Source organism: Okeania sp. SIO2B3 (assembly GCF_010672525.1).
Lineage (GTDB): Bacteria > Cyanobacteriota > Cyanobacteriia > Cyanobacteriales > Microcoleaceae > Okeania.
This window is the reverse complement of sequence record NZ_JAAHGH010000046.1, coordinates 1-53,336: the sequence shown is the minus strand read 5'-3', so window position 1 is coordinate 53,336 and position 53,336 is coordinate 1. Positions and strand designations below refer to the sequence as shown.

Below are 53,336 nucleotides of genomic sequence, written 5' to 3'. Positions count from 1 at the left end.
TGTGCCTAAGTGCCCATAATCACACTCTATTATCTCGGGTTCCATGGTGAGAAAGTTAATGTCTGGTGAATTATCCAAACTCCAGACAACTTTGGTGAGACTACTACCAAGATCGATACAGATGGTGATTGTTTGTGTCTCCTTAGCCACTGTGTACCTCCGCCAATAAGTTTGTTGATTTAGTCTCCTTGATACCTCAAAAAAAAAATGAATTGGATAGTGTTTATGTTTTTTTAATATTGCTAAGTTGAATAACGCAATTGTCAGAGTTTTTCCGATAGCAAATGCTATCGGAAAGAAAAACTAACTATTACATAAAGTTAAGAAGTATATGAAAATTAACAAAAAAATAGAGTGTATTAATTTGTATGGAAATCTCGCGTGTGTGTATAAAAATCTCGCGTGTGTGTATGAGAATATCGTGTGTGTGTATAAAAAATTAAGCTAAAAAATAAGCTCGGAAGAAAAAAAAAGAAATAATGTGCATATTTTTGTATAAAAATCTCGCGTGTGTGTATAAAAACATCGCTTGTGTGTATAAAAATATCGCTTGTGTGTACAAGGTAAGACCATATCCTAGTTCGTGTAATACTTTTGCCATTGCTTGCAAGTTTTCTTAAGACCTGTTCTAGGGGTTGCAATTTCTAAAATCAGCGACTAAGTTAAAAACAAGCTCAAAGATTGTGTGAGGTCTCTCCTGAATCATGGAGAAATTTAATCTAACTAATGAAAAGAGATTGTCATTTGAGAGTTCGGTTAACGTTCTCCGAGTACAATGCCCTAAAGGCATTGGCAGAAAGGAGTGAAAAGAGTCTTAGCTCGGTAGCTCGAGAAAAGTTGTTCACTCCTAATTGCCTCACAGATTTCATTGAGCAAAGGTTGAAATTTAGGAAACAGCAAGTAGAATTGCAAACTCTACTTCATCTGGTACGAGATTTAATCTCTACTGAAGAGTTTTCCCCCCAAACTCTTAAGGTTGTTCAAGATATTCAATGCTTGTTGGATGAGCATCATGATTGGTAAAGTCACACGAAACACTAAATTTCATAGTGTCGCCAGCTATATATTTGGCAAGCCGGGAGCCGAAGCACTTCTTGAGAATGTGTTTGAAGGCAAGACGGTAGCAGAAAAAGCTGCGGCCATGCAATGGGTGGCGAGTCGTAATGGCAGAGTCAAACGTCCGGCATATCACTTGTCTTTGTCTCCCTCAGCCGGAGATAATTTGAGCCGGGGTGAATGGGCAGCAATTTGTAGCCAAGTTATTGACGATCTAAATCTTGATAAAAACCAAGTGTTGGTAGGTTTGCACAACGATGTAAAGTATCCAGAATCATCAAAAACTCGCACTCATGCTCATCTATTGATTAATTTGGTGGATGACAATGGCAAGTGTGCTAATACTAGCTGGGATTATTATAAGATTCCCAAAATCTTGCGTACTGTGGAGCGCAAGTATGGTTTGCAAGCTGTTCCAGATATTGGAGAACTTGAAGGGCGGTCAAATACTATCAAGCCAACTAAGCGCAGTATCCGGCAAAAGCTTCAGAATATTATTGATGAAAGCCTAGAACCGGGAAGTTCCTTTGAAGATTTGACTGTGGCGATGGAATCACTAGGAGTAGAGGTACATCCTACATCACAGGGGTGGTGGATGCGATACGAAGGTATCCCTTTTGCCGGATATCAACTAGGTCGTAAATACACAAAACCCTCTATTTTGAAGCGTTTGGAGGTTAAACAGGTGGATGAATCTGAAGATCGGGAGCCAAGGAGTGAGTCAGTAAGTACACCTATTTCGTCAATGAAGGATGTATTTACTGTCAATGAACCCTCTTTGGGCAAAGATTATTCACCTGAATTGAACTCCGAACAGGATGAAACGTCTCAAAATGAGGAGCAGTTTAGTTTAGAAGATATAGATATAGAGGTAGCTCCTGGAAATTTAATCCAGATGATGAAGCAACAGGCAAATCATCTTGAGCAAAGTGACTATATAGATGGCAGGTTCTATGCGGGAATGTTTCTTGATGTGACGGCGCACCTGGCAGAAGTTGTTGAAATTGGCAGAGAAGTTTGGGGCTCGGAGCAGGAGCAAGAGCAAGAGACAGAAACGCAATTGGAGGAGAATTCTCGGCCTTCAGTAGAAATATCTCAATCTGAGGGTGATGATGATTGGCTCCATGACGAGGAAGCCTTACGTCATTTTGATGAACGGTTAGCTCAAGTAAAAGTTGACACTGAAACCCCAAGCTCTGATGTCCCAACCAACTTTCAGGAAAGTCCTCAAGCTGTAGCAGAGTCATTAAGCCAGTTTGTTCGTGTACGGGCCACTGCACATGACTTGAATCAGGATGAGCCTATTGAAACTAACTTAGGTGTCCTCCACTTCAACTCTGACGAGAATACTATTAGTATTACTCAAAACGTTACTGTAGCAAGTTGGGATGAAAATTTACAGGACTGGCAGGCCGATAGCGAGTTATCTGAGGCACATAAAGCCAATGTGGCACGATTGCTTGATAATCAGGCAGTTGATGCTGAAGGATATCAATTTTCTCTTGACGAAGAAGAACGAACCATCACTTATAAACAGGTGCGGTTTCGGGCTGAACAAACTGATGATGGTTGGCAGATTTCCGATAATTCTCTATCGTCGGAAGAACAACATCGCATTCTTCAGTTACCTCAAACAGAGTCAGAGTATACCCGAAATGTTGATAGTAAGGATTTAATTGATTACTTCCAACGCCATGCCCCAGAACAGTTTAGGACGGATATTGGCTCTATCCATTGGACGGATACTAATGGAGAGTTTGAACGTGTCTTTGAAATTTCAAAGCAGTCAGACCTATCGTATCAATTAGAAGGATTTGATTTAAAGCAAACCGATGAATGGGGGAACCCCCGTAAGATTTTTAGTGCCTCCATTGAAGCTGACAATTTCGTGCGATGCGATACTTGTGAAATTCCTACTTCAGATGTAGATGATTTGCTGACACAGGAGTCTCAACATCGGGGAAACAGGCCAGAAATGGAGCGTTAATTGTATGTATGCGGAATAAGAGGTTTGTGAGACCTAAATAATTTGATAGCTATAGCCCGTGCGCATCTAGAATGCGGAGATTACTTGATATATCCCGCAGAAAAACTCAGCGTGTGTGTCTCAATTTGAAAAAGAAAAATGGAGTAAGTTTATGCAACTACGTTATGAAGGGCAAAACAGCGGTGACTATCCTATAAGCTACCGTCGTCGTCCAGAAACTTTTGAATCAAAACTAAGTAAAGCATTAGGAATGCCTATTGAGAAAGGAGACTTATGGTTGCTTGCGTTTGTTATTGCCGGACTTACCTTTATCGGTATTCAAAATCCAGCAATGATGACAGTGTATTTAATCGTGTGCCTAATTGCGCATAGTGTAAAAATGATGATTGATTACTTCCCGCCACTAGGTAAGTTAATTGGAATAAAATTTAAAGCCCATCATGTGGCAGCACTTGTCTTGATTAGTTGTATGATTTTTTCCAGCATAGGGATGCCAGCTCATGCCCTACTATTTGATTCCATCGAAGCCAAAGTGAACGAAATTCTCACAGGTGCGGGTTCTACTGTTGACGCTGCAACAGTCGGCCTGATTTTTACTGTGTTACGGGTTATTGTAATTTTGGGAATATTGGTAGGGGGTATTTTTCTTGTATCACAAGCGATGCAAGGTGGTGACTGGAAGCCCATTGGCAATATGATGGCTATCGGCGTGGGTTTCGTTCTCGCTATCGAGGTGATGTCGCAGCTCATATTAGGTGGCGGTGGTGCTCCTGCTCCGTAGGTGCTACAAACATTCATCCTTGTAGCTCAAGACTTTTCTTGCCAGACAGAGAAAGTAAGAAATTTCTTATTTTCTCTTGAAAAAAATAGCCATGGAGTTTGTGTAAATATGGAGAATCAGTCAGATTTTGTCAAAGTCTCTAAAATCTACCAACAAGAGGCGTCCATAGGTCCAGTCCCCGCAGATCAATTAGTCCCTTGGGGGCTCTTGATTGGCTTTAGCTTCTTCGTCTGTGAAGTTTTGCTATCTCTGGGATTGACTGTATGGGGAGCAAGTTCGGTCTGGCTGATTGCCTCCTGGTGGTTCCTGACTGGCAAGAAGAGTTATAAATATACCGATTTGTGGATTATGCCCTCCAAAGATTGGGTAAATCTATCCATCATGTGGGTATCTGCGGAAGAAAAACAATTTGGGCAAAAATGTAAGATGATGGCAAAAGAAAAAGTAGCGGTGACTTCTGTAGATGGAAAAAAAACTACAACTTACCGACCTTTTCAACTTGAAAGTAATCTTCATGTTCCGCTTCGGGTTTCCATAGGTGGACAAAGTTTCGGCTGCTGGCTGCTGAATGAGGACGGAGATAAATGGTCAGCAGTGATTCCGTTTCGGCTTCAGGGTTTACACCCGCAGCTTCACACTGCGGATATAGCAGAATACTCGGAGGCGATCGCTGAAGCTTTCAAAGAATTTCCCTCTGATGAAAAAATCACATTTCACATGGGGTGCTTCCGAAATAAAGCTCCTCGAAAAAAAGAACTCGAACGACTTGCGGAAAAGGCATTACAAAATGAAATGTTACCTATATCTGTTTTAGTAAATAATGAAAAAATTAGGATTGATGAATTAGATGAAATAGGTAATCGGAAATTTTGGGAAATTTGGGTATTCTGTACTTGGACTGGCAATAAAAATTATCGCGAGAAAGATGGGTTTACAGATAAGATACTGCGTTCGGTCGCGCAGAAAATTGGCAAAACAACCCGAACTTTTATGGGGACTCAAGGGGAATGGGAAGAAAATCTGTACTGCCAGCTAGCTAAAGATATTTATGAAAATGGGTATCTGCCTTGGCGGTTACTCCTGGAGACAAAAGTCGGACTTCCTCTTGAAAATCCAGCCGATGATAAGTTATGGCATTGGCTATGGTATAGATTCAATGGAAGATGTACTGTTGCTCCTGAAATCCCCCAAATTATTAAAGTCTCAGAAACGGGCCAAGGTCTTCAGCGTCAAATTATAACGAATACTCAAAAAGATACGTTATCAGTGGCGCTGTCAGGATTTGACGGAAAAACATCTTGCCCACAACATAATGGCAGTCGGGAGTATATCTACTTAAATCATACTATCGGGGCAGTATTAACAATGGAAGAAGCTCCCACTGGATGGCGCGATCGTCGTTCACAACTCCGGTGGCAGTTTGATTGTTTGGCAGCTTCTTTTGTTTACGACACCGAAGTTTGGCTAGAAATGGAGCCTGGATCAAAGGCAGCGATGCGATATAACTTGGAAAAAATAGCAAAACAAGCTGAGGCTAGCAATCAGCATACTGTTGAGCAGGGTGGAGGCTTAGATGTAGGTTCGGTAGTCCGGCAAGAAGAAAGTTTTGAGGCTCAAAGAAAACTGGTTACGGGTGCTACACCTATGATGTGTGCTCCGTTGTATGTGATTTATCGCGATACAGAAGCTCAATTGGATAAGGCTTGTGCTTTGATGTGCAGGAGTTTCGGCACAGCAAGTGTAATTCGAGAAACTAATATTGCATGGAGGCTGTGGGTAGAAACTTTGCCTATTAATAGATTAAAGCTGCTGTGTCAAACCAGTTTATTTTCAAACAGACGGATTATCTTGGATACAGATACTGTGGCTGGTTTGTTGCCTCTAACCTGCTATCGACCTTTTCACAAAGGTGGTCGTGGTGTGGAGTTTATTACTGATAAAGGCGGACAACCTATTTATGTAGATTTGTTTCGGAAGACAGAGCGGGCTATTATTACTGCCACTTCTGGAGGAGGTAAGTCGGTTTTGGGTTTTCGCTTTATTGTGGATGCCCTTGCTCAAGGTATTCCAGTAGTGGGAATGGACATTTCCACTGGTGGCGATTCTACCTTTGCTACAGCTTGTCGGATGTTGGGGGATAAGGCTGCTTTTTTCAATATGGCTAATCAAAGCTACAACCTTGTCGAGCCACCAGATTTGAGAGGGATGGATAAGAAAACGGTGGCCGAACGGCTCAATCGTTGGAAACAGTTTCTTCAACAAGCATTAGTCGGTATTGCTATGGGGTCTATCCACGACCCGAAGTTGCAAGAAAGAGTTAACGCTTTGGTAGTAAAGATGATTCAGGTTTTTACCACCAATCCTCAAATTATCGATCGCTACAACTTTGCTTTTGAGCAAGGTTTTCATTCTAATGCCTGGCAAAATATCCCAACCCTGCACGATTTGCTTAATTTCTGTTCTAAGGAAAAGTTGGGATTGAAGTCTTTTGAGGAAATTGACAGACTGGCAATTAATCAAATTGTCAACCAAATTTCAGCAAAACTGGACGATCCAGAGATTGGGCAGGCTATTGGTCGCCCTAGTACAATACCGCCAGACCCTATGGTAAAAATCTTTGCTTTGTCGGGTTTAAATAATGACAGTAATGCTCAAATCATGTCTTTATTGGCAGCTATGGCTTGCGTGACCAACGGATTGTCCCATCCGAGAAGTTTGTTTGTAGGAGATGAGCTGAGTGTATTGCTGAGTAAGCCTGGATTTGCCGAAATGGTAGGGACAATTTGGGCTACTGGCCGTAAAGACGGTATTTCAGGGCTATTAATCTTACAGGATGTTAATGCTATTGCTGCTTGCTCTGCTGCCAGTAAAATTTTCCAAAATACTTCTATTGAGATGGTAGGAAAAACTACGGCTGCTGCTGCTTCCGCTTATGTTAAATACTGTGAGTATGACCCCGATACTATCAGAGTAAACGCGACTGAAGCATTTTATCCTGATGCGTCGGAATATTTTACTAAGTGGTTGTTAAAGGTAGGCGATCGCTATTGGAGTCCTTTGCGGTATTATCCAGGAGCAATGATTCTGGCTGCGGTGGCTAATTCAGAAGATGAAAAAGCTGCTAGGCAAAGGTTTATCAATCAATATCCTCAGAGTCAAGTAGGGGTTCTTAAAGGAACCAGAGATTTTGCTGCTGCTTATATCAAGGTATTAAGAGGAGGTGTTTCTATTAAAGAAATTGGAAAGTAGTATTTTTAAGGAGAAAAAAGGATGAAAACTCTACGGATTTTCAAACTATTAGTTAGTGGGGCAACAGTAGCAAGTATAGCTATTGCAAAACCTGCATTCGCTGCTTCTTTCAGCTTTGAAGATATCTTGGGATTGAATCCTGAAGATATTCTGAGTGATGCACAAGGGAAAATAGAGGATCAGATCAATGATTTAATTGGCCCTATATCCGAATTACTGGCGATCGATCCTAATGATTTTTTGGATGATGCTTTGAACGAATTAAATCTTCCGGATTTAGAGATTTCTGGTATTTATGGAGACATGAATATTCCCGATCCTAATAAATTATTGGAGGAATTAAAAAACGCTGGGACTGAAGATTTTACCTTTGGGATGCAATTAGGTTCTAGTGTCGAGGATAATTTGCTACTCCTTAATGAAGCAAGTGTCGAGTTGACGGGAAAACTAGCAAAAGCTGTGGCCTCCTCGTCAGCTTTGGGAGAGGACGCTCAGGAAAAAATCAAAGAAAAAATAGAATTTGGAGATCAAACTACTCAAACTTCTGCTCTTATGGCTGCTGCTACACAAAAACTAGCCGAGCAAGGCAAAATTTTGGTATCAGAAGGAGAAAGTACGGATGTTACTCAAGACTTGGAGAGACTTCAATTAGATGCAATGGGGCTGAAGTTACAAGCAGAGGCAGCTCAATCTAATCAGCTATCCATCTTATCCGCCCAACAAGCTGCAATATTTACTGAAACTCAGCAAAACCGAATTGATAATGCTTATCGAAATCAAATCCTCAGTGATATTTCGACAACTTTGCAGGGTGGCAATGCTGGAAATCGAGTTGAAAAATCTGCCAATATTCGAGCTTTGGCTAACGGCTCTCAATTTTCCACTTTCAAGGAACCTGAGTAAGTGAAAAATGGCTAACTTAACAGGAAGTGACTTAATTAATCTTGGTTCCGAACTAAACCAAAGCACCACTCAAGCTTGGGGTGAACTATGGGGTGAAGCTATTTCCTCCAGTAGTCCTCTCTGGCAAGCCTTGAATGATTTGGGATTATTGCTGGCAGGAATCTCACTACTGTACTTAGCTATTGAAAAGATTCAGCCTTTGCTTGAAAAACAAAGTTGGAGTGCTTTGGCTGATTTGCTGATTATGCCACTCATAGTAGTGTGTCTGCTGGGAGGGAATGGAACTTTGGCAGCGGGGGTGGTGCAAACCTTTTACGGTATTGGTTCTTACAATGTTCAGTTTGTCCTTACTCAACAGATTGGCTCTTCTTCACTGGATGCTCAAACTGCCCTAAATGAAATACGACAGGAGAATGCCGAACAGGCGATCGAGCAAGAGATATACGCGGATTGTATGAATCTACCACCCGCAGAGCAACAACAGTGTATGGAAGATCCAGCTAGGGAAGAGGCAGCAAATGAAGCGGGGGTTGATGTACCTTCCCCTACTGTGAGTGGTGGAAATCCCTTGACAAATGGCTTGCGCTCTGCTCTGATTACCCTCCTGATGATGTTTTTGTATGCCATTCAGTGGGCATTTATAAACTGTATGGAAGCTGCACTATTAATGACAGCACTGTTATTTCCACCTGCTTTGGGTATTAGTATCCTTCCAGTGGCAGGCAAAACTGTCTTCGCCTGGGCTTCTGCAATGGTGGGTATGTTTGCCACCATGCTTAGTTACAACATTATTGTGGGTTTAACGGCTATTGTTGTCAAAAAAGCTCAAGTTGCAGCAGGGCAAGATATGGGTGGGACTAGCTTCCGAGATATTGCTTTTGCTGCTTTCATTGCTGTTGCTAGTCCTGTACTAGCAATCTATCTAGGGCAGATGGGTGGTGTGGCCTTATTCCAAGCTATTAGTAAGCAAGCTGCTGCTGTTGTTTCCGGGGTGGGGAGCTTTGCTATGGGAGCGGGAGTCGCGACGACAAGAGTAGTAGCTCAATCAGGAGCGGGGCGGGCGTTTGCTCGCAGAATCCGGCAAGCATTCCAGAAATAATGAATAATTAATAATTAATAATTGCCTATTTTTCCAAGAAAACCAAGCTTTTTATGTGGCAATAATAGCAGTAAAAAAATGGATTTTAATCCCTGTTTAATTGAATTGATAGTTTCAAAAAAAACTGTTAAAATCTCTGAATACTGACTATTAGAAACATTCAAACTATTTGTGGTAACTATCGTTGGCCTCTGTTCAATAATTAATAATTGAGTTGCGTATGTGTAGGGAGATAGTCTCCCCTTGTAATTAATAATGAATGATTATTCATTGTTAAGCTCCCTAACCGAATAATTAATAATGAATAATTAAATGATTCAGGTTTTAATATTCCCCCTTGAAGGGGAAAAACAAATTGTTTTCTTTGTTCCTCAATCCTCTCCCTAAAAGGTAGAGGTAATTATTAATTATTAATTGTTAATTGCTGAAAAAATTGTTTACCTACCCTAATTTGATGTGAGCCTACAGTATAAGGATTTCAGTCTGACAAAAAGCGTAATTAATTTGGTAATGTGCTTAATTGTTAATGCTCCGGCGAGCGATAATTATTAATTGTTAATTATTTAGGAGAGGTAATTATTGATTATTAATTATTAATTGTTAATTATTAATTAGTATCATGGCCAATATTCTTATTCCAGAAAAAGATACTCCTAAATTTCTGATTGCTTTATTACTTCTGGCAGGTAGCCTGTGTTTTGGTACTATGGGAGCTTTGATTTTAGTTTTGAATAATCGGTCCTTAGCTACTATGGACAGAACTTATGTGCAGATGAGTGATGGTACTGCACACGACATTGTACAGGTAGAGCCACTACATCGGGAGCCAGGATCTCTTAAATCTACGGCTGAATCATTTATCCAGCTCATGTTTGAGTGGGATAATAAATTGCCGAATGGTGAGAAGGATGCGGGTGTATCAGTTGTGGGTGTGAAAGTTCCTTCAAAAGTATATATGGGAAGCTTTTTGATGGAACCTCGATTTCGCACCGAATTCCTGAAGTTAATGGGAAGTCAGATAATTCCAAAGGCAGTCCTTGATGGATTTCTAGAGTCTTCGGTTGTTATTTATGAAGTTTCTGAGCCTGTGGAAATTGCCCCTGGTAGGTGGGATGTAAGAGTTCTAGCTGCACGCTTTGAGACCAATAATCGAGGCGAGCAAGGACAGGTGATTATTAGCAGGCGTATCAGTCTAAAGGCTATACCAAAACAGGTTTCAGTATTATTGCCAGCCGATCAAACTAGCCCTTTTCGAGAGAGTCTGCGGTTGTTGCTTAGAAATAAAGTTATGGTCACGAGTGTTGTTGAAGATAGTTTTTAATGTGAGAGGTTTCAACGATTAATAATCACCTTTATACAGAATAGGATTGGCTAAAAGGAGGAATGGACGTGAGTGTAATTCAGGATGAAAAGGGGACTCAAGTTATCTCAGGGACAGAAGAGGATAGTCTGTCGATAGAAGAGCTTGCAGATACCACAGGAAGCGCGGACACTTCAAAAAGCTCGGTATCAGAATTAGAATCTGATGCTGACACTTTATTGAGTCCAGAGGATTTACATCATCCCATACGGGGAGAACCACGAGCGGACGTTACCAAGAATCCTCTAGCAAAAACAGTATTTGTGGGTGGGCTGTTTGCTGTTGTGGTAGTTGCTATTTCCCTTGTTGTGATGCTATTCAATTCCACGGGGAACAAACAAATAGCCAAAACTTCCACGAATGAAGCAGGAGAGACTGATGCTAGTGCTGAAGAAATTAAGCGACTGCAAGATGAATTATATAAAGAAAGAGCTGCTGTGGCTGTGAGGAATCTTCAGTCACCTTTACAGGAAAACCAAGAGAAACCTAAAAGGTCTAGGACTGCTAAAAAGGCTGAAAAAACTGAGGAGAGTTCTTCTCAAAAACCTACTCCAAAGCCTACCTCTACTCCAAAGTCTACTCCTACTCCAAAGCCTACTCCTAGAGCTGCTCCAAGACCTGCTCCTGTGCCTAGAACTGCTCCTGCTCCAAGACCTGCTCCTACTCCTGTGCCTAGAACTGCTCCTGTTCCTAGAGCTGCTCCTGCTCCTGTTCCTAGAGCTGCTCCTGCTCCTGCTCCTAGAACTGCTCCTGTTCCTAGAGCTGCTCCTGCTCCTAGACCTACTCCTATTCCTAGAGCTGCTCCGACTCCTGCTCCAGAACCCGAAAAGTTTGACGATCTGAGCGCCTGGACAGAACTAGCAGCACTTGGTCAGGTTCAGCGAAAGGAGTTTGAGGAGAAAGAAGTAGTTTCTGAATCTGAAACTCCTCAAACACAAGCAAAACCAACCCCCGCAATTGCACCGACAAATAATCTTATTGCTTCGGTTGTTGTAGGAGAATCAATCAAGGATGGCTTGACACCAGGAATGCAAGGCATTATTAATCAGAGTTCTGAATTTACGGGCTACAAGGATATTGAGGTTACTATTGGTACAACTGCACAAGGTAGGGTAGTAGTACCTCTGCACTGGAACCAGGAAATCGATGGTACAGATGGATTGTTTTTGGTGGAATTAACAGAGCCTTTGGTGGCATCGGATGGTACCCATGCTCTGAAAAAGGGCAGCCAGCTAATTGTATCGGTGTCATTTATCTCTGATGCCGGACAAGTCTTTCAATCTGTGGTGGCTATTGTTCATCCCGACGGACGCCAGGAAACTATTCCTACAACAGGTTCCGGATATAATGATGCGCCCACAACTCCTTTAGTAATTCGAGGTAAGAAAGGTAACGTATTGATTGCTAAAAAAATCAAAGGCTCGGATGCAAGCCCGGGATTGGGTAGTGATATTGCTGTGGGATTAATGGCAGGAATTGCGGAGGCTGCCGATAACATAACACAGCCAGAACAGGAGGTACAAACACAAACTACAGGATTGTCTTCTACTACGACAGCTCAACAAAATAGGCAAGAACCAAGGGCAGCATTTATTAAAGGTTTAGCCGAGACTCTAACAGAAAGGATGACGGAACGACTGGACTCTAAGCCCAAGGATTTAAAAATTTTCCAAGTCAGTAGGGGAGAAAAAGTACAGTTGTTCGTGAATGGCTTTGTGACGTTTAGAGTTCCGAAAAAAGGGGGGTTGAGATGAATTGGAAAGGAACCATTTTGGGTGCAATTGCAAGTTTTGCTATTATGTCAAACCGAGCTTTGTCTGTACCTCCCGCTATAGAAACTGTTACCGTACCAAAAGCATTAGCTGAGACTACAGAAATAGTCTTGATTCCTGGGCGTCAGAGTGTGATTGAATTTAGGAATGGGGAAACGATTCAATTTATTTCTCTGGCTGATGTACATCAAATTGTATTTTCTACTGATTTGCCTGTGGATACTGGCCGGGCATCGATTCTTGTGCTGAAAACCATTGAACCTCTGCGGTTGAAGGGTGTGGTAGAAACTCCGTCTATAAGGTCTGTTCGCGAAGAGGATTATCCTTATGAGACTATTTATCCTACTAATTTGGTGGTTGTTACCTCTAATCAAAATAATGAGAAGCGTACCTATACTTTTGATTTAACTATTTCTCTGACAAGAACTCCTCAAATTTCTAATGGAGTTGCTATTGTGCCAGAAGTTTTGCCACCAACTGAGGAGCTTCTCACTTTAACTGATGGGCGGCAGGCAAGCTTGCTAGATATCCGACGTGGTTATATAGAGGCTCTCAAAGGAAAGTATACAGCTTATAAAGACCCCGTTGTCGATAAAATCAAAAAATTTCTAGATTTAGCTCGTCATGGTGTGACTTTTCTAGAAGCTGCCCAAAGAGCTGAGTTACCTTTTGCTGTGATTGAATCGCTTGCTGAGATTGGTTTGCAAACTGCTGCGACAGAAGTGATTGATGATAAGCAACCCTCACTTCTGAGAGGATTGATTCCACCAGTTCGGAGCCGTGACAAATTTTAGAAAAATTATGAAAATAATTTCAGAAAATATTGAAACTATTGTGGATGAGAAAGTGCCGACACTTCTAGTTGGAAGCAGATGATTGTAATTTAGATAGGAAAAGGAGATGGACTAATGGAAGTAAAGATGGATGTAGAGCTAACAGAAATAGCGCAGATGATTGCTCAGGTAGTAAAACATGGCACACTTGAAGAAGTACGCATTCTTTTGCCAAAACTAGATGCTGCAATCACAGCGGGGAAGTTAAGATTGACAAGAGATTCAAAAAATTTGGTACAGAGGCAGCGCATAGAGAAAGATGCGTGGGCAACGAATTTTTATAGGTGATTGTTTCTACGCCTTCTAGGTAGTCTTTTGAACGGAGGGAAACAATAGCATTAAGCAAAAGTAACCACTTACTATATAGTACGAGGTTGTTCCTGAGTACTATTAATGTAAATATTGCCAGTTTTGCAATCCAATGAACAGGAACAATTGGACTGACAATTAGGGCGGTTGCAAAAAAAGCGGTCGCCCACAACAAATTAGGTAATAGCATTATGGCGAACACTAAAAACAAACCAGCGATCGCCCAGAGAATAAACTTAAAAGTGATCGCCATTATCCAACTCAATCTATGTAATCGCTTTGAGTTGACACTCGGTCTATAAGGGACTGGAGTTAGAGTAGCTTTGTATTGCTCTCTCCAGCTTTTCCAGACTGTATGAATCTTATTAGGAAATCTATAAAAAATCATTTCAAAGGAATAACATCAAAATTATAGCTACATTTCAGTGTATTTATCAGGCTTGAACAATAAAATTCTAACTAATTCAAGAATAAAAACGACGTGTGGAGGAAACATGGATAATACGAGTATTGATGATGATATGACTAATTTAATACTAGATCCAAGTACAGAGTTGCAGGATTTTGATGAACGCTCAAAAACTTCATCAACCACCCCTGAACTAAGTGAAAAAGAAAAAATGGAGCTAGAAAATTTTGATGCACAACTTGAAGTCTCATCGGAAATTAATCCGGGACTTGCTAATTTTGATAATCAGCTAGAGCAAATTGAAGATAATAGTTCTAATAATCAACTTATAGCTGAGGGAATTAATAATTTTATCAATCTACTTCAAACCGATCATTATGAGACCAAGAACTATATTCTTGAAAGGGAGGATGGGGAAATTTCAATTAACACTAAAGACGATAGAGGTGAAGTTTTTCATCAAGATGCACAAGGAAATATTGAGTCTAAACTCACTCAAGATGAAACCGAAAAGTTTGTTAATTTTAGCGAACAAGTCCAAGAAAAAAGCAATGATTTAGAAGGAAATAATGAAACAAACAAAGCCTTGGAGTCAGAGAATGACTACGAACAGTCAGAAAATAAACTTATTGCAGATGGGGTAGATAATTTTCTGACAATGCAAGAGTCGGAACGGTATGAAACTGCTAATTATATACTGGAAAAGTCTGAAAATGGAGAAATATCAATTAGCGCTCGTGATGGCGATAACAAGAATAAATTGTTTACTGTGGATGAGGGTGGTACTATAACAAACCAACTTAGTGCAGAACAAACAGAAGATTTCGTGACTTTTGCTGAGAAAGTAGACGAAGCTGCTAATAAAAAAATACTTGAAGCTGTTGACAATTTTCTTGACCTCCAAGAAAAAGACTATCACGGGACTACTAATTACTTTTTTGAAAGAACAAGTGATGGTGATATTTCTATCACATCTAAATCAAGTGGAGAGGAAGTGTTTCAAGGTTCAGCAGATGGAAATATTGTCGAAGAAAATCTGAGTCCAGAAGAGACTAAGAAGTTTTTAGAGTTTGCTAATACTGTCGAGCAAGCTGTTGAGCAGAAAGAGTATACTGCCTCGCAAAAAGAACGTTGACATACTCCCGACGTTGCTATATTCGCGAGCCGTTCTTAGAAACCTACGATAATCTATAGAAATTTATGATTATTTGTTCCAATCCTGCTTCATTAGATATAACAATTATAGCCGGAGCAAAGCATCATTAATTATTTGAGTTATGAGGGTGTCTAGTAAATATGTCTACTGCTCACAAGACAGTATACAAAAATATTTAAAATAGATAGTTTATTATTTAATATTTATTATTTATTCATTCATCTAAACTTATTTCTACTTATCTGAAGTAGTTAAATTTCCATGATAATTTTCTTGACTCTCCAAGCTGTTGCACCTCCTATTTTTCCTACTTTGATGAATTGCCAACTACCACGTTCATAAACATCAGAACCTTTTTTGCAATAAGGTTTTACTCCTATTAAATGTTTAATTTCCGCAGTGGAAAGTAACCATCCCCCGATAGCAGCTTTCTCTAATTCGTCGTGGTACCAAATGGGACTTTTAGCTTGAATATTAGCGGCGATCGCTCCGACTAGCTGTTCCAATAATTCAAGAGATTGATTTTCATCTGGATATTCCAAGTTTTTTTCATTGCTTTGAGTAATAGATGTCCCATTAGAGGTGTCTAGTGGGGTGTCTACTACTTGCACGACACCTGTTGGAGATACTGGCACAAAGCCACTTAATGTAGTGCCGGGAGTTCTGAGGTAATCATGAAGTTGATCTAACAAATTAATTTGTTCAGGAGTGGCATAGCTATGACCTCTGGCATCTTTTGGTAAGACGATGTCTAAGCTCTTGACGCGATCGTAGAATGCCTGACGAGTTTTTAATCTATATCTGTTTAATAATTCTGTAACTTTCATAGTGGCCCTTTTGTTGACTGTCTAGTAAGTAATGATTGAGTGTCTAGTAGGTAGTAGACACCTCTTGTTTTTTACTGTCTAGTAACTACTGTCTACTAATATATCTAGTAGTATGTCTAGTATATTATCTGTTAATATATCTGTAAAATATGTTTTACAGAAATTTGAGCATTTAGTTTATTGTCTACTATACTGTCTAGTATATACTATTTAGTAGAGTGTATAGTAGACAATAATCAAATATGTAAATCAAAAATATCTTTACTGAAAGTTGGCCAAGTTTTTCGATAATTTGGACAAACTAACTGACAGTTGTGGACTGAAAATGATGTCCCAAAAACTAGGTAGGACTAAACCTACCTAATATGAGTATTTAACTTTCGTCTTGATTATTTGTAGTACACCTGTACTTCTAACTACTGTCTACTACTGACTAGACACCTATTAAGAACCTGGAAAGTTTTACTTTATGCTCGGCACTCCCGGTCTTCTGGCTCCTTCTTTGCCCGTGGTTTCTTCAATTACTTGGGCTTATAATAAGCAAGATAATTATTTGCTAGCAATATCGCTTTTATACACTTATATTGAGCAAAAAAACAGAGCAAAATGTTTAATTATCATACTAAATACCAAGATAAATAATTAGTGGAATCATTGTCACAATTGAAATACATATTTTGAGAGGAAGACACAGTCTCTTAGTAGCACCTTTTCCAGAACAATCAGAGGAATTTTTGCTCTAAAGTCTACAGAAAATGTTATTCCTTATTCCTGATTTTAGCCTGACTAATTTCAGTAAATGTTATTCCTTGATCTGGATAGATAATATTTAGTTATATTATCACTATTATTCCCATTAAATAGTTAAATGGTAGAGTAGTTTTCAAATCAATATAATAGATTATAATAAGTAACAACAGCAATTCCCACGCTACTGATTTTTAGAAATATTCAGGATTGCTGAACAAATTTTTTACAATTCAATTAATGGAGAATTAATTATGCTTTTTGTTGGACTTGAAGAGGCTATAAACTCAACTACTAATGCTACTAGAGACTCTCTAGAATCTCGGATTGAAGAGTTAGAACGTCAGTTAGTTCAGCTCAGAAATGAACACGCAGTTAATGAGGAGCGACATCAAAATCAGAAGACTTTAAAGGGTGCTTTGGAGTCTGGTTTAATTCAGATTATTAAGGCTGTTAATGCTACTAAGATTGCTGGTGAAGATCAATTAGAATTAGGTTTTTGGCAAGAGGTAGAAAAAATTCGATCAGGGGATTATGATTCGATTGATTTGAAGGAATTACCTGATGCTGATGATTTGTCTGATACTCCTTACCGTCCCGATGAACCTAATGGTGGTGATAATTCTGGACTTATTGATGTGATTACTGTTGGTTTTGATGAGGATGATAGTAATGAAAATGGTACATCAAATGGTCATAAGTCTAATGGTAATGGGTCAAAAAAAGGAGGTAAATCTAATGGTTCTGCTCCTACTAATGGAAAGAATTTATCTGAGGATTTAAGTATAGTTAAATCTAATGGTAATGGGAACAATCATCAGTCTCAACCTAAGTCTGTGGGGGCTTATTATGTGCCAGTGGAGGAACGAAGTATTCAACAATTGAAAGACTTATGTAATGGGTTTGGTTTTACTAAAGAACAGCTACGAGAGTATGGTTCACTTAAACAACGAGAGACTTATTTGAAGGCATTGAAGTCTGTGAAAAATTTGTTGGGAAATCAGGAAGAATAGGAAATTAAAAAGCGGTGACAAGGCACTCTTTTTCTGGTAAATTGGGAGTGCTATTATTTATTATTTATTATTTAATACCTCTCGCATAAGTAGAAAAATTACAATCATAAATTTTTGATAATCAAAGTAGTCATCTGATAAAATACTAACAATTTATTCTGACGAAATAATGATTTACTTACTCCGAGACCGTGCTACTAAAGAACAAATGAATGAAATGCTAGCTACTCTAAATAGTTATATTAAACTAGCAGTAGATATAGAAAAAGGCATTTTAGCTGGTGGTGGAGAACTACACGCGGATTGTGAAGCTGTATTATTAGAAAACGGAAGTAGGCAAGTAGATATTTGGGGAGCAGATTGGTATCCACTTACACAAGAGGTGGGTTATGAATCTCTAATCAATATTCGTCCTCGTCAAAATAATCGGGAGGGTGGAAATTCAAGACCCAGTTATTAGAACGCGGGTTGCTCAAATTGTAGAACAGTTATTAGGAAATTTATGAGAAATTGGAAACGCATGAAAGAAAGATATTTGAGAGATGAAATTCCTGTACGCTTGGGAAATCTTGCCTCGAATTTAGCTCGAATTAAATCTCGTTGTCAGTCTACAGTTAATCAAGAACTGGTAGAAAATTTGCTCAAAGAAAGTGAATTTTTTATTGAATGGACTGCTCCTGATACAGAGGTAGAAGTTGCTGCTGAACTTGTTGAATTACAGATAACATTAGCACTTCGGGCAGTATAATTGGGTAAGTATTTGGAATGATAATGAACTCCGGAGTGAGGTAAGTCATAAAGCTAATGTTTGGTCAGAAAGGTTGCTGAATATGTCTGGTTTATTAACAGAAAATTAGATATTTTGGTTGTAAATTTTTGAGGTTAATAGCTTTAGTAATTGAAGCTGATACATGGAAAGAAATAATGCCCATAAATCTAAATTTGTATCCAGACAACTGGAAAGAAATCGCTTTATCCATAAAACAAAGTGCTAATTGGACTTGTGAATGGTGCGGGCGACCATGCCGACCTCCCGGAATCTCTCAGAAGCAGACCGAACAATGGCTGAGAGATTATCATCCAGAATGGTTGTCTCATCTGTACAAAGTGGTGGAAGACGATGAACACGGCACTATCAGAATTACCAAACCTCAACGATTTACACTAACTACGGCTCATTTAGATCATAATCCTGCTAATTGTGAAGTTGACAATCTAAAAGCTCTCTGCTCAGTCTTATATTGATTCTACAGTGTGGAATGCTTACTAAATGAATGTTTGGCTACTGACCTTCCACAAAGTAAATCGAAAGGATTCTCATTTTATATTTTTTTAAGGTTTCATAATAGATTACAGTTTAAACAAGAATCTGGGCGTTGTCAGAAAAGAAGATAATTGAGAGAATGATAAGCGTGTACAGCTACAAAAAAATTGCTATGTCTTCTATCTTTTCTCTTAGCCTCTTTTCGTCTTAATTAATTTTTGTCAGCCAAGGCAGGCTCTCCTATATAGCAATCCGTGCTTATGTTGTGACAAATCAAAAAGTAGATAAAAAAACTGAAACTCTCGCCTGTTGCTTGTTGCCAGCTCCGGTGTTCCCTAAAAGCGGTAAGATTTTTATACACAAATAAAATAGGATTGCTATACTTGTTATAGTTAGGAGTAGATTAGTCTAAACTCCAAATGGTAGAAATGCTCCAATTATCGGATTGAATTTAACTTTACACATTCCGGTTGTTCCATTTCGATTTTTAGCCACATTAATTTCTAGGATTCCTTGTTCTTTTGTTTCTGGATTATAGTATTCATCTCGATAAAGTAATATCCCTAAATCCATGTCCTGTTCTATATCTCCCGAATCTTTAATATCACTCATCAAAGGACGTTTATTTAGTTGTCCTTCTACTCCTCGATTAATTTGTGCTAAAGCAATAAATGGACAATCAAACTCTTTTGCCATATCTTTAAAAGCCCCAGAAAACTTGCCGATGACTTGCGCTCTATTCCCGGCAGCTCTATCTCCTAGCTTTTGAATATAATCCATAACCACTAAACCAATAGTTCCTCTCTCCGCCTTGATTCGGCGTAAAACAGACCGCATTCTCGCTGCTGTTAAAGTCATAGCTGGAGTGTCATCAATAATAATTGGTAACTCTCTAAGTACCCCTAATCCTTTCACTAGCATCTCATATTCATTCCGATAGATTTGATTCCGTATGAGTCGAGCCGAATCAATTCCAGAGTGCATCGCTAAAAATCGTTTAGTTAATTGATTTTTTGACATTTCGGCAGAGAAAAAGATAACCGGAACTTGATAATTTACTGTTACATAATTAGCCAGATAAATAGAAAACCAAGTCTTGCCCATTGAAGCTCGACCTGCAATAATAATTAAATCCTTTCTAGCGAGTCCTCCTATTAGTCGATCTAAGTCGGCTAATCCAGTTAAATAACCAGGAGACTGCCCCTGCTCTAATTCATTAAAAACATCTCGGAGACAATCATCAATAGACTGAGGTTGAAAAGGATCTTTTTCATCAACCGTCACTTGAAAAAGTCGGGCCTCTGATTGTTCGATGACAACGGGTAATTCGGTAGCTGTATCATAGCCTAATTCTTCAATTTCACGAGCTGCACCAATTAACAAGCGACGCTGATATTTGTCTATAACTAAAGCAGCATAAGAGTCTATATTTACTGCGGAAATGGTTCGCTCAACCAATTGAGCTAACTTCTGTTGACCTCCCACTTTTTCCAGTAATTGACGATCTTTTAACCAAGTAGTAACGGTCATCAAATCGGTTGGCTTGTCTTGATGATAAAGTTCTAATGCAGCTTGATAGATGCGTTGATGAGCTATGATATAAAAAGCTGCAGATGATAATAAATCTGCTACTCTGTTTATAGCATTCGGATCTAAGAGAATGCCTCCTAAAATGCTTTCCTCTGCTTCAATATTTTGGGGAGGTGAATAATTATTTTTCATAGTTTGAGTCAAAAATACTACTAAGTTGTTTAAGTTGCTCTAATGTAAGCAATTCTGGATTAGATTCCTCTGAGACAATATTTTTCCGGGGATTAGAGATTGGCTTGAATCCTTCATTTGAGGTATTTGGTTGTGCTTCAGAACGAATCATAGTTAATAAACAAGCTTCTTGACTATTAATATGATGATTAGCTTGATATTGTTGAAATGCTTCAATTGCTAATCGAACTTTTTGAGGATCGCGATTGCTAATCTCTTTTTTAAGTTTTGTTCCCATATTTAGTCCCATATCTTGAATTAAGTCAATAATCTTTTCTGGAGTTTCTTCAAGTTCAGGTCTAGAAGTAGACACTTTTTTATCGTTTAAAGGTGTTTGTATTGGAATCACTTTACTAGATGAGTGTTGAGAATTGATTAACTCCCGTAATTGTTTCCTTAATCGGTCGCATTCATCTCGAAGTTCATAGATTTCGACTACATGACCTCTAAGTAGTTCATTTTGCTCTTTCAGAGCTTTAACTTCCGCTTCTAAATTCTTGATGCGTTGCCGAGCTACTTCATGTAAAGTTTTCAAGCTATGGGGCTTGGCTTCAACTTCTTCCAATGAATTAAGTTGAGTATTTTCTTGATGCTGAAGTTCGTGGATATAGACTTTGATTTCATCCCATTTATAGAGATAAGAAACAGAACAACCCGCTACTTTGGCAATATTAGCAAAAGTTAAGGATTTCTTTTGAGCAAGTATTTCTTGTATTGCCTTTAGCACTTGCTCCTTTTTCTGTTCCTTACGTTGGGCTTGGGTGCGACGTAAGACTTCAGCTTGTTTTTCCCGATTATGCTTTTTCTTCGCCATCAGCCAATCTCCTCAGTTCGGGAAGCCATTTATCCATTGCTTCAATCGTAGCTTTAGCTTCTTCATATGCCAATTCTGCTCCTGCTTTTTCTGCATCTATTAACCTTTGTTGTTCGCCTTGATATTGACGTTCGTAGAGAGGTAATTTTCCTGTACTCGGACGAAAACTTGAACACCCATAACATTTAGGATAAAGATTGACCGGACAGGGTGTTTTTGAGTCGAGAGCGCAGTGTCCGTAAACTACTAAACGCGGTGCTATCTCTAAATCTAGTTCGTGGGCTTTCGGGTTTTGTAGTAAACTTTCTGGTAGAGATTGCCAGGGTAAGAATTTATTATCAGGATTCATCAAAAGTTTCTGAAATGGTAAGTCTACCTCTGCTATTTGCTCCTTAGTTGGCGGTGCATAATGTTGAAATGTGGTGTTACTACTTTGATGGTCGGCATATAATTGAGCAGCTTCTATCCCATATTTAGTCCGAACTTCTTGTAGGCGACTATGACGGGTAATTTTTCCTGTAAAGTGTGGTTGTTGTCCGTTAGCGTCTCGTATATCTTCGTTTTCTATTAACATACGAATTATACGAACCATTGGATTTTCTCCAGCACTTGTTGTTGGTGGTTTGGGTAGAGGTTTGATATTCTCAAAAGCTGGATAAGATTCTTGTCTAATACTCCGAAAATGACAAAATAAATAAGCATAATCTGAGCCTAAATTTTGTCTTACCCATTGCTGTTGCTTCTCAATTATTTGACGTATTTCACGAGTAGCAAATATTTGGTGCCATCGAGATGTTTTGTTTTGATAAAACCTAATATACCATTTCCCATTCTCTTCTACTAAACAATCAAGGCTCATCTGACAAATATCATTAGGACGAGCAGCAGTGTATTCTTGGATTAAATATTGATTGGCAATAGGAAGAGGAATTTTAGATAGATGTTGTTTGATAGCTTTTCGAGTTATTTCATCTAACCAATCGGGATTGTCATAGTTAACTTTAGGGATGTCGCGAAGACGAACTAAGTTGACTGCATTTAAACCTAACCAGTCAAAGAAGTTTTTGAGGATATACAATTTTTCTCGAATTGTTCTATTACAGTTGGCTCTGTAATTATCTAAAAATACTAATATTAATTGACGGCTAATTTGATTAGCTTGTTGTATTTTATGCTGGTATAATATCCGACCAAACTGACGTAAAGTTAATAAAGAATTTACGGGCACAGTAACAGAAGTATAATTCCCTGTTTTAAGTAAAAAATGCAGGTATCCCTTAACTTGCTCTCGATACCACTGAACTTTGATAGAACGAAAATTTAGTGTTTTAGCTTGTGGGTTATCAATAAAATGTCGAAAATTCCAAATGTCATCTTCAAAACAAAAAGGTAATAATTCATCTTTGTTTTGATTACCAATCCAACTGCTATTACTTTGAGATGTTGGGTCGAAATTTATTCCACAGAAATAGCATCTACAATTACTGCTACAATTACTGTTTTCTTGATTGAATGTTTCATAAATCCAGCCTTTCTGTCCATTATGTCCAATTTGAGTACAGAGAGGATTTGGGCAAATTAAATCAGAACGATAACCATGAATATGTGGTGAAACTTGACAGCTAAGAGTAGTTTTGTGTCCACAAAAATTACATCCTAATTTTACATTATGAAGACCTTTAAAGTCAACAAATCTATCTAGTTTTCCCTGATTACATTTAAAGCAAGTAAATTCATTATTGTATTCTTCTTTCCAATCTACTTGTAGCTTGTCAAAAAGAGTTTGATGAATCGAAACTACTGGATGTTTTCTAAGTTGACAACTCAAAAATGTTACTTTATCACAAGTATTGCAAGCTAATCTTAGTTTACAAGCAGCATTTTTACAGTATTGAAATTTATTTAAAGTTCCTTGATTACATTGAGGACAAGTAAACTCATTATGATATTCATTCTCCCAATTAACCTCTAATTTTCCTTGAAGAGTAGAATGAATTGAAATTCGTGGACGCTTAGGAGTTTTATTGCAAGTCAGATTTATAAGTTTATGACATTGGTTACATTTGAGTCTAAGTTTACACAGTGCGCTATCTTTATAAGAGAACTTGTTTAAAATTCCTTGATTACATTGGGGACAAATAAACTCATTGCTGTATTCCTCTTCCCAATTAACTTCTAATCTCTCTTTAAGCGTCGGGTGAAATGAAATTGATGGATGCTTAATATTAAGTTTTTTAGGCGTGTCTTTAGAGTTAAACATTTTAATGTTTCTCCTTAATATTTTGTAGTTGTACTAATCCTTGCAGTCGATTTTTAATTAATTTCAATATCCGTTCGATTTCTGTTACTCTCCTCTGTTGTCCTTGAGTTCGAGCTTGTCGTAAATCTTCTTGTAAATATTGAAAATCAGCTTCTAATCTAGGTTTATCTTCTTCAGTTACTCGATGATGGTCACAACTCAAACAAGCGTAACGATACTGACAATCACCTAACATTGTAGGTCGATGACATTCCCCTAATGGAGTATTAACTTTCAGTAGTTCAGCTAATTTTTCATATCTGCATTTTCTCGGTTTGAAACTTGTTACTTGACCGTACATATCCACATAGCCTTTAGTATCAGCATCTTTCTCTAGCTTCTCCAAAGAACGCTTGCGATAGTGTGGCAACATATCTAAAGAGCCATGACCCAAAACCCCAGCAATATATTCATCTTCTGCTTCACAATAAGCCATAATGCTAGCTTTAGTACGACGAAACATATGGCTGGTAAGTTGAAATTTGTTGCCGTACTTGTCTTTGAAGTCGGCTACTTCACAAAATTTTTTTAACAAGACATTAATTCGTTGTCTGCTGATAGTTTTGGGTTGATATTTTGGTAATCTTTGAAACTTTTCTATCAGAGGAATATTGAGTTTGTTTGATAAATAGGTCGTGCAGAAGAGTTTATCAAAATCTGAATTGTCTCCAAATGTATTGTGGAGAAATCTTTGCTGTTCTCGAACTAATTCCGCCACTAGAGGGTGTATTTGATAATATCGCCAGTGTTGGCGCTTTTCTATCCAACGTAATATAAACCACTGTTCGCCTTCATTTTTTAGGCATTGACGTGGCATTTTGATAATTTCTCCAATACGACAACCCAGAACTAATTGCAATCGAAATAATCTTTCTAAGGGTTCTGGTAAGAGGTCGAACTTTTCATATACCTGATATAAAACTTCTTCAGGAATGACCTCAATTTTAGGAGTAGTTATTTGATTGCGAGTAGGAGTAAAATAAATATCAAGCCATTGTTCTTCTTTCCAAAGATTAATTGCATAGGTAATGGTATTTTTACGACTTACACTACTACTCTGAGCAATAAATTGATTTAATAAAGATTCAGTTATTAATTTTGGGTCAACGCATCCTTGAGAAAATAAATATTTATCTAAAAGCTTTAAATCACAGACGCGATGGGTAATTCTTCCCATTGAAAATCTCTGTCTGGCTGTCGCTCTAATTGTTAATTTGGATAAAAATTGTAACCAGGGTAATGAAAAATTATTTAAGTGGAGATTATAGCGTCCATTAATCCGACATTCTTCTGAACTATAACCCAATTCTATTAATGACCAAACATCTTGATTCATTAAAGGGTCATTAATCCATTTCCGACCCAATTCAGAGTTAGTTACCCTTTCCTGTAATGTTTCAACTGTTAACATTCTATTCTTCTTTTGCTAAATAAGCATCTAAATTCATCTCATCTAAGACATGAGAGTAAATATCTTTAGTGGTGGCGATAGATTTATGTCCCAATAACTGCTGTACATATTGGTCTAAATAGCCAGCTTGGAGCATACGGGTAGCAAAGGTATGACGAAATAAGTGAGGATGAGCTTCAATTCCTGTCCTGTCTTTGAGTTGGTAAAACAGATTATTTAAACGCGCACTGGTCATGGGTTTACCTGCATATTTGCCATCTAGATTGACAAATAACATTCCATGTTTTTGTTGTTCTGCTTCTGGGGGATATTCTTCTAGTAAATAAGCCTGAAATGTATCTTGTATCTGCTCAAGGTTATGTAGAACGGGTATTTCTCTCTCTGTACCTTTGGCTTTTGCACCATTGGGATTATTATCTCTGCGAACAATCCTGATTCTTCCTCTGCTATCAAAGTCTTGAATATCTACTAGGTGTAAACCCAATAGTTCACCACGCCTAATTCCTGTCTCTCTCAACAGCATCACTATCAGCCTGTCTCGATAAGTGTAACAAGCATTAGCTAACTGAGCTACTTGCTGGTTAGTAAGACAACCAGGAAAGTTTTTTGATTCTTTTACCTTGATGCGTTTTCTTTTGTCTGGGGTACTTTTAACAATCCCTCTTAAGAAACCACCACGCTTGCCCGAACCATGAGCCAATTTAGTAAATTTTTTTGCGTTTATTCTACCTTCTACAACGTGAAACTCATACATCCCTTGAATTGCTGTAACTGCCAGATTAACAGTGCGGGAACTACGTTTTGATACGGCTTTTCTAACCTCTTCTGAGATAACTTCGATATCTCCGCCAAGGAGATACCAGTTGAGAAAATCTGCTAGTTCGTTTAAACTTACATCTTGCCAGTTGAGAGATTTGTACTCTAGCCAGTGCCAAAAATCTACTAAGCGACAAGCATAGGTATTGACTGTATTAGCTGCTAGTTGTCGCTTACGGCAGTAGTTTAAGTATCTTTGGATAGGTTCAATGGGTAAGCAAGTTTCGGTGTTGAATACACAGCAAAATCTTTCCTTGGTTTGAGGGTCGATTGCTCTTTCTATACTTATCACTTTTACTTCGTGGAAAACTTTGGTAGATTTACTCTAACATAATTTTTATGTGGTTATTGTTGTTTTTTTCTATATTAAGTAATATAATATTGTTGTTGTTATAATCAGTCTGCCATCTTAATTTCGACCGTAATGACTGGAACCGAACCCAGAAGGTACGGAGAATGAAGTTGTGGGAACAATACGGGCAGTTAACTCTTGATTTGGATTTGGAAGTTCAGTAATTAATAATTAACAATTAATAAGAAAAAAATCAACTCTAACATTCGTTCCTTTATTTATAAACAATATAACTATGAGATTTATCAGTCCGAAAACCGACTTTGCCTTTAAAAAAATCTTCGGTTCAAACCGCAGTAAACAAATATTAATTAGTTTTCTCAATGCTATAGTTTATAACAATCATCATACTATACAATCTCTGGAAATAATTGACCCCTATAATCCAGGAGTTACTCAAACTCTTAAGGATACTTATCTTGATGTTAGAGCCGTATTAGATAATGGCTCTACAGTCATAATTGAGATGCAAGTATTGAATGTTGAAGCATTTGAAAAAAGAGTAATTTATAACCTAGCAAAAGCTTATGGCAATCAGTTAGACACTGGGGAAGGATATCGAACCTTAAAACCTTTTATTGCTTTAACTATTACAGATTTTGTGCTATTCAAAGAAGCAAAAAGAATGATTAATAAATTTAGATTCAAGGAAGAGAAAGATTCATTTAACTATCGAGATGAGTTAAGACTAATATTTTTAGAATTACCTAAATTTAACAAGGAATTATCAGAGTTAGAAACTGAGAGTGATAAATGGATTTATTTCCTTAAATCTGCTCCTAATTTAGAAGTAATTCCTGATTCTCTTGGAGAAGTAGCAGAAATCGAAGCAGCGTTAAATATTGCTAACCGAGCTAATCTAAGTAATGAGGAATTAGAGGAGTTACATAAACAAGAAGTATTTATTGGGGATAGGAAAGGTGAGATTAGTTTAGCTAAACAGGAGGCTAAAGAAGAAGGTCGAGAAGAAGGAAAAATTGAGGAAGCAGTTAAACAAATATTGCGTCTTATTCGGCGAATTTTAGGAGAAATTTCTCCAGAAATTGAGAGTCAAATCCAACAATTATCTTTGGGAAAATTAGATATTTTAGGGGAGGAAATTTTTGATATGAAAACTATTGCAGATGTAGAAAATTGGTTGGAGAGTCAAAGAGAAAGAGAAGAGTAAACAATTAATAATTAACAATTAATAATTACCTCTTCTTATAGGGGTATCGATAGCGATCGCCATCCTCGATCGCTATCAACAAAAACAATTAACTGCTGCTGCAAGTCTAGCTGTAGATGACCTCTAAACTCTGGATAGTTAAGAAAGAGCAATACTAACGGGACTTACACAACTTTTAAGCCCAAATATAGCCCAAACTCTGTTTGTGAAAGGCAAAGACGTCAATGTTGTTAGTTAACCAGTTAAAAAAACGGAAAGACATGGCTGTACGAAAAGCTTCTAAAGCATCAGTAAATGTCTTCAAAGGTTTATTTCCCCATTGCCAATGCACGTCCCCCAGTTAACTTATGACAAATGATAAAAGTGTAAGCACAAAATACCAGAACAAAATGGCGTTCTAGACTCCATTTATCTCTTACTTGATATTCTTTTAATCCCAACCATCATGATTGCTTCTCGGTAAAAAACCTCTATCCAATTTCTGTTTGAGTAGCTATTTACTATCCACTCAGATGTTACTTTTTAAGGCTCAACATTGGTGATAAAATAATCAATTTCTGTTGCCTCTTCTACAGAACTAGCATTCATAACGATAGCAAAAGTTCTTTCTTCTTGAAGGCGCGAAGTTGATGCTGTAAACGTGGTTACCCAAACGGTTTTTGCTTTTTCTAAACTTAAGATAACTGGTTCAAATTCCTCTATTGGTATGCTTTTAGCTAATTCATCTATTCTAGTTTCTATTTCTTCGTTGGATTTTTGTTTAACTACTATTTTTCGGTTTTTTGCAATGCCTCCTAAATATTTTAATTCCCTAACTCCCGAGTTTTTTCAGAAATGTTGTATTATTGCCATAACCTGCATCAATTAACACTACTCCTGGACTCAGACCTCTGGCCAGGGTGCGGTCTATTAAATCTATTCCTATATCTGGCTTTTTCTGAAATAATTCGTCATCTTTTCCTTCTGGTAAAGAACTAGAATGTTGATATAATTCAATGTCTAAAGGTAAGCTTTTTTTACCATCATAATAATGAGTTGTTACAGTCACTATTCCATTATCTGTTTTGCCTATTTCTCCAATATATTGTCGGCCTACTCCCGATGTAAAATTACCGCTTCTTGCTCCGTCTTTACGCTGAGGAAACCTCAGCGCAGGCGGTGCGCTTTTTCGGTGTCCAGAGTCGTCTAAAATTAAGCTAAACCCTTTCTTGAATTTGGTTTGAGAACGTTTGTTAATTATTTCGAGACGACGTTGATTGATTTTACTTCAAAGCGATGGAGAAAATGTTCATTTTTTGTACCAGGCAAACAGAAAACTTTTTGATACTCCTCATCCTTGACAAAACTACTACCTTTAGGAGGTGGTGACATTTTCAAATTTCTGGATGGAAACCGTTTTGTTTTTTCACAGGCAAACTTAAATTTTTCTTCATCAAACCACAATTCAACTGTTACTATTACTTCCTTTTTGTCTGAGGAGTTTTTACTCAAAAATTTATTTTGGTCTTCAGCAGAATAACCTAAAAATATCCCGAAACTAGCATCTAAAAGTTTTTGTAACTTTTCTAAATTTGAGCGCTGTTCTTTCTGAGAGCGAGACTTACCTAAATATTGACTAATATATAACCTATCTAAACGCTCAAACCGCAATAAACCATGTGAAGAACCTCCCACACATTCACAGCCTAAATACCAGACATCATTGAAAAATACTATCTGCAATAACCAAGCTGCATCGGAATGAATAGCTAGATTCGCGGATATTATCCGCGAATCTATCTCTTTTATTAAGTTCATCAACAGTATCAGGGCTGAGTTTGGCTCCAATGAAGACTGGGGAGAACGGAGCTATGGAGTTGTTATCGCTTTTGGCTTAGGTATCCACATACGAACCTAAATTCTTATCCCACAGAATTTGTCCCATTTTGTCGTACTCTCGACGTATGGCTCGAATTAAGTGCCTCATTTCAATTACTCTATTATTATCTTTATCATCTGCTGCTAAAAATGCTGCTGTCAGGGCAATATTGCGAATATTTGCTCCAGTAATCTCAAAATTTTCTGCCAGAAATTCTATATCTAGCTCGGGGCTACAAGGTGCTTTTTTGGGAAATATCTTTTGCCAAATTAGGAGACGATGCTCGGTATCTGGTAAGGAAAACTCGATAATAAATCGGAGTCTTCTTTCAAAGGCTTCGTCCATATTACTACGAAGATTTGTAGTTAATATGGTAATGCCTTCATACTCTTCCATTTTTTGTAATAAATAGCTGACTTCAATATTGGCGTAGCGATCGCGAGCATCTTGGATTTCTGTACGTTTTCCAAACAAGGCATCTGCTTCATCAAATAAGAGAATGGCATTTGAATTGGTTGCTGCGGTAAATATTCGGTTGAGGTTTTTTTCTGTTTCGCCAATGTATTTACTAACTATTTGCGATAAATCTATTTTGTATAAGTCTAGTTGTAGGTGATGGGCAATGACTTCTGCTGCCATTGTTTTTCCTGTGCCTGGAGTGCCAGAAAACAGAACATTTAAACCTTTTCCTAATGATAATTTATCGGCAAAACCCCATTGATTATGTACTAAATTTTGATATTCTGCTTCTTTACAAATATTTTGTAGTTGTGTTAGTTGTTTGGGCTTTAATACTATATCATCCCAAGTATATTTGGGTTCGATTTTACGGGCTAGATTTGTTAAATCGTAACCTGATTGATGGCGTGCTGCACTACATAAGTTAATAAATGAGAGTGGGAATTTTTTGGTGGAAGTATTGTTTAAAGATTCATTTTTAGTTTCAGATATTTCTTGCCAACGTGTGGTATTATAGGCAGTGGCTACTGCATTAGCTATTTGGTCTGGGGTGAGACGAAAGCGATCGCTTAATATTTCTAATTCTTTCTTTTCTATACTAATTTCTAATTTGTTGAGATAATTTTGCCAATTTTCTCGACGTTGACTGGATTCTGGAATTGTAAAAGTTATTGTAATTAATCCTTTTACTCCTGTGGTTGTGGGCAGCCAATCTTCGATTCCAGAGAGGATGGTAATACCTCTATTTTTTTCGATTTCTCTCAGAAAAGATTGATAGGGAATTTGATTTTCTGGGAGGTAGAGAACATCCAAGTTTTCCAGATATAATAATCGCTGAAAAAACCATGCTTCTCGCCATATTAATTGTAGGTTTTCTTGGAAGTTAGATTTATCTTCTAATAATTTGGCTAAATCAGCTATTAATAAAGGAATTTCTAGGGTTTGGGCAAGAAATTGGGCTGTGTTGCATTTGCCTGTGTGATCGCTTCCTTGAAAATAAAGCAGTAGGGGTTCTTGTTTTTGCCAATCTTCTTTAACTAAATTTTGTAGTTTTGCTTGAATATCAGAATTGAGATATAAGATATCGGCAGATATCTTTGTTTCTTTTAATTGACAATAAGAAGTGAGTCGGAAATCTAATCCTGGTTGATTTAATAGCAATCTGACAACTTGCGGATTAACAATAAGATGTTGGGAAAGGAATGTTGATTCTGAGGAGAGATAGAGTAAACCATTAGAAATTAGAGGTGCATTGGTAGTAAAATGTTGACGTCGTGAGAGTTTTTCCAGAATATTAGAACAGTATAGGTTTAAGACTAAATCTATTGTGGGTTTTTTGTGGTTTGTTTCATCTTGAATATAAGCAAAAAGTCTTTCATATTCTCTATCTATTTCCGGTGCTAGGGTGACTGTTAAAATATCTAAGTCAAAAGGAGATAATTCAAAAGTATTTTGTAACCAATAAATCAGAGAATTTGCAGGAATTTGACTAGAGGTTTCATCATCTGCTATCTCTGTTTTGTTAATCCATGTTATGCCATATTTTTGTTCAGTTTGACGGTGTTTTTGGATAGTAGAAATAAATTGGGTAATTCGTCGATCTAATTTTTGAATAAGAGGTAATAATCCATTAATATCTGGTGTGATTTCTGTTTCTGAAGCGATGGATTTCTTAAAGGTTTTTGTTTCTGTATTATGAGTTTGTAAATTGGCTTTTAATGGTTCTACCATAGGTTGTATCTTAGGTAATTGTAGAATGGATATCTTAAAATTTTATCGTAATATTATTCAGTCTTTTTTCGTAGTAGACTGACACACCCAAAAATGTAGGTTGGGTTGTAGCTTGCTTCCGCGTAGCGGTACGGAGTGTTAGCGGAGCTTCCCGAAGGGAAACCCAACACAACCTTACTGTTTCATCTAAAACAGTGCATTAGGGAGTAAGGTAGGGACTAAGCATCCTGAGTCCTTACGGGATAAAGATTGTTGCCCTTGTTTCGTCCCTCAACCCAACCTACATCTATTGCAACATTTAAGATGAAACAGTCTACTACTAGACTATTGTGTTACAATTAATATTATTTGTTCAGCTTTTGGAGAAAAAATTATTCCTACACAAGCACAACTCTTACAATGTTATATTCTATCTTGTTGGGTAACAAGATTTTATTTACCAATTAACTTGATCAGATTAGATGAGCGTAGTCAGAATATATTTATGTTAATTGGGGAAGATATTGAGATTGAAATTAAACCTAGTGGTGAATGGTTAACGAAGTCAGAAGTCAGAAGTCAGAAGTCAGAAGTTATTTTTGTAACGGGGATTTAAGCCCCGCTCCAAAAATATTACGCCTTAAAAGGCGGGGTTTTAGACCCATGTTATTTTGATAAAATGAATAAAAAACCTAATTTTAAAACTATGACTTATCAAGAGTTAAAAAGTTATGTTTTATCTCATAGAGATGATGATGACGCTTTCTCTGCTTATGTCGATAAAGTAAATGAAAGGAAAGATAGAGTAATTTATCCACCTTTAAAATCATTAGAAGATATGGAAAAATATCCTGAATTTATTGAACAAATGCGCCAGCATTCTAGGAATAATTTTCGGGAAAATAGATGAGATCCTCGTTAAACAGTTGTCATTACAACCGAAGGGAAGCAATCTCGCAAAACCCCTGAAATTGCTTCCTTCCAAGGAGTGTAAGTCGCAATGACAAATGCAATGGCTAATTACCGAAAAATTGTGGTTTAAAGCCTCCCCTTTTAAGGGGATAATAAAGAAAAATTTTCATCTCTTTGTCAATCCTCTTCTTTCAAGGAGAGGTAATTATTTATTATTCATTATTCATTATTCATTGTTGAACCGAATTCTATATCAGACCTTATTTCTTGGTCATAAATTGGTCTTTTCTGCATTTACTGTTTCAGGGATAACGTTCTCTTTGTCTGTTTCATTTTCTTTCGATATCTCTTCTTCCAGAATTTGAATTGCTCCACTAATACGAAGCAAAGTATCCCGTAAATTAGCGACTTTAGCCTCATATTCTGCCATAACCTTCTGTCCTGATTCAAATTCAGCTTTCAGTTCTGCTAAACGTTTTTCTAATTTTTCTTTCATGTTCCTTTTACCTTCATATTCGTTGTCATAAATGTACCATTACCAAGGTATTCGAGGGTAGTATCGGGAATAGGATTCGGTGTTGACGGTTGTTGTGCAGGAGCGAGCACTTTAAATTTAGCATTGAATAATGCTCCTTTGAGTAATACAGGTTTACCCCCAGATTTAGTCTTTTTGGCTTTTTGATTGCCTGCCAAGGATTCTATGAAAATCATTCCTACCCCTGGAATAGTATGTTGGGCAGTCTTGTAAAGACAACCAGGAACAATCACATTTTTTTCATCCCCATCCACACAGACGAGTTTCTGGTTGATTTTACTCTTACCTGTGCCAATTAAATCCCCTGGACGTACATTGACAGTTGCTATGCCAAAGGTAGGGTTAAAGTTAGCTTTATCGCCTGTTATGAGAATGAAGTCTGCCATAGTTTAATATCAGCTAAATAAATATAGAGGACTTATACAGAAACCGAGTTTATCAAATGAATTTCGTGGTTTGAACAAATAATCAGGGCAATAAACCCGGTTTCTTGTTTGGGTACGTCCTGATCTAGAGGCACTTTGGGATCTATGTGCGATCGCTAATTTCCACTAGAAAAATTTGTTGAGCGGTTAAAGCGATCGCCCTAAACATAGAACTAAGAGCTATTGACTATATCTTATTCTTCTAGTGGTGCTGCCCTAAAAGTAATACCGTCTAAACAGATCCAAGCTCGACTTCCTGCCTGTAGACTAACTTTTCCATTAGCCTCAATATCTATCCGACCTGGATTTTGCTCTGAACATGCAATGTGAAGTTCTCGACGTGGTGGTGTGTAACCAGTGGGGAGGGTAAAAATCAAATTGCTCGGATTGCTGCTTACATTCTTTACGAAACCTCTCAAGTGAACAATTCCCAAACTATCCTTAAAATATCCAGCCAAATTATAAAGGGTCGGCAAAGCATTGACCCAACTATTTTGAAAGCTTGGAGTCTGCCATGCCTCTTGCTCTAATTTTGTTGTCCCTCCTATTACTTCCAGTTTTGCACCTGGATCATTGGTTCCAATTCCCACATTGTCATTTTTGATGACCATCAGTACTGTTCCGCCAGTACCTGGATCTAGTTGATCGCTATCATGACTACCACCTCTATACCAAGCAAAGTGATTGCCAGTGCGGAAATATTGAGTGTTACTCTGTATCCCAATGCCATACCCATCTCCCCACAAGTCAATCATCTGTCTGGTTTCCGATACCTCAGAAAATGGATCAAAGGCAAGATTTGAAACGGTTAGGTTATTTGCTGAAAAATCTTGACTCAAAGAACCAAGTGCTTTAGTATCAGCATAGTTTTTGATTGCTTTTGCAGTTGCTATTGTCAGATCATTATCGTCACTAAGATTAACATTATTAGAAATGTTATTCACCGTTACTCCATTTTGTAGCTTCAAATCTACGACTGACAGGTTATTTGCTGATAGGCTATTTGCTGAAAAATCTTGACTGGCAGAACCAGCAAGTAGTGCTTTGGTATTATCGGCATAGGTTTTGATGGTATCAGCATAGTTTTTGATTGCTTTTGCAGTTGCTATTGTCAGATCATTATCATCACTAAGACTAACATCACTAGAAATGTTATTCACCGTTACTCCATTTTGTAGCTTCAAATCTACGACTGACAGGTTATTTGCTGATAGGCTATTTGCTGAAAAATCTTGACTGGCAGAACCAGCAAGTAGTGCTTTGGTATTATCGACATAGGTTTTGATTGCTCTTGCAGTTGCTATTGTCAGATCATTATTGTCACGAAGATTAACATCACTAGAAATGTTATTCACCGTTACTCCATTTTGTAGCTTCAAATCTACGACTGACAGGTTATTTGCTGATAGGCTATTTGCTGAAAAATCTTGACTGGCAGAACCAGCAAGTAGTGCTTTGGTATTATCGACATAGGTTTTGATTGCTCTTGCAGTTGCTATTGTCAGATCATTATTGTCACTAAGATTAACATCACTAGAAATGTTATTCACCGCTACTCCATTTTCTAGCTTCAAATCTCCACTAATTTCTAACTTCGCCCCTGGAGTTGTCATCCCAATTCCCACATTGCCATTTGTATCTAAAGTCATGGAGGTATTGTTGGCTAAAGAATTCCAATCACGCCCAATCTTGAGTTTATAACCATCGCTATTATCAATCCCCATTGCCCAGCCAGACTCATTGGCTACATCCCAAGACACGAAAGGATTTCCTCCATCTGCTCCGGCAACTCGAAGGCTGAGAATAGCGTGTTCCTCATTACTATCGGTTGGATTAAAAATATACAGGCCATTATTATTTGGTGCCGTTTGGTTTGTGGCCTGTACCTGTAGAGGAGCAGAAGGAGTTGTTGTCCCAATTCCCACATTGCCATCAACTATTAAATCCCCATCAAGCTTTAAACTGCCTGTTAAAACGGCTAAGTTAGAGTTAGTATCTCCTCCAGAACGAAGAGTCAATGATTTACCATTAGAGTTGGGTAAAGATAATCCTGAATATTCCCGAATATCAGTATTAATATCGGTAATATTACCTTGAGAAATGGTGATTTTTGCTAACTTTACACCTGTATCTGGTGTTGTCTCAGCAAAAGCCAATTCTGGATATTCTTTCCACCGTGTATAGCTATCTGCAACTTCATTTTGTTGTTGAGCGTCTTTATCTTCAAAGTATTGAATATAAAGTTCCCCTTGGCTAAGATTATTAAATTCATAAAAGGTTGTATCTGATTTTAAAACAATCAGATTTCCCTGATTATCTATCGCTGAACCAACTTTAATCAGCACGGATTTTTGATCTGTTTGAATTTCTTCAACTTCTAGTCCTTCAACTATTCCTGAAACATGAAGACTTTGCTTTTGGTAACGAAGGCGATCGCTTAAATATTTATGTTGTAATTGAAAGTCTTCTTCTAATAAATATTGCCCTGGAAAATAGTTTGGGTATTCGGTCGCAAAATTAGAAAAATCGGTTGTTTGAGTCATATTTTTCTCCTGATTATTTATACAGCAAACTCCACAGGGCTAAGGCCATGGGAACCCATAAACCTGGTTTCTCCTAGATACTGTTTGTTCCTAAAATAGTAGGAATTATTTCTCTTGTTATCTCTATTCCGACTTCATGATTATAACAAATTTGTAGAATATTTGTGGTCGGAACTTCTTCCAAAATAAAGTCTTTTGCTAGTAATTGATGTAAGGATTGACCTTGATTAGTATCCCAGGATACTTGAACAGTTACTTTACCTACAACTTTAACATTGTTAAGATTTTTGAGAGTAACAGTTAATTGGTCTATGGTTTGCATAAATTGATAGTAATAGAGAATTCGTTTAATTCTAATTTGATTATTTTCGATAGTAGTTTCTGGGGTAAATAAATGAAAGTCAGATACATCATCTTTGAGACGGACTGTAATTTTATTTAGAACATCTGAAGTCACTTGGTTTGGTTCAGTTACTTCTACAATTGCTGTTAGTTCTATTTTATCAATTATAGCAGTAATATCTGGCTCTAATTCTTGAATTTTAGGAGCTGTAAATGTTCTAAATTTATAAGGTTGACTCCACATATATTCTGTAATCCTCATTCCTGATATTTGGGGAGGATTTACTTGTTGAAAAATTGTATTTCCTTCAATAATTTCTTGCTCCTTATTTTGACTGCATATTTTTAATACAGGTGATAGGTTTATCTGTTCTTCTGTGACTAGCTCGGAATATATTTCTTGATTAATCTGAAAATATAATTTAATAGTTAAACTCCCAATAAAATCTTTATCTGTTCGATTAGATAATTTAACATTAAAACCATCTAAATTATCTTGAAAATGCTGATAATTCAAAGTATATTTGAGAGTAAAAGATTGATTTTCAATAATAGTTTCATGTGAATCTAGAGTAATTGCTTGAGAGTTACCTTGCAGTTGAATAAGTAATTGTTTGGTTAATTGATTAATTTCACTACTATTAATTTGACTGGGGGTAATTTTTACTTCTATTGCAAATGTTTGTTTTTCAGTTGGTTCAAATAATTTAAAAGTGTGAGAAAACTCTGATCGCACCGTTAACTGCATGGTTGGCACAAGAATTTTCAGACTATAAAATGTCTGTGCTGGTTTTTCTTGCTCGATAATTGCCTGAGCAATTTTAGCCTGTTGCCAATATTTAATCGGGTCACGGTCATTTAAAGTTAATTGAACCTGAAAATAATGGGGAAAATGAGTAAAATTATCAAAAATTTCAACCTTTTCTCCTAATTTTGCATTTTTCAAATAAAGACTTAAAAGTTCACTTAATCCCTCTTTTGTTCCGCGCAAACGATAGAATTTAACAACTTCTAAAATAAAAGCTCTCTTAACGTCAATATCCCAATCATCCCGTAAACTTAAAGCTACCCAACCCGCTAACCAAGGTAAAAATTCTTCTGGTGTTTCTTGAGGATTAAAATAGAGATGAATCTGCTCTAAAACTTCCTCAACTCCTGGTACATTTTCACTTTGAGCTGTAATAACTTGTTCCTTACTAGGAGTTTCATAAAGTCCACTCAGAATCTTTTCAAAAGCTAGTAAAAAACGACCCAGGAAAACTTGTTCTTGGAGAATTGCTGGTAAATATTGTTGATAGGTACTAATTGATTTGTTTGTGTTCATTATTAACCTCTTTATATCCCACCCTGCCCCCCTTAAAAAGCTATACTTTATAAACATCTTTCTTGACATAAAACTTGACAACATAGACAAGTTATGTTTAAGTCTTGAATCGGCTTTTTCAGGAGAAAAGAGTATTTTTCAATACACTTTTTTATGAATTTAGATAGAATTCTTCCTCCCCCTCCTCCCCCTCCTCCCCATCTTCCCCACCCTCCCACAAGGGTTTCATATCATGTCCGGTAGCATCGGTCTTGTATAGTAAATAGGCAACAGGCAACAGGCAACAGGCAACAGGCAAGAAAAAACTTAAATTTCCTGTAGATATCCACGCTAACTTTTACACAAACGATACCAACGGACATGATATCAGGAGTTCCTTATAAGGGATAGCTTCTTAAGGGGGGAGTCTTCAAAGTCCCCCTTTCAAAGGGGGATTTAGGGGGATTGTCAATGTGCCTCATAACTGTGGGAATTGTTATATAAACTTAACTAATTATCAGTAGGTACTAATTGATTTGTTTGCGTTCATTGTTAACATCAACCAAGACTGTAAATTTGGTAAATTGATCATCTTCTATAAACTTAACCAACTGATTATCGGCGAGATAAATTTCCGATGCAGGTTGATCATCTTCAGATTGAAAAGGTTGATTATTTTCATCTTTAATTGAAATACTTTCCACATAATCTATTCCCTCCAAATCATCTAATAATTTATAGATTTCTGAGAGATAAATACTTCTCCCAAACGGCCATCCTTTACCCTCCCAATATTTACCAGAATTCAAAGGCTCAAAAAATAGCTTCATTTCTGTATTAGCCTTTTCGATTAAATCTTCTGCTTTGGCGCCATCTTTTAGAACTAATTCTGCTTCTATAGATATAGATACATATTCAGGTTCTACAATATGCAGACGAGTAGTTAACAGTTTTCTGTCCTCAAGAAAGTTAAATAAATTTTCATATTTGTTTTCTACTTCTTCTACTTCTTCTGCGACTTCTTCTACTTCTTCTACTTCTTCTACTTCTTCTGCTTCTTCTACTTCTTCTGCTTCTTCTACTTCTTCTACTTCTTCTGCTACTTCTACTTCTTCTGCTACTTCTACTACTTCTGCTACTTCTACTTCTTCTGCTACTACTTCTACTTCTTCTACTTCTTCTACTTCTTCTACTTCTTCTACTTCTACTTCTTCTGCTACTTCTTCTGCTACTTCTTCTGCTACTTCTTCTGCTACTTCTTCTGCTACTTCTTCTACTTCTTCTGCTACTACTTCTGCTACTTCTACTACTTCTGCTACTTCTACTTCTTCTGCTACTTCTTCTGCTTCTTCTACTTCTTCTTCTACTTGATAAGTATTATCGGGAACAACTACTAAACTAATATGTCCTTCGGCAAAAGTATCAGCATCTTCCTCTTCTAAATTGCGTTGTGCTAAACCTTTAACCCGTTTAATTTCTAAGCCAGTATAATCTGGAGATTTCTTCCAATCTTCCAGAACTAATTGCTCATAATCTTCAATAGTAACTGCCCGATAACGCTGGCGTAAATCCAATAAAGTCTCCTTAATTTTTAATTGCAAAGCTTTGTGTCTTTCTTGGGCAGACTTATTAGGTAATTCCCATTTTTCTTGTTCTTCTTTTACTTCTAGTAAACTAACAAAACTGGCATAATTTTCATCAGGAATTTGATTAACTTGATAGAGAGTCATTTCTGTTAACCATGCCAATAATTCAATTAGAATAATTCCTGTATCTGTGGGATTATGATCTGTCCATTCAGGATATTCAATGGAAATCTGAGAAATTGCCTCTTGTACTAAGTCGGCATAAGTGCGATCATCAAGATTTGGTAAAGGTAAAGTCATGTTTGATAATTAATAATGAATAATTAATAATGAATAATTGATAATTAGAGATGGTTTTCATTCTTTTGACTTCCCTGATGTTAACGAATAGACATCTTTGATAATTAATAATGAATAATTAATAATGAATAATTGATAATTAGAGATGGTTTTCATTCTTTTGACTGCCCTGATGTGAACTAATAGACATCTTTGATAATTAATAATGAATAATTAATAATGAATAATTGATAATTAGAGATAGTTTTCATTTTTCTAGAGATTTCTATTGCCTACTTATTGAGCTAACATTAACGGTATGATTGCCAGAAAAAATTAAAGTATCAGCATTTAGGGAAGGATTAGCTTCTGTTGAACCATTATCTATATCCAAAGAATCAACATGATCTACTTCAGGAATACTTTGAACAATAGCGTAAAAGTCAGATATTTTCGGGTAACGACCAAACTGCCATCCCTTGCCACTGCCACCCGTTAAGGGGTGAAGAAAAGCTTCTAACCCCTGTTTAACAGTATCTCTCACCCGATCTACCCCTTCAAAGGAAACAGGAGTTATGGTGACAGTAACACTGATTTCTTGCCATTTTGGAGCTAAAACAATAATGTTTGTAGTTTCTTCACAACGGGAACGAATATAACTGGCAACCTCTTCTAATAACCCTAAACTAGGAATAGGTTGCCGCGCCACACTATCAGGCAAAATAATCAGTTTAACTTGACCCGCACGACGATTAATTTCCCGCATCGTTCCCTTAAAGTTATCACTTTCACTGTCGCTGAGTTTCTCCGATTTTTGATCGAGAGTCTCTTCAAATAAGACATCAGGTTGAGTCGGATCTAGCCAAAAATTTTTATCTAATGGATTAAAGCTGTTTGTCATCAAATCTGGGGTGACAACTTTAACTCTAGCAACATCAGTGGAAGCTTCATAAGCTAAATCTGCCATATCCTGTGCGGTAACAGCTCGATCTCGGTGACGGATTTGCTTGGGAACTCTTTCTTTGAGACGATCTAAGGTTTCTTGTTGGGCACCTCCTGTTGAGGGTTCCAGATTGATTCCCCGATCGATATAGGGAATAGTGGTTTTTAGCTGACTGATGGTTTCCGCAGCAATATTTCCTTGTTCACCTCCTCCCGTGCGATACAAAGAAAGTCGAATATTATTACGCCCCCGAGGCGGAATCATTCCTACTATTCCATCCCCAAACTTAATTTCTCCTGTTTGTCTGTCTAAAGTATAGTGGCGATCGCTGGTGCCAGAACTATAAAAATCACCTACTTCATCCCATTTTACCCATACTTCTTCAATTTCTCCTATATCATTTTCAATCACTTTAACCTGATCGGATTCTAATTCGGCAGGAATTTGTCCTTCTTCAACTTCTAATTCTTGTCCTTGTAAAATCGGAGTATTATTAGCAACAAAAACTTGATTAGGATCGGCATTACTTGAACCTAATATTTCTTCTCTAATAGTATTTGCTTGAACTGCCCAAATAGTATTTGTTAATAGGCGACGCAGACGGGGTTTAGCAATAAAATTACCACCTTGCCAACGAACTCGTAACCAATATAGTTCTTGACCAAAGTTTTCTATTTTACTCAAATCTGCAGGAGCAATAAATTGAATTAAACCTCGTTCAGAAAAACTTTTAGTTTCATCTTTTACGTCTAATATTTGCCATCCCAGAACGCTAGAATATTCCACTATTAATTCTGGTTGTGTTGAGTAAATAACTCGACTGTCTTGAATATAATCTTCTTCCAGATATTCCTTGACAGTAACAGTAATTTCTGTCTTATTATTATCAATATTGATAATAGCAATATTGCTAATGGTATAGCTACTGTATTCCTTTGATTTTGATTTTTTAATTTCAATAATATCCCCTTCTTCCCAACCAGTTACATCATCTAATTTTAAGATTTTTTCTCCTGCATTTCCATCTTCCGTGAGAAATGTTTCTGTTGTTATATCTTTGGATAATTCTCCTTCTTCGACCGATGGGGGTTCAACCTGAGCGTAGAGAGTAACGGTTTTATTCCCAAAAGATTGATCGAATCCTAGATAAAGGGTGGAGTCTGTGTCTACTGTGGGAGTGAAAGGTCGGAAATCATCGTTAGGATAAGAATAGATAAAATCGTTATTAGCAAAATAAGTAGCTTCTTCAGTTAGGGTAAATTCATAGCTTAACTTTAAGGATTGAATTAGAGGAGGATCGTAAGTTGGGGGAATTGTTTCGGTAATAATTAACTTACGCATAATCCGAGTTCCCACAGTCAAATTATCATTAATAATCTCTTTATTTAGTATCAGTTTATTATTATCTGGATCGATGTCTTCAATTAGATTTTCTTCTGGAAATCCTCCCGTATTTGGCAGAATACGAATTAAATCTCTTTCTTGGAATAAATCCAAATTATCAACTTCTATTTCTGTTGCTCCTTTGTTTATTTCCTCTGTCAAGATTGCTAAATCATCATAAATAGGATATTTACGCTCCGAAGCTGTTTGTCCATAATGACCTTCTTTAATCCGGGCACGAATCCAATACCGAGTTTCTCCATCTTCAATGGTAGGTAATGGTATATCAGAAAACTCTAATCTAGCTTCAATTTCTTTAGTAAAATCAGGTAATTCATCGTTCCATTTTACTATGCGATTATCTACAGTTGTAATTTCTTGCCATTCTTCTCCATCGCTAATTTCCCAAACAATATTTAGGTCAGCAGAAGGACTAATTGATTTACAGGTTAAATCTAAAGTGATGATAGCATTTTGTTGAATATATGGCTCGTGTAAAGCAATATAAAAAGTATCATTAAATGCTGGCTGTTCCCCAAAAGGATAAAAATCTTTAGTGAGGTCTAAAGGACTAGAATTAAATAAACAAACATCTGGAACTAAATCTGATTTAGTAATACTTATTCCACCTGTAATATCTGTTATTTTAGGTGAATTTTCCAATACATTTGTTACCTCAGCTTTTAACCATTTATCTGTTTTACCATCAATTTCAGAAGCAGTCGGAATTGGCAAATCAGTAAAAGTAAAAGTCAATTCATTCCCATTAGTTGTACTGGTAGGAATTTGTTCTTGCCATTGAGAACCATCCCAATAAAACCAATTAAGTCCGCTTGGAAATTCAGCAGTATTATCAGTAGTAATAATTAGGTTGAGGTTTTCTAATTCTGGTAAATTAAAAATTTCTGGACAAGTTAAATAAAGAGAATGTTCAATGGAGCTATTGCCGGTAAAAACTAAAAAAGCTTCATCTGTTTGTCCAGTTGCTTCTAAAGAGCGATCGCTATATTTATCTTGACTAGGTTCCCGTACAAATACCGCTTTTAATTGGGCGGTTGTCACCACCAGTTCCTGATCTGTTTCAAACACTATTTCCTCATCTGAACCCTCTGCTGGTAGTGCAGAAACTTGGGTATAAGCAGGAACTAAACCATCCACAGGACTCCCTTCAGCTAAATAGAAAGTTAAAGGTACTTTCGCTGGTTGGGGTGGCAGAAGTTTTCCCCCAATTAAATCCAGGAAAGCCAAGAAATTTTTCTCAGGGACTTGGTTGAGGCGATCGCTAACCGATTTTACCATCGTAGCAAAGATGCGAATTAATGCCTCTCCTGCATCTATTTGTCCATTATTTGGCTTCCATCCTCGGATTTTGAAACTCTCTAATTCCTTCTTATTCGCATAATCAACTAAGTCTAGAGCCAGATTTTCATCAATAAATTTTCCATCCTCCGCATCTATTCCTAGTTCCTCATCTTTTATATTTTCACCTAAAAATTCTCCAATTAGTAATGCTTCTTCTGCTCCTACTTGACTGGTAAAGTTCTCAGCAAAATATTCTATTTGAGCAACAATATCCTCATAGGTGCGCTGGTCAATATTGGGAGGTAAAAAAGCCATAATAAATTACTTACTGTAAATAAAAAGGATAAACCAAATTAAAAATATTATTCGTGGTTCGGATTTGATAATTTACCTGAATTAAAATTACATTTGGTTGACTAGAATCAGGAATTGTATCCACATCTAAAACATCAATCCGAGGTTCCCATTTAATTAAAGCATTACGAACATCACTAACAATTTGACCCACCGTTCCTGAACTATTCGGAGAAAAAACTTTGTCGTGAATCTCACAGCCAAAATCAGGACGCATGACTCGTTCTCCCTTCGCCGTACTTAAAATCATCCCAATAGATTGTCGTACAGCATCTTCATATTTAGCCACCATTATTTGACCATTTTCATCTGGTTTCACAGGTGAAGTCCATCCCACCCCTAAAAAATCAATATCCATTACATCACCTCCAATGAAGTATCATTAATTTTCACTCCAGCAGAACATTTAATTCCTAAACCAGATGCTGCTTCTAATTCATATTTAGACTTAGCTTTAATCGTACAATTTGCCCCGGCTTCTAACTCATAATTTTTGTTGACTTTTATAGATAAATTGTTACATTCAATCGAAACATCATCATCACTACTTTTTAAGATGATTTTACCTTTAGTTTCAATAGTCAAATCTTTTTCAACTTTAATATTCATGTTATTTTCTTTAGAATCAATCAAAATTTGATTTTTACCTGTTTTATCCTGAATAATAATTTGTTCTTCTCCTTCTGTATCATCCAAAATAATCTGATGACCACTACGGGATTTAATCATTCTTTGATTATTTTTACCATCATCATTTTTAGCAGGAGGTTTATCTTTTCCATTCCACAAAGCACCTAAAATATAAGGAACATTCATATCACCTTGTTCAAAAGCAACTAATACTTCATCATCAACTTCCGGCAAAAAATAAATACCTCTGTCATTTCCAGCCATAGGAGTTAAAATTCTAGCCCAGTAACTCTCTTCATCTTGGGAAAGCCAAGGAAATTTGACTTTAATCCTGCCTAAACCTTCTGGGTCTTTATTGTTAGTAACTATGCCTATTGTTACCCCATTAAAAATATTATTTTTTTCATTGTTGAGTAATAAATCGTATCCATTCATTTAGTCTTTCTCCTAATAGTAAAAATTGTTACAGCAGTTCTCTAATCTATGAGGTACAGATTTATCAAAATAACATGGGTCTAAAACCCCGCCTTTTAAGGCGTAATATTTTTGGAGCGGGGCTTAAATCCCCGTTACAAAAATAACTTCTGTACGGGCGTTAACGATAGTTATGCGAAGCAAACGGCCGTTCGCCCCTACGACTTCTGACTTCTGACTTCGTTAAATCCCCCCCCTGCCCCCCTCTTAAAAAGCTATGCTTTATAAACATCTTTCTTAACATAAAACTTGACAACATAGACAACTTATGTTTAAGTCTTGAATCGGCTTTTTCAGGAGAAAAGAGTATTTTTCAATACACTTTTTTATCAATGTAGACAGGATTCTTCCTCCCCATCCTCCCCATCCTCCCCATCCTCCCCGTCCTCTCCACAAGGCTAACTTATCGTTGTTGGGTCATGGCTATTATCCCTTCTACTGTAAAATCTGAGATATTCTCAAGGGTGGGGAGTCTGTCAGTTCCGGCAAACACCAGTGGTAGTTCTTGGTTTTCCCAAACCCAGATTTGCTGTCGCTGAATGTCAATTAGCCAAGCAAGCTGAGTCCCGTTACTCAAGCAGTGCAGAATTTTGTTCTGTAGGTCTAATGTACTTTGATCAGGGGAACGGATTTCTATTAACCAGTCTGGTGAACCTTGCAGGGGGCCATCTTCATTGCTGAGGCGATCGCTTTTAACAACTACAATATCTGGTACGGGGGATAAGGGGGGGATGATGCACCGGAGTTCTTGAATTGCTTCATAAACTTGGGTTTGATTGTTGATGGCGTTGACGAGGTTGCGCTGGAGGCGGGAATGAAACAAGGTTGGCATGAGTTTTTGTTGGGCGTGTCCATGGATAAATTCCCAAGCAGGAGAAGCTTCTATGTTGGGTTGTTGGAGAAAAGCGTCTAAGGAGTTAGTAGTACTTGGTGATTGCATAAATTTTGTTATCCGTAAAAGCACACTTTTTGTTGGTGCAATGTTTTGTTTTGTTGGGTTTATCCTAACGGATAAGCTGCGCTAACGTTACCTCAACCCAACCTACAAGATCGGCGATCGCACTATCTTTTTTAATTCGTTAGTTTCCCTCATCGTTTTTGCTCATTTTTATTAAGTTGAATTAATTAAGATTAATTTAGTTTGTCTCGCTCATTTTAATCCATAAGGTTGTTATTGTTTTTATATTTTTTTCCTTTTATGTCATTTTGTTATATCATGTCTCATTAAAAAACTGTAATAAACAATCTCAGGACTTACGCAGGTGAACCCAGAAACCCGGTTTCTCGTAGACATCTATTGCTTAAAACAACAATTTATCGTAGAAACCGGGTTTCTTTGCGTAAGTCCTAAATCTTTCCCCAAACCTGTAGGGACGTTCCATGGAACGTCCCTACATTGCGGTTCATTTATGTTACTTGATATTATGTATTAATCATAGTTAAGCGATCGCTCTAATCTGTAGTAACATTTATCCAGATTTCCTACTCACTTAGATCGATTTCTTGATTCCCAAAAAATTCCGCTTCCTGATAAATATATTTGAAAATTTGTGCAGAAACCGTAGTTTTTGAGTGGAAAAAAGATGGGTTTTTGTGACATACTCCCACACTAAGCTGACGCTATAGTGTGGGCTTCTCGTTTCGGTGCCCTGCTATTGCATCGGGCTCCACGAGCTTTAAGGACGGAATGCCCTACCGCCCTATTTTTTACATTTATCGCCGCGTTTACATCGCGGTCTATTACAATGCCGCAGTGCGGGCAAGAATGAGTTCTTTGGGATAATTCTTTCAAGACTTTTTCACCACAATTTGAGCAATCTTGGCTGGTATTTTTAGGGTTCACAGCTATAGTTTTCTGCCCAGCATTTTCGGCTTTGACAGTCAAAATAGTTAGAAATTGTCCCCATGCAGCATCATTAATTGATTTACTCAATCGGGTTTTGGCTAGCCCTTTAATATTTAAGTTTTCGTAAGCAATAATATCAGCTTTTGATAATAATTCATTGGCTGTTTTAAAATGAAAATCTTTACGCTTGTCGGCTACCTTTTTATGTTGTTTGGCTACTGCCAGAAGAGCTTTTAACCATCTTTTACTACCTTTTTTCTTCTTAGATAAACGTTTTTGTAGCGTCTTTAATCGCTGTTGATATTTTCGATAATATTGAGGAATTGGAACTGATTCTCCTGAGCTTGTCGTCAAGAATGACTTTAGTCCCATATCTATTCCCAGAGTATTTTCTGATGTAGGTTTGACTTCAGAATTTAATGAGGGAACCGATTTATCCTCCAAGGATAAAGTTACATAATAGCCATCTGCTTTACGACTAATTGTGACTGTTTTAATTTGAAAACCCTCTGGCAACGGCCGATGTTGAATCAACTTTACATTACCAATTTTGGGAAGATTAATTCTTTGATTGACAATACAATCCTGTTTGATTTGAGGATAAGTGAAACTACGATAACGGCTTTTTTTCTTAAATCTTGGCTTACCTAATCTCTGCCCGTTTTTATTTGCTTTAAACCACTTATCAAAGGCTAGTTTTACCCGTTTAATGCAATCTTGCAATACTTGAGAATGAATTAATTTGTACTCCCGAAATTTGTCTTTGGTATTTACCAAATCCTTTTTCTGGGAGTAATAATCTGGATTATCTCTGAGTTGAGGAATTGGTATTATTAACGGACAAGCATTAACCGGACAACGGTTTTCTGACCACCATGAGAACCGCTCGCCCAATCTGTAGTTGTACTGCCGACGCAACAATTCTAGCCACAACTCTATCGTGGCAACTTGATCTTTGTTGGGCCTTAATTTGTATTGATAGGCAGTCCGCATAACGGTAAATTTCCCTGAGTATAAAACATAATAGCACAAGTTTTTTTTTAAAGACCAAAACTGATAATATTTGTAAATTAATGGGGTTCAATGCCCCATTAATTTACCGCCGATTCATCTCACCCCAAATCATAGATTATGGCGTGAGGCTTCTCGGCGATTTAGCTAATTTTGTCATTACATGGAATATGCTTTAGGATAGGAATATAGCGGTTTTCAGTAGGCGTGATGTACATCAACGATCCCCCTAAATCCCCCTTAAAAAGGGGGACTTCCAGTTCCCCCCCTTCTCAAGGGGGGTTAGGGGGGATCAAAAGCGGTGTACCTCACAAAGGGTGGGAAATGCTATATATGCCATACCACCTCCCATAATAAAACCTAAAAATTAATTCAAACAACACCTGAAAAGAAAAATTTATGTATACTTACGCCAATAAAACCCAGGACAATAAAACAAAATCGGTGGCTAATCAGGTTGCGAATAATAACAGTAGTGCTACTTCTACTGTTCAGTTTGTAGATAATCGACAATCAGCTATTCAAATGCGTAAAATACAAGGGATGGTAAACAATAGCCCCCAAGGGAAACAAGCTGCACAATTGATGGCTGATAATTATTCTTCGCAACAGCAGCCAATTCAGAGACAAGAAAATAAGACTGGCTTGCCTGACAATCTAAAATCAGGAGTTGAAAACCTCTCTGGTTATTCTATGGATGATGTGAAAGTGCATTACAATTCTGATAAACCAGCTCAATTACAGGCTCATGCTTATACACAAGGAACAAATATCCATGTTGCTCCAGGGCAAGAAAAACATCTGGCCCATGAGGCTTGGCATGTGGTGCAGCAGAAGCAGGGGAGAGTGAAGCCAACGATCCAGGCTAAAGGTGTGGCGATTAATGATAACCACGCCTTGGAACGGGAGGCAGACCTGATGGGGGTAAAAGCGGCCTCTGTAAAAAGAACTGACCCTTTTTCGTCCAATGAGTAAGGAGACAGTCTGAATGGTAACCATGGCGAACATTATCAGAGTTGAAAAGACGGTTCATCGAAATCAGCAGCGTCTGAAACTCCTGTTTGACGGAATTGCAACGGGCTGTGGAAAAAGCTGGGATTAAAAAGGAGGTGACTTTACATACGCTACGACATAGTTTTGCGACCCATCTGCTGGAACGGGGGACGGATCTACGTTATATCCAGGAGCTACTAGGACATAGCAGTTCGAAGACGACGGAGATATACACCCATATTACGTCAAAGGGATTTGAGAATCTCAAGTCGCCGCTGGATGATATGGATGTTTGAAGAGGTACACATATACCCCCGATTTGGAGGTATATGCGCACCTTTTGAGTAATGACACAGTAAAAATAAACGGAACAGTACCGATTACTGACATTGTTATAGGCAATTGAAGACAGCCTATAACATCGAACAAAACATAATTGAAAGAGGGTTTAGATATGTATACACAAGTAGAAAAAACAAAAGAGAATAATAGTAAAGCGATTACCAATTCTGTTATGCAGAAGAAAAGTAGTAATACACATACTTTTCAGTTTGTAGATAACAGACCAGAAGCTGTTACACAAAGAAAATTACAAGAAATGGCTAAAAGCAGCCCAGTAATAACTCTGCCGTTACAAAAAGCATCTGCTATGAGGGGACAAACAATTCAATTTGTTGGGGGGTTAAGTGAATTGCCCAAAGATCTTGTTGATATTATTGACCAATACCTTGGTGACCAGACTATAGAAGACCTCTATAATATAGCCATTGCTGATCCAACGAAACTCGATGATGTGATAGAACTCATAAAGTTAAGGAAGAGTCAATGGAGGGCTCCTGCAAATGTTTTCGAGATTATTGAGCAAGCATCTGATAATGCGAAATACATCGATCTGCTAGACCGACAGAGAGCATTATTGGCAACTAATAGGTAGCATCAGGAAAGATACACTGCATCAACCAACTACTTATTTGGCTAAAAACCACAGTCAAATAGTAATAGAAGACCTTAATGTATCAGGAATGATGTCAAACCATAAGCTAGCTAAGGCTGTTGCCGATATGGGTTTTTATGAGTTCAGAAGACAGTTAGAGTATAAGTGCCAACTATACGGCTCTAAGTTAATCGTTGTTGATAGATGGTTTCCTAGCTCTAAGACTTGCAGTAGGTGTGGTCAGGTGAAACAATCTTTGTCTTTATCGGAGCGTGTATTCAATTGTGAATATTGCGGTTTCAGTTGCGATTGCTTCGCAACGCTAGCGCGAACGAGATTTGAATGCTAGTTTAAATCTAGCTATGGCGGTCAGTGAGAGCTACGCTCCGCTGACGCGAACGACCGTGACAGCCTGTGGACTGGATAACGCCGACGTTGCCAGAAGGAAGCAGGAATATAACAGATAATCATAGATTTATATAGATTATCGTAGGTTTCTAAAAACGGTATATGTGCACCTTTGAGCAATGATCCCAGCATTAGTGAGTTCGGAGTTCGGAGTTATAATAACGTTGATATGATAAGCTTTTGAGGATTTCCCTTGCTTGCCAATCAAATGTCAATAAGCTATCTTTATTGATAATTATCGACATTTTAGGAGGGGAACTCCCATTCATTCTCATTAAGCTTGACTATTTGATAATACGATTTGGTCGTCAATACTACCCAAGAGCTTGCAAGATAACTTCTCCAAGCTAGTATATTCTTTCTGAGAAATCGCCTTGGCCATTTAGACTATACTCGCTACTTTTTATTAATTCCTCATTCCCTATGAATCCAACTCAACTCAATAATAACGCAGATTGCATAGAGCGCGAACTCACTTGGTTCAGCCAAATCTTAGAACATAGGTTTCAACTTCGTGCTGATGGAAAAAATGCCGAAAGCGATGTGTTCGCCTTAATTCCACCGCCAGTATTACCACAGACGGATGTGCCCTACGCGGAACTTGTCCACAAATTCAACCTGCAACCTGCCGAACGTCTGCTGCTGATTCTCTGCTTGATTCCCCATATCAAACCCAATCTACTTGATATGTTTTTGATTCGTAATCAATCCCTCGATCGCGGATATACGGAATTTGGCGGACTGATGGGCAACTCCCACGGTGGCTTTTTGCCAACTTGTGAGACAGCAATGTTTTTATTGGCAGATGACAACCTCTCTGCCAGACTTGATTACGATTCCATGTTCAGAAGCGATCGCCTCTTATTTGCCGAGGGAATCCTCTATATGGAACATACTCACGTCAACGAGCCACAACTATCGGCAGCACTCCATCTCAGTCCCGAGTATCGGGAACTAATAATCACAGGACAATCCTATACACCGCCTTTGAGCTATATGTTCCCCGCACAGCGCATCACAACGGAGTTAGAATGGGATAACCTGGTACTTGCTCCGACTACACAACAACAAATTGAGGATATCCTCACCTGGGTTGAAAACAAGGACGTACTGATGGAGAAATGGCAATTGAAGCAGCGACTCAAACCAGGTTTTCGTAGCCTTTTTTATGGTCCCCCCGGAACCGGAAAAACTATGACTGCTTGTTTGCTGGGGAAAAAATCTGGTTTTCCGGTATTTCGCATCGATCTTTCGAGAGTTCTATCGAAGTTCATCGGGGAAACGGAAAAGAATCTAGCCAGACTCTTCGATAGAGCTAATCAGCAAGATTGGATTCTGTTTTTTGATGAAGCAGACTCCCTATTTGGCAAACGTGTTGAAACCCAAAGTTCTAATGATCGCGCCGCCAACCAAGAAGTCTCATATCTGTTACAGCGGATTGAAGACTATTCTGGTTTAGCGATTCTAGCAACCAATTTACGCTCTCAATTAGACGAAGCTTTTGCACGGCGATTTCAGTCGATGATTTTGTTTCCGATGCCAAATGCGGAACAACGTTTGCAGTTATGGCAGGATAATTTTCTGAACAAGCCATTTGATGTTGCCCAGGAGGTGGATTTTGAAAAGTTGGCCAATGAGCATGAGCTGACTGGGGGTGGCATTATTAATGTTCTGCACTACGCTTGTATCAAGGCAGTTAACCGTACACCACCCAAAATCTACGAGAGGGATTTGCTGGAAGGTATTAGCCGTGAGTTGCAAAAAGAGGACAGGCATGATATTAAAGCCAATAGGGGTTATGGGGAATACTTTGGTATTAGCAGGAAGTTGAGTAGCATTCCTGGTAATATCATGTCCGGTTGATTTTAATGAGGGAGGAGACAGGAGACAGGAGACAGGAGTCAGGAGGGAAGAGAGGAGAGGAGACAGGAGACAGGAGACAGGAGTCAGGAGTCAGGAGGGAAGAATCGCTTTAGGAGTCAGGAGTCAGGAGTCAGGAGGGAAGAGGAGGGAATTTTAAGCTATATGGAGGAGTCAGGAGTCAACCCGCCCCTAACCCCTCCCAGGAGGGGAAGAGGAGGGAATTTTAAGCTATAAAGAAGAGAAAGTTTTTTTTATCACTGATTATCTGGACATGATATTAGCGATCGAAAAGATGTTCTAAATTACGATATCCGCTAACTACTCTAACAATCTCAACACCATTTTCTATTAAACGATAGAGAATAATATAATTATCAAGAGGAATACCTCTTAATGAAGGTTCAATATCTTGATAACTTCTGCCCATACTTGGAAATTGTAATAATTTTTCGCATTTGTTCTCAAAAGCAATAACAAATCTTTCGCCAGCTTCTACATTCTGACTAGCGAAATAATCAAAAATTTCATCTAAATCTTGACTTGCTTCTGGGGAAATTAAACAAATTCTCATTATTTGTTTTCTTTAGCTTGGTGAACTTTTTCTTTGAGTTTATTAATAACAGTTTGTGCTTCAATTCCTTCACCTCTGTCTAGTTGTGCCAAACCTACAGCTACTTTTTTTCGAGTATTTTCTACCCACTGTTGATAATGTTTATCTCTTTCATCTAACAATTGTAAGGCTTCAGCAATAACTTCATCAACAGTTGTATATTTACCACTATTTACTTTAGCTAGAATTAATTTTTCTTGTTCTGGCTTTAAAATAATATCCATTAGTTTCGGTTTAATTTACAAGTTTATATACACAAGACCAAAATTAATTAACGTTTGATCGAGGCAGTGCGTTAATGATAATGTAGCGCACTCTACAAGATTGGCTCAAAAAGACTTTTTCCGCAAACCTTACCGAAACAATTCAACAATTCAACGTAAGCATTCAGGTGTAGGGGTTGACAAAAAATGAAAGGTCTGTATTACTGATAAGAAATGAAATTCAAGCCACCAGATATCCCAAAAGACCGAAAAGACCTAGAACTACTGTCCAAAGAAGCTCTAGAAGAACTGGTTTGGCAACAGCAACACCTCATAGAAAAACTGATTGAAGAGGTAGAACGGCTTAAAGAACTATGTAATAAAGATAGTCAAACCTCATCATTACCCCCTTCAAGCGATCTACTTAAGCGATCGGAAAAAACCCCACTCACAAAGGAAAAGGAATCAGACTCCAGCCATCGAAAACCAGGAGGACAACAGGGACATCCAGGAAAGACAAGAAAAGGATTTGGACGAGTAGACCGTTACCAAGTACTAGAGCCACAAAAATGCCCAGTATGTGGAGGAAATCACTGGGAAACCAGAGGAGTAACTACCAGAAGCTACCAGGTAGCCCAACTGGTGGAACGTCCCATAGAAATCGTTGAATATCAACAAGTGCGGCGATTGTGTCAAAAGTGTGGAGAACAAGTATCAGGGGAATTACCAGAAAATGTAATTCCAGGACAAGATTTATCAGTAAACCTACAAACAATGTTGGTATGGTTGGGGCACTACGGCCATTTGTCCTATGAAAAACAACAAGAATGGTTGAAAGAGTTTGGGAAAATAGAGGTAAGTTTAGGAACATTGGAAGCCACTACCCGTAGAGTGGCCGAGGCTCTAACCCCACAAGTGGAGAGTGAAAAAAATCGGGGGAGATGACAATATATGGTAATATGGACAAATGTCTAATTACTCCGAACCCGTTATCTACCAACTCAAAGTCGTACTACTGGGTATTAGTCCGATGATATGGCGTCG

General features: G+C 37.7%; 44 protein-coding genes and 1 pseudogene. 24 read left to right on the top strand and 21 right to left on the bottom strand.

The genetic code is table 11. From position 1 onward, the window contains the following. Positions 1-726 precede the first annotated feature (726 nt). The 11 genes from F6K15_RS23800 to F6K15_RS23750 all read left to right on the top strand — a co-directional run bounded on the left by F6K15_RS23800 (position 727) and on the right by F6K15_RS23750 (position 14,893). Positions 727-1,023: a hypothetical protein gene (locus F6K15_RS23800; RefSeq protein ID WP_293065204.1), complete on the top strand. Its 297-nt coding sequence runs from the start codon at positions 727-729 to the stop codon at positions 1,021-1,023. Continuing rightward, positions 1,013-3,043, top strand: coding sequence for a relaxase/mobilization nuclease domain-containing protein (locus F6K15_RS23795; protein ID WP_293065202.1), 2,031 nt, complete (start codon positions 1,013-1,015; stop codon positions 3,041-3,043). Before F6K15_RS23800 ends, F6K15_RS23795 begins: the two co-directional genes overlap by 11 nt. Positions 3,044-3,158: 115 nt before the next feature. Continuing rightward, positions 3,159-3,824: a hypothetical protein gene (locus tag F6K15_RS23790; RefSeq protein WP_293065199.1), complete on the top strand. Its 666-nt coding sequence runs from the start codon at positions 3,159-3,161 to the stop codon at positions 3,822-3,824. 108 nt (positions 3,825-3,932) lie between these two features. After that, complete coding sequence (locus F6K15_RS23785; protein WP_293065196.1) at positions 3,933-7,073, top strand: hypothetical protein; 3,141 nt, start codon at positions 3,933-3,935, stop codon at positions 7,071-7,073. 21 nt (positions 7,074-7,094) lie between these two features. Further along, positions 7,095-7,976, top strand: coding sequence for a hypothetical protein (locus F6K15_RS23780; protein WP_202224283.1), 882 nt, complete (start codon positions 7,095-7,097; stop codon positions 7,974-7,976). Between the two features lie 7 nt (positions 7,977-7,983). Continuing rightward, a complete protein-coding gene (locus F6K15_RS23775; protein WP_202224284.1) occupies positions 7,984-9,075 on the top strand; it encodes a hypothetical protein in 1,092 nt (363 codons plus the stop codon). Positions 9,076-9,694: 619 nt separating this feature from the next. Further along, positions 9,695-10,396, top strand: a complete 702-nt coding sequence (locus tag F6K15_RS23770) for a hypothetical protein (RefSeq protein WP_293065189.1) — start codon at positions 9,695-9,697, stop codon at positions 10,394-10,396. Positions 10,397-10,464: 68 nt separating this feature from the next. Continuing rightward, positions 10,465-12,189: a hypothetical protein gene (locus F6K15_RS23765; RefSeq protein ID WP_293065186.1), complete on the top strand. Its 1,725-nt coding sequence runs from the start codon at positions 10,465-10,467 to the stop codon at positions 12,187-12,189. After that, positions 12,186-13,001, top strand: a complete 816-nt coding sequence (locus F6K15_RS23760) for a hypothetical protein (RefSeq protein WP_293065183.1) — start codon at positions 12,186-12,188, stop codon at positions 12,999-13,001. Before F6K15_RS23765 ends, F6K15_RS23760 begins: the two co-directional genes overlap by 4 nt. 114 nt (positions 13,002-13,115) lie before the next feature. Beyond that, complete coding sequence (locus F6K15_RS23755) at positions 13,116-13,328, top strand: hypothetical protein (protein WP_293065180.1); 213 nt, start codon at positions 13,116-13,118, stop codon at positions 13,326-13,328. A 515-nt stretch (positions 13,329-13,843) separates the two neighbouring features. Then, complete coding sequence (locus tag F6K15_RS23750) at positions 13,844-14,893, top strand: hypothetical protein (protein WP_293065179.1); 1,050 nt, start codon at positions 13,844-13,846, stop codon at positions 14,891-14,893. A gap of 272 nt (positions 14,894-15,165) precedes the next feature. On the opposite strand, the gene F6K15_RS23745 is transcribed toward F6K15_RS23750, so the two are convergent. Continuing rightward, positions 15,166-15,741 (bottom strand): hypothetical protein, encoded by a 576-nt coding sequence (locus F6K15_RS23745; protein WP_293065176.1) that lies wholly within the window; start codon positions 15,739-15,741, stop codon positions 15,166-15,168. 1,001 nt (positions 15,742-16,742) lie between these two features. Here F6K15_RS23745 and F6K15_RS23740 point away from each other — a divergent pair. From F6K15_RS23740 to F6K15_RS23725, 4 genes are all read left to right on the top strand, one after another. Next, a complete protein-coding gene (locus F6K15_RS23740; RefSeq protein ID WP_293065174.1) occupies positions 16,743-17,501 on the top strand; it encodes a hypothetical protein in 759 nt (252 codons plus the stop codon). Positions 17,502-17,670: 169 nt separating this feature from the next. Then, positions 17,671-17,961, top strand: a complete 291-nt coding sequence (locus F6K15_RS23735; RefSeq protein ID WP_293065173.1) for a DUF5674 family protein — start codon at positions 17,671-17,673, stop codon at positions 17,959-17,961. Between the two features lie 42 nt (positions 17,962-18,003). Further along, positions 18,004-18,249 (top strand): hypothetical protein, encoded by a 246-nt coding sequence (locus F6K15_RS23730; protein ID WP_293065172.1) that lies wholly within the window; start codon positions 18,004-18,006, stop codon positions 18,247-18,249. Between the two features lie 176 nt (positions 18,250-18,425). Continuing rightward, positions 18,426-18,746 carry a hypothetical protein gene (locus tag F6K15_RS23725; RefSeq protein ID WP_293065169.1) on the top strand — a complete coding sequence of 107 codons (321 nt, stop codon included), beginning with the start codon at positions 18,426-18,428 and terminating at the stop codon, positions 18,744-18,746. A gap of 427 nt (positions 18,747-19,173) precedes the next feature. On the opposite strand, the gene dnaB is transcribed toward F6K15_RS23725, so the two are convergent. The 5 genes from dnaB to F6K15_RS23700 are packed head-to-tail and all read right to left on the bottom strand — an operon-like array spanning position 19,174 to position 26,158. Next, the gene (gene dnaB, locus F6K15_RS23720; RefSeq protein ID WP_293065166.1) at positions 19,174-20,487 is read right to left on the bottom strand and encodes a replicative DNA helicase; all 1,314 of its coding nucleotides are present in this window, start codon (positions 20,485-20,487) and stop codon (positions 19,174-19,176) included. Further along, complete coding sequence (locus tag F6K15_RS23715) at positions 20,477-21,340, bottom strand: DUF6262 family protein (protein WP_293065165.1); 864 nt, start codon at positions 21,338-21,340, stop codon at positions 20,477-20,479. Before F6K15_RS23715 ends, dnaB begins: the two co-directional genes overlap by 11 nt. Next, a complete protein-coding gene (locus F6K15_RS23710; RefSeq protein WP_293065163.1) occupies positions 21,321-23,600 on the bottom strand; it encodes a site-specific integrase in 2,280 nt (759 codons plus the stop codon). Before F6K15_RS23710 ends, F6K15_RS23715 begins: the two co-directional genes overlap by 20 nt. 1 nt (position 23,601) lies before the next feature. Next, positions 23,602-25,050, bottom strand: a complete 1,449-nt coding sequence (locus F6K15_RS23705; protein WP_293065160.1) for a tyrosine-type recombinase/integrase — start codon at positions 25,048-25,050, stop codon at positions 23,602-23,604. Position 25,051: 1 nt separating this feature from the next. Continuing rightward, complete coding sequence (locus tag F6K15_RS23700) at positions 25,052-26,158, bottom strand: tyrosine-type recombinase/integrase (RefSeq protein ID WP_293065157.1); 1,107 nt, start codon at positions 26,156-26,158, stop codon at positions 25,052-25,054. Positions 26,159-26,453: 295 nt separating this feature from the next. On the opposite strand from F6K15_RS23700, the gene F6K15_RS23695 reads away from it, so the two are divergent. Continuing rightward, entirely contained in the window at positions 26,454-27,386 is a 933-nt protein-coding gene (locus F6K15_RS23695) for an Rpn family recombination-promoting nuclease/putative transposase (protein WP_293065155.1), read from the top strand. 175 nt (positions 27,387-27,561) lie between these two features. Here F6K15_RS23695 and F6K15_RS23690 read toward each other — a convergent pair. From F6K15_RS23690 to F6K15_RS23680, 3 genes and pseudogenes are all read right to left on the bottom strand, one after another. Next, positions 27,562-28,653: pseudogene (locus tag F6K15_RS23690) on the bottom strand (IS701 family transposase); the annotation flags it as partial. Then, entirely contained in the window at positions 28,623-29,183 is a 561-nt protein-coding gene (locus F6K15_RS23685; RefSeq protein WP_293065152.1) for a WYL domain-containing protein, read from the bottom strand. The gene F6K15_RS23685 and the pseudogene F6K15_RS23690, both read right to left, overlap by 31 nt. Before the next feature lie 76 nt (positions 29,184-29,259). After that, the gene (locus F6K15_RS23680; protein WP_293065149.1) at positions 29,260-31,434 is read right to left on the bottom strand and encodes an ATP-binding protein; all 2,175 of its coding nucleotides are present in this window, start codon (positions 31,432-31,434) and stop codon (positions 29,260-29,262) included. Positions 31,435-31,771: 337 nt separating this feature from the next. On the opposite strand from F6K15_RS23680, the gene F6K15_RS39110 reads away from it, so the two are divergent. Both F6K15_RS39110 and F6K15_RS23670 read left to right on the top strand, forming a co-directional pair. Next, positions 31,772-32,029, top strand: coding sequence for a hypothetical protein (locus tag F6K15_RS39110; RefSeq protein WP_375341086.1), 258 nt, complete (start codon positions 31,772-31,774; stop codon positions 32,027-32,029). A gap of 63 nt (positions 32,030-32,092) precedes the next feature. Beyond that, positions 32,093-32,323, top strand: coding sequence for a hypothetical protein (locus tag F6K15_RS23670; protein WP_375341085.1), 231 nt, complete (start codon positions 32,093-32,095; stop codon positions 32,321-32,323). Positions 32,324-32,596: 273 nt separating this feature from the next. Here F6K15_RS23670 and F6K15_RS23665 read toward each other — a convergent pair whose 3' ends face one another. From F6K15_RS23665 to F6K15_RS23620, 10 genes are all read right to left on the bottom strand, one after another. Then, positions 32,597-32,821 (bottom strand): hypothetical protein, encoded by a 225-nt coding sequence (locus F6K15_RS23665; RefSeq protein WP_293065140.1) that lies wholly within the window; start codon positions 32,819-32,821, stop codon positions 32,597-32,599. After that, positions 32,818-33,246, bottom strand: coding sequence for a hypothetical protein (locus F6K15_RS23660; protein WP_293065137.1), 429 nt, complete (start codon positions 33,244-33,246; stop codon positions 32,818-32,820). The genes F6K15_RS23665 and F6K15_RS23660 overlap by 4 nt, the downstream gene beginning before the upstream one ends. 233 nt (positions 33,247-33,479) lie before the next feature. Continuing rightward, complete coding sequence (locus F6K15_RS23655) at positions 33,480-35,828, bottom strand: hypothetical protein (protein WP_293065134.1); 2,349 nt, start codon at positions 35,826-35,828, stop codon at positions 33,480-33,482. A 73-nt stretch (positions 35,829-35,901) separates the two neighbouring features. Further along, positions 35,902-37,494, bottom strand: a complete 1,593-nt coding sequence (locus F6K15_RS23650; protein ID WP_293065131.1) for a phage tail protein — start codon at positions 37,492-37,494, stop codon at positions 35,902-35,904. A gap of 506 nt (positions 37,495-38,000) precedes the next feature. Beyond that, positions 38,001-39,359 carry a hypothetical protein gene (locus F6K15_RS23645; protein ID WP_293065128.1) on the bottom strand — a complete coding sequence of 453 codons (1,359 nt, stop codon included), beginning with the start codon at positions 39,357-39,359 and terminating at the stop codon, positions 38,001-38,003. Positions 39,360-39,624: 265 nt separating this feature from the next. Further along, entirely contained in the window at positions 39,625-43,281 is a 3,657-nt protein-coding gene (locus F6K15_RS23640) for a baseplate J/gp47 family protein (protein WP_293065125.1), read from the bottom strand. Positions 43,282-43,291: 10 nt separating this feature from the next. After that, on the bottom strand, positions 43,292-43,678 hold the full coding sequence (locus F6K15_RS23635; protein ID WP_293065122.1) for a GPW/gp25 family protein: 387 nt from the start codon (positions 43,676-43,678) through the stop codon (positions 43,292-43,294). After that, positions 43,678-44,385 carry a phage baseplate assembly protein V gene (locus F6K15_RS23630; RefSeq protein ID WP_293065119.1) on the bottom strand — a complete coding sequence of 236 codons (708 nt, stop codon included), beginning with the start codon at positions 44,383-44,385 and terminating at the stop codon, positions 43,678-43,680. The genes F6K15_RS23635 and F6K15_RS23630 overlap by 1 nt, the downstream gene beginning before the upstream one ends. Positions 44,386-44,827: 442 nt before the next feature. Then, positions 44,828-45,364 (bottom strand): Uma2 family endonuclease, encoded by a 537-nt coding sequence (locus tag F6K15_RS23625; protein ID WP_293065117.1) that lies wholly within the window; start codon positions 45,362-45,364, stop codon positions 44,828-44,830. Between the two features lie 669 nt (positions 45,365-46,033). Next, positions 46,034-47,263: a transposase gene (locus tag F6K15_RS23620; RefSeq protein WP_293065114.1), complete on the bottom strand. Its 1,230-nt coding sequence runs from the start codon at positions 47,261-47,263 to the stop codon at positions 46,034-46,036. A 417-nt stretch (positions 47,264-47,680) separates the two neighbouring features. Between F6K15_RS23620 and F6K15_RS23615 the strand changes: the two genes are divergently transcribed. The 5 genes from F6K15_RS23615 to F6K15_RS23595 all read left to right on the top strand — a co-directional run bounded on the left by F6K15_RS23615 (position 47,681) and on the right by F6K15_RS23595 (position 51,479). Then, positions 47,681-48,256: a DUF4157 domain-containing protein gene (locus F6K15_RS23615; RefSeq protein ID WP_293065111.1), complete on the top strand. Its 576-nt coding sequence runs from the start codon at positions 47,681-47,683 to the stop codon at positions 48,254-48,256. An 86-nt stretch (positions 48,257-48,342) separates the two neighbouring features. After that, positions 48,343-48,570 (top strand): tyrosine-type recombinase/integrase, encoded by a 228-nt coding sequence (locus F6K15_RS23610; RefSeq protein WP_293065108.1) that lies wholly within the window; start codon positions 48,343-48,345, stop codon positions 48,568-48,570. Between the two features lie 140 nt (positions 48,571-48,710). Then, a complete protein-coding gene (locus tag F6K15_RS23605; RefSeq protein WP_293065105.1) occupies positions 48,711-49,208 on the top strand; it encodes a hypothetical protein in 498 nt (165 codons plus the stop codon). Positions 49,209-49,245: 37 nt separating this feature from the next. Further along, entirely contained in the window at positions 49,246-49,557 is a 312-nt protein-coding gene (locus F6K15_RS39105; RefSeq protein WP_375341084.1) for an RNA-guided endonuclease InsQ/TnpB family protein, read from the top strand. 482 nt (positions 49,558-50,039) lie between these two features. Further along, positions 50,040-51,479, top strand: a complete 1,440-nt coding sequence (locus F6K15_RS23595) for an ATP-binding protein (RefSeq protein ID WP_293065103.1) — start codon at positions 50,040-50,042, stop codon at positions 51,477-51,479. A gap of 277 nt (positions 51,480-51,756) precedes the next feature. On the opposite strand, the gene F6K15_RS23590 is transcribed toward F6K15_RS23595, so the two are convergent. Continuing rightward, a complete protein-coding gene (locus F6K15_RS23590) occupies positions 51,757-52,050 on the bottom strand; it encodes a type II toxin-antitoxin system RelE/ParE family toxin (protein ID WP_293065100.1) in 294 nt (97 codons plus the stop codon). Continuing rightward, positions 52,050-52,313: a type II toxin-antitoxin system ParD family antitoxin gene (locus F6K15_RS23585; RefSeq protein WP_293065098.1), complete on the bottom strand. Its 264-nt coding sequence runs from the start codon at positions 52,311-52,313 to the stop codon at positions 52,050-52,052. The genes F6K15_RS23590 and F6K15_RS23585 overlap by 1 nt, the downstream gene beginning before the upstream one ends. 213 nt (positions 52,314-52,526) lie before the next feature. Between F6K15_RS23585 and F6K15_RS23580 the strand changes: the two genes are divergently transcribed. Next, the gene (locus tag F6K15_RS23580; protein WP_293065095.1) at positions 52,527-53,237 is read left to right on the top strand and encodes a DUF6444 domain-containing protein; all 711 of its coding nucleotides are present in this window, start codon (positions 52,527-52,529) and stop codon (positions 53,235-53,237) included. Positions 53,238-53,336 lie beyond the last annotated feature (99 nt).

What these genes read in the sequence shown, in the direction of transcription:
- F6K15_RS23800 (WP_293065204.1), top strand. Translation starts at nt 727, where the DNA reads ATGAAAAGAGATTGTCATTTGAGAGTTCGGTTAACGTTCTCCGAGTAC.
- F6K15_RS23795 (WP_293065202.1), top strand. Translation starts at nt 1,013, where the DNA reads ATGATTGGTAAAGTCACACGAAACACTAAATTTCATAGTGTCGCCAGC.
- F6K15_RS23785 (WP_293065196.1), top strand. Translation starts at nt 3,933, where the DNA reads ATGGAGAATCAGTCAGATTTTGTCAAAGTCTCTAAAATCTACCAACAA.
- F6K15_RS23780 (WP_202224283.1), top strand. Translation starts at nt 7,095, where the DNA reads ATGAAAACTCTACGGATTTTCAAACTATTAGTTAGTGGGGCAACAGTA.
- F6K15_RS23775 (WP_202224284.1), top strand. Translation starts at nt 7,984, where the DNA reads ATGGCTAACTTAACAGGAAGTGACTTAATTAATCTTGGTTCCGAACTA.
- F6K15_RS23770 (WP_293065189.1), top strand. Translation starts at nt 9,695, where the DNA reads ATGGCCAATATTCTTATTCCAGAAAAAGATACTCCTAAATTTCTGATT.
- F6K15_RS23760 (WP_293065183.1), top strand. Translation starts at nt 12,186, where the DNA reads ATGAATTGGAAAGGAACCATTTTGGGTGCAATTGCAAGTTTTGCTATT.
- F6K15_RS23755 (WP_293065180.1), top strand. Translation starts at nt 13,116, where the DNA reads ATGGAAGTAAAGATGGATGTAGAGCTAACAGAAATAGCGCAGATGATT.
- F6K15_RS23750 (WP_293065179.1), top strand. Translation starts at nt 13,844, where the DNA reads ATGGATAATACGAGTATTGATGATGATATGACTAATTTAATACTAGAT.
- F6K15_RS23745 (WP_293065176.1), bottom strand. Translation starts at nt 15,741, where the DNA reads ATGAAAGTTACAGAATTATTAAACAGATATAGATTAAAAACTCGTCAG.
- F6K15_RS23740 (WP_293065174.1), top strand. Translation starts at nt 16,743, where the DNA reads ATGCTTTTTGTTGGACTTGAAGAGGCTATAAACTCAACTACTAATGCT.
- F6K15_RS23735 (WP_293065173.1), top strand. Translation starts at nt 17,671, where the DNA reads ATGATTTACTTACTCCGAGACCGTGCTACTAAAGAACAAATGAATGAA.
- F6K15_RS23730 (WP_293065172.1), top strand. Translation starts at nt 18,004, where the DNA reads ATGAGAAATTGGAAACGCATGAAAGAAAGATATTTGAGAGATGAAATT.
- F6K15_RS23725 (WP_293065169.1), top strand. Translation starts at nt 18,426, where the DNA reads ATGCCCATAAATCTAAATTTGTATCCAGACAACTGGAAAGAAATCGCT.
- dnaB (WP_293065166.1), bottom strand. Translation starts at nt 20,487, where the DNA reads ATGAAAAATAATTATTCACCTCCCCAAAATATTGAAGCAGAGGAAAGC.
- F6K15_RS23715 (WP_293065165.1), bottom strand. Translation starts at nt 21,340, where the DNA reads ATGGCGAAGAAAAAGCATAATCGGGAAAAACAAGCTGAAGTCTTACGT.
- F6K15_RS23710 (WP_293065163.1), bottom strand. Translation starts at nt 23,600, where the DNA reads ATGTTTAACTCTAAAGACACGCCTAAAAAACTTAATATTAAGCATCCA.
- F6K15_RS23705 (WP_293065160.1), bottom strand. Translation starts at nt 25,050, where the DNA reads ATGTTAACAGTTGAAACATTACAGGAAAGGGTAACTAACTCTGAATTG.
- F6K15_RS23695 (WP_293065155.1), top strand. Translation starts at nt 26,454, where the DNA reads ATGAGATTTATCAGTCCGAAAACCGACTTTGCCTTTAAAAAAATCTTC.
- F6K15_RS23685 (WP_293065152.1), bottom strand. Translation starts at nt 29,183, where the DNA reads ATGAACTTAATAAAAGAGATAGATTCGCGGATAATATCCGCGAATCTA.
- F6K15_RS23680 (WP_293065149.1), bottom strand. Translation starts at nt 31,434, where the DNA reads ATGGTAGAACCATTAAAAGCCAATTTACAAACTCATAATACAGAAACA.
- F6K15_RS23670 (WP_375341085.1), top strand. Translation starts at nt 32,093, where the DNA reads ATGAATAAAAAACCTAATTTTAAAACTATGACTTATCAAGAGTTAAAA.
- F6K15_RS23665 (WP_293065140.1), bottom strand. Translation starts at nt 32,821, where the DNA reads ATGAAAGAAAAATTAGAAAAACGTTTAGCAGAACTGAAAGCTGAATTT.
- F6K15_RS23660 (WP_293065137.1), bottom strand. Translation starts at nt 33,246, where the DNA reads ATGGCAGACTTCATTCTCATAACAGGCGATAAAGCTAACTTTAACCCT.
- F6K15_RS23655 (WP_293065134.1), bottom strand. Translation starts at nt 35,828, where the DNA reads ATGACTCAAACAACCGATTTTTCTAATTTTGCGACCGAATACCCAAAC.
- F6K15_RS23650 (WP_293065131.1), bottom strand. Translation starts at nt 37,494, where the DNA reads ATGAACACAAACAAATCAATTAGTACCTATCAACAATATTTACCAGCA.
- F6K15_RS23645 (WP_293065128.1), bottom strand. Translation starts at nt 39,359, where the DNA reads ATGACTTTACCTTTACCAAATCTTGATGATCGCACTTATGCCGACTTA.
- F6K15_RS23640 (WP_293065125.1), bottom strand. Translation starts at nt 43,281, where the DNA reads ATGGCTTTTTTACCTCCCAATATTGACCAGCGCACCTATGAGGATATT.
- F6K15_RS23635 (WP_293065122.1), bottom strand. Translation starts at nt 43,678, where the DNA reads ATGGATATTGATTTTTTAGGGGTGGGATGGACTTCACCTGTGAAACCA.
- F6K15_RS23630 (WP_293065119.1), bottom strand. Translation starts at nt 44,385, where the DNA reads ATGAATGGATACGATTTATTACTCAACAATGAAAAAAATAATATTTTT.
- F6K15_RS23625 (WP_293065117.1), bottom strand. Translation starts at nt 45,364, where the DNA reads ATGCAATCACCAAGTACTACTAACTCCTTAGACGCTTTTCTCCAACAA.
- F6K15_RS23620 (WP_293065114.1), bottom strand. Translation starts at nt 47,263, where the DNA reads ATGCGGACTGCCTATCAATACAAATTAAGGCCCAACAAAGATCAAGTT.
- F6K15_RS23615 (WP_293065111.1), top strand. Translation starts at nt 47,681, where the DNA reads ATGTATACTTACGCCAATAAAACCCAGGACAATAAAACAAAATCGGTG.
- F6K15_RS23595 (WP_293065103.1), top strand. Translation starts at nt 50,040, where the DNA reads ATGAATCCAACTCAACTCAATAATAACGCAGATTGCATAGAGCGCGAA.
- F6K15_RS23590 (WP_293065100.1), bottom strand. Translation starts at nt 52,050, where the DNA reads ATGAGAATTTGTTTAATTTCCCCAGAAGCAAGTCAAGATTTAGATGAA.
- F6K15_RS23585 (WP_293065098.1), bottom strand. Translation starts at nt 52,313, where the DNA reads ATGGATATTATTTTAAAGCCAGAACAAGAAAAATTAATTCTAGCTAAA.
- F6K15_RS23580 (WP_293065095.1), top strand. Translation starts at nt 52,527, where the DNA reads ATGAAATTCAAGCCACCAGATATCCCAAAAGACCGAAAAGACCTAGAA.